The sequence below is a fragment of the Streptomyces sp. NBC_00503 genome, assembly GCF_036346895.1.
GTDB lineage: Bacteria > Actinomycetota > Actinomycetes > Streptomycetales > Streptomycetaceae > Streptomyces.
Genome location: NZ_CP107855.1, coordinates 5,833,572 through 5,891,242, shown reverse-complemented (window position 1 = coordinate 5,891,242; position 57,671 = coordinate 5,833,572). Strand labels below are relative to the sequence as shown.

Annotated in this window: 37 protein-coding genes, 1 tRNA gene and 3 rRNA genes (2 of these 41 cut by a window edge); 11 read left to right on the top strand and 30 right to left on the bottom strand. The window is 70.3% G+C overall.

Translation table 11 applies throughout. From position 1 onward, the window contains the following. The 3 genes from OG490_RS27290 to OG490_RS27280 form a co-directional block, all read left to right on the top strand. Positions 1 to 2,115 carry the 3' end of a DEAD/DEAH box helicase gene (locus OG490_RS27290; protein ID WP_330298904.1) on the top strand. 2,502 nt of this gene lie to the left of the window's left edge, so only the last 2,115 of its 4,617 coding nucleotides appear in the window; the start codon falls outside the window, past its left edge; its stop codon occupies positions 2,113 to 2,115. 112 nt (positions 2,116 to 2,227) lie between these two features. Beyond that, positions 2,228 to 3,178, top strand: coding sequence for an Fpg/Nei family DNA glycosylase (locus tag OG490_RS27285; RefSeq protein ID WP_330298903.1), 951 nt, complete (start codon positions 2,228 to 2,230; stop codon positions 3,176 to 3,178). Between the two features lie 36 nt (positions 3,179 to 3,214). Further along, positions 3,215 to 3,982: an SDR family NAD(P)-dependent oxidoreductase gene (locus OG490_RS27280; protein ID WP_330298902.1), complete on the top strand. Its 768-nt coding sequence runs from the start codon at positions 3,215 to 3,217 to the stop codon at positions 3,980 to 3,982. Here the strand turns inward: OG490_RS27280 and OG490_RS27275 are convergent. The 9 genes from OG490_RS27275 to OG490_RS27235 all read right to left on the bottom strand — a co-directional run bounded on the left by OG490_RS27275 (position 3,930) and on the right by OG490_RS27235 (position 18,372). Then, positions 3,930 to 4,244 (bottom strand): hypothetical protein, encoded by a 315-nt coding sequence (locus tag OG490_RS27275; protein WP_330298901.1) that lies wholly within the window; start codon positions 4,242 to 4,244, stop codon positions 3,930 to 3,932. The two genes, OG490_RS27280 and OG490_RS27275, sit on opposite strands and share 53 nt — an antisense overlap. Positions 4,245 to 4,391: 147 nt before the next feature. After that, complete coding sequence (locus OG490_RS27270) at positions 4,392 to 4,769, bottom strand: helix-turn-helix domain-containing protein (protein WP_330298900.1); 378 nt, start codon at positions 4,767 to 4,769, stop codon at positions 4,392 to 4,394. Between the two features lie 109 nt (positions 4,770 to 4,878). Beyond that, a complete protein-coding gene (locus tag OG490_RS27265; RefSeq protein ID WP_443065983.1) occupies positions 4,879 to 5,418 on the bottom strand; it encodes a CinA family protein in 540 nt (179 codons plus the stop codon). A 152-nt stretch (positions 5,419 to 5,570) separates the two neighbouring features. Further along, positions 5,571 to 6,227: a CDP-diacylglycerol--glycerol-3-phosphate 3-phosphatidyltransferase gene (gene pgsA, locus OG490_RS27260; RefSeq protein WP_330298899.1), complete on the bottom strand. Its 657-nt coding sequence runs from the start codon at positions 6,225 to 6,227 to the stop codon at positions 5,571 to 5,573. Further along, a complete protein-coding gene (gene rimO, locus OG490_RS27255; protein WP_330298898.1) occupies positions 6,224 to 7,732 on the bottom strand; it encodes a 30S ribosomal protein S12 methylthiotransferase RimO in 1,509 nt (502 codons plus the stop codon). The genes pgsA and rimO overlap by 4 nt, the downstream gene beginning before the upstream one ends. A gap of 114 nt (positions 7,733 to 7,846) precedes the next feature. Beyond that, positions 7,847 to 8,743 carry a helix-turn-helix domain-containing protein gene (locus tag OG490_RS27250; protein ID WP_330298897.1) on the bottom strand — a complete coding sequence of 299 codons (897 nt, stop codon included), beginning with the start codon at positions 8,741 to 8,743 and terminating at the stop codon, positions 7,847 to 7,849. A gap of 205 nt (positions 8,744 to 8,948) precedes the next feature. Beyond that, entirely contained in the window at positions 8,949 to 11,756 is a 2,808-nt protein-coding gene (locus OG490_RS27245; protein WP_330298896.1) for an FtsK/SpoIIIE family DNA translocase, read from the bottom strand. Positions 11,757 to 11,944: 188 nt separating this feature from the next. Further along, positions 11,945 to 12,631 carry a response regulator gene (locus tag OG490_RS27240; protein ID WP_330298895.1) on the bottom strand — a complete coding sequence of 229 codons (687 nt, stop codon included), beginning with the start codon at positions 12,629 to 12,631 and terminating at the stop codon, positions 11,945 to 11,947. A gap of 236 nt (positions 12,632 to 12,867) precedes the next feature. After that, positions 12,868 to 18,372: a HAMP domain-containing protein gene (locus OG490_RS27235; protein WP_330298894.1), complete on the bottom strand. Its 5,505-nt coding sequence runs from the start codon at positions 18,370 to 18,372 to the stop codon at positions 12,868 to 12,870. A 285-nt stretch (positions 18,373 to 18,657) separates the two neighbouring features. Here OG490_RS27235 and OG490_RS27230 point away from each other — a divergent pair, with 285 nt between their 5' ends. Then, positions 18,658 to 21,180 (top strand): SpoIIE family protein phosphatase, encoded by a 2,523-nt coding sequence (locus OG490_RS27230; protein WP_330298893.1) that lies wholly within the window; start codon positions 18,658 to 18,660, stop codon positions 21,178 to 21,180. A 22-nt stretch (positions 21,181 to 21,202) separates the two neighbouring features. Here OG490_RS27230 and OG490_RS27225 read toward each other — a convergent pair whose 3' ends face one another. The 9 genes from OG490_RS27225 to thyX all read right to left on the bottom strand — a co-directional run bounded on the left by OG490_RS27225 (position 21,203) and on the right by thyX (position 31,820). Then, the gene (locus OG490_RS27225; RefSeq protein ID WP_330298892.1) at positions 21,203 to 21,439 is read right to left on the bottom strand and encodes a hypothetical protein; all 237 of its coding nucleotides are present in this window, start codon (positions 21,437 to 21,439) and stop codon (positions 21,203 to 21,205) included. A 167-nt stretch (positions 21,440 to 21,606) separates the two neighbouring features. Continuing rightward, on the bottom strand, positions 21,607 to 22,251 hold the full coding sequence (locus tag OG490_RS27220; RefSeq protein ID WP_330298891.1) for a hypothetical protein: 645 nt from the start codon (positions 22,249 to 22,251) through the stop codon (positions 21,607 to 21,609). Between the two features lie 92 nt (positions 22,252 to 22,343). Beyond that, positions 22,344 to 22,419, bottom strand: a tRNA-Thr gene (locus OG490_RS27215). Between the two features lie 5 nt (positions 22,420 to 22,424). Next, positions 22,425 to 22,542: ribosomal RNA gene (rrf, locus tag OG490_RS27210) — 5S ribosomal RNA — on the bottom strand. A gap of 74 nt (positions 22,543 to 22,616) precedes the next feature. Then, positions 22,617 to 25,740: ribosomal RNA gene (locus OG490_RS27205) — 23S ribosomal RNA — on the bottom strand. 287 nt (positions 25,741 to 26,027) lie between these two features. Further along, a 16S ribosomal RNA gene (locus tag OG490_RS27200) occupies positions 26,028 to 27,552 on the bottom strand. The 16S, 23S and 5S rRNA genes sit together here with 1 tRNA gene alongside, the layout of an rRNA operon. 627 nt (positions 27,553 to 28,179) lie before the next feature. Beyond that, positions 28,180 to 29,865, bottom strand: coding sequence for a ribonuclease J (locus tag OG490_RS27195; RefSeq protein WP_330301086.1), 1,686 nt, complete (start codon positions 29,863 to 29,865; stop codon positions 28,180 to 28,182). A gap of 114 nt (positions 29,866 to 29,979) precedes the next feature. Further along, positions 29,980 to 30,879, bottom strand: coding sequence for a 4-hydroxy-tetrahydrodipicolinate synthase (gene dapA, locus OG490_RS27190; protein ID WP_330298890.1), 900 nt, complete (start codon positions 30,877 to 30,879; stop codon positions 29,980 to 29,982). A 200-nt stretch (positions 30,880 to 31,079) separates the two neighbouring features. Further along, positions 31,080 to 31,820 (bottom strand): FAD-dependent thymidylate synthase, encoded by a 741-nt coding sequence (thyX, locus tag OG490_RS27185; protein ID WP_330298889.1) that lies wholly within the window; start codon positions 31,818 to 31,820, stop codon positions 31,080 to 31,082. Positions 31,821 to 32,090: 270 nt separating this feature from the next. Between thyX and OG490_RS27180 the strand changes: the two genes are divergently transcribed. Together OG490_RS27180 and OG490_RS27175 are read left to right on the top strand one after the other, a co-directional pair. Next, positions 32,091 to 32,327 carry a hypothetical protein gene (locus OG490_RS27180; protein ID WP_330298888.1) on the top strand — a complete coding sequence of 79 codons (237 nt, stop codon included), beginning with the start codon at positions 32,091 to 32,093 and terminating at the stop codon, positions 32,325 to 32,327. 48 nt (positions 32,328 to 32,375) lie between these two features. Then, positions 32,376 to 32,936 (top strand): hypothetical protein, encoded by a 561-nt coding sequence (locus OG490_RS27175; RefSeq protein ID WP_330298887.1) that lies wholly within the window; start codon positions 32,376 to 32,378, stop codon positions 32,934 to 32,936. A gap of 74 nt (positions 32,937 to 33,010) precedes the next feature. On the opposite strand, the gene OG490_RS27170 is transcribed toward OG490_RS27175, so the two are convergent. The 6 genes from OG490_RS27170 to eccD form a co-directional block, all read right to left on the bottom strand. After that, positions 33,011 to 33,460: a hypothetical protein gene (locus tag OG490_RS27170; protein ID WP_330298886.1), complete on the bottom strand. Its 450-nt coding sequence runs from the start codon at positions 33,458 to 33,460 to the stop codon at positions 33,011 to 33,013. An 18-nt stretch (positions 33,461 to 33,478) separates the two neighbouring features. Further along, complete coding sequence (dapB, locus tag OG490_RS27165) at positions 33,479 to 34,231, bottom strand: 4-hydroxy-tetrahydrodipicolinate reductase (protein ID WP_330298885.1); 753 nt, start codon at positions 34,229 to 34,231, stop codon at positions 33,479 to 33,481. A 60-nt stretch (positions 34,232 to 34,291) separates the two neighbouring features. After that, complete coding sequence (locus OG490_RS27160; RefSeq protein ID WP_330298884.1) at positions 34,292 to 35,671, bottom strand: M16 family metallopeptidase; 1,380 nt, start codon at positions 35,669 to 35,671, stop codon at positions 34,292 to 34,294. Beyond that, on the bottom strand, positions 35,668 to 37,890 hold the full coding sequence (locus OG490_RS27155; RefSeq protein ID WP_330301085.1) for a polyribonucleotide nucleotidyltransferase: 2,223 nt from the start codon (positions 37,888 to 37,890) through the stop codon (positions 35,668 to 35,670). Before OG490_RS27155 ends, OG490_RS27160 begins: the two co-directional genes overlap by 4 nt. 301 nt (positions 37,891 to 38,191) lie before the next feature. After that, positions 38,192 to 38,479 (bottom strand): 30S ribosomal protein S15, encoded by a 288-nt coding sequence (rpsO, locus tag OG490_RS27150; protein WP_330298883.1) that lies wholly within the window; start codon positions 38,477 to 38,479, stop codon positions 38,192 to 38,194. Between the two features lie 172 nt (positions 38,480 to 38,651). After that, the gene (gene eccD / locus OG490_RS27145; RefSeq protein ID WP_330298882.1) at positions 38,652 to 40,157 is read right to left on the bottom strand and encodes a type VII secretion integral membrane protein EccD; all 1,506 of its coding nucleotides are present in this window, start codon (positions 40,155 to 40,157) and stop codon (positions 38,652 to 38,654) included. Positions 40,158 to 40,429: 272 nt separating this feature from the next. Here eccD and eccCa point away from each other — a divergent pair, with 272 nt between their 5' ends. Together eccCa and OG490_RS27135 are read left to right on the top strand one after the other, a co-directional pair. Then, on the top strand, positions 40,430 to 44,410 hold the full coding sequence (eccCa, locus tag OG490_RS27140) for a type VII secretion protein EccCa (RefSeq protein WP_330298881.1): 3,981 nt from the start codon (positions 40,430 to 40,432) through the stop codon (positions 44,408 to 44,410). Between the two features lie 101 nt (positions 44,411 to 44,511). Continuing rightward, on the top strand, positions 44,512 to 44,766 hold the full coding sequence (locus OG490_RS27135) for a DUF397 domain-containing protein (protein WP_330298880.1): 255 nt from the start codon (positions 44,512 to 44,514) through the stop codon (positions 44,764 to 44,766). 116 nt (positions 44,767 to 44,882) lie between these two features. Here OG490_RS27135 and OG490_RS27130 read toward each other — a convergent pair whose 3' ends face one another. The 4 genes from OG490_RS27130 to eccB all read right to left on the bottom strand — a co-directional run bounded on the left by OG490_RS27130 (position 44,883) and on the right by eccB (position 48,715). Further along, positions 44,883 to 45,191, bottom strand: coding sequence for a WXG100 family type VII secretion target (locus tag OG490_RS27130; protein WP_330298879.1), 309 nt, complete (start codon positions 45,189 to 45,191; stop codon positions 44,883 to 44,885). A 47-nt stretch (positions 45,192 to 45,238) separates the two neighbouring features. After that, the gene (locus OG490_RS27125) at positions 45,239 to 45,580 is read right to left on the bottom strand and encodes a hypothetical protein (RefSeq protein WP_330298878.1); all 342 of its coding nucleotides are present in this window, start codon (positions 45,578 to 45,580) and stop codon (positions 45,239 to 45,241) included. Positions 45,581 to 45,797: 217 nt separating this feature from the next. Continuing rightward, positions 45,798 to 47,087 carry a type VII secretion-associated serine protease mycosin gene (mycP, locus tag OG490_RS27120; protein WP_330298877.1) on the bottom strand — a complete coding sequence of 430 codons (1,290 nt, stop codon included), beginning with the start codon at positions 47,085 to 47,087 and terminating at the stop codon, positions 45,798 to 45,800. Next, a complete protein-coding gene (gene eccB / locus OG490_RS27115; RefSeq protein WP_330298876.1) occupies positions 47,087 to 48,715 on the bottom strand; it encodes a type VII secretion protein EccB in 1,629 nt (542 codons plus the stop codon). The genes mycP and eccB overlap by 1 nt, the downstream gene beginning before the upstream one ends. 261 nt (positions 48,716 to 48,976) lie before the next feature. Between eccB and eccE the strand changes: the two genes are divergently transcribed. The 3 genes from eccE to OG490_RS27100 all read left to right on the top strand — a co-directional run bounded on the left by eccE (position 48,977) and on the right by OG490_RS27100 (position 54,909). Beyond that, the gene (eccE, locus tag OG490_RS27110) at positions 48,977 to 50,266 is read left to right on the top strand and encodes a type VII secretion protein EccE (protein ID WP_330298875.1); all 1,290 of its coding nucleotides are present in this window, start codon (positions 48,977 to 48,979) and stop codon (positions 50,264 to 50,266) included. Then, positions 50,263 to 51,078: a hypothetical protein gene (locus OG490_RS27105; protein ID WP_330298874.1), complete on the top strand. Its 816-nt coding sequence runs from the start codon at positions 50,263 to 50,265 to the stop codon at positions 51,076 to 51,078. The genes eccE and OG490_RS27105 overlap by 4 nt, the downstream gene beginning before the upstream one ends. Before the next feature lie 414 nt (positions 51,079 to 51,492). Beyond that, positions 51,493 to 54,909 (top strand): SCO5717 family growth-regulating ATPase, encoded by a 3,417-nt coding sequence (locus OG490_RS27100; RefSeq protein WP_330298873.1) that lies wholly within the window; start codon positions 51,493 to 51,495, stop codon positions 54,907 to 54,909. Positions 54,910 to 54,997: 88 nt separating this feature from the next. Here OG490_RS27100 and OG490_RS27095 read toward each other — a convergent pair whose 3' ends face one another. Both OG490_RS27095 and OG490_RS27090 read right to left on the bottom strand, forming a co-directional pair. After that, a complete protein-coding gene (locus OG490_RS27095) occupies positions 54,998 to 55,954 on the bottom strand; it encodes a bifunctional riboflavin kinase/FAD synthetase (protein ID WP_330298872.1) in 957 nt (318 codons plus the stop codon). 56 nt (positions 55,955 to 56,010) lie between these two features. Next, positions 56,011 to 57,671: the 3' portion of a serine protease gene (locus tag OG490_RS27090; protein WP_330298871.1), read on the bottom strand. Its footprint extends 1,858 nt past the window's final position; only the last 1,661 of its 3,519 coding nucleotides appear in the window; the start codon falls outside the window, past its right edge; its stop codon occupies positions 56,011 to 56,013.

Below are 57,671 nucleotides of genomic sequence, written 5' to 3'. Positions count from 1 at the left end.
TCGGAGTTCGGCTCGTTCCCGATCGTGCTGGAAGCCGTACGGGAATGCCTGCAGGACGTCTTCGACGTACCGGGCCTGACCGAGCTGATGGGGGACATCGAAGCCCGCCGGGTCCGCCTCGTCGAGGTCACCACCGCCGAGCCCTCCCCCTTCGCCCGCTCCCTCCTCTTCGGGTACGTGGCCCAGTTCCTCTACGAGGGCGACTCGCCGCTGGCGGAGCGCAGGGCGGCCGCGCTGTCCCTGGACTCCCGGCTGCTCGCGGAACTGCTCGGCCAGGCCGAGCTCCGCGAACTGCTGGACGCGGAGGTACTGGCGGAGCTGGAGCGGGAGCTCCAGTGGCTGACGGAGGACCGGCGGGCCAAGGACGCCGAGTCGGTGGCCGACCTGCTGCGCCTGCTGGGCCCGCTGACCCCCGCGGAGCTGAAGGCGCGCGGCGCGGACCCGGCATGGGCGCGCTCCCTCGGCTCCTCCCGCAGGGCGATCCGGGTCCGGATCGGCGGCGAGGAGCACTGGGCGGCGATCGAGGACGCGGGCCGGCTGCGGGACGCGCTGGGCACGGCGCTCCCGGTGGGCGTCCCGGAGGCGTTCACCGAGCCGGTGAAGGACCCGCTGGGCGATCTCCTCGCCCGCTGGGCCCGCACCCACGGCCCCTTCACCACCGCCTCGGCCGCCGCCCGCTTCGGGCTGGGCGCGGCCGTGACCGACGGCGCCCTGCACCGACTGGCGGCGGCCGGGCGGACGGTCCAGGGCGAGTTCCACCCGGCGGGCATCGGCCAGGAATGGTGCGACGCCGGCGTACTGCGCAGACTGCGGCGCCGCTCGCTGGCCGCCCTGCGCCAGGAACTGGAGCCGGTCCCACCCACCGCCCTCGCCACCTTCCTCCCCCAGTGGCAGCACCTGGGTGGAGCCCTGCGCGGCATCGACGGACTGGCCCGCGCGATCGAACAGCTCCAGGGCGCCCCCGTCCCGGCCTCCGCCCTCGAACGGCTGATCCTCCCGTCCCGGGTCTCGGACTACTCCCCGACCCTCCTGGACGAGCTGACCACCACCGGCGAAGTGGTCTGGGCGGGTGCGGGCTCCCTCCCGGGCAAGGACGGCTGGATCTCCCTCTACCTCGCCGAGGCCGCCCCGCTGCTCCTCCCCCCGCAGCACCCCCTGGAGCTCACCCCGCTCCACGAAGCGGTCCTGAGCACCCTCTCCGGCGGTTACGCCCTGTTCTTCCGCCAGCTCGCGGACGCGGTCCGCGCCCACACCCCGGAGGCCTCGGACCTGGACCTCTCCTCGGCGATCTGGGACCTCACCTGGTCGGGCCGCCTCACCAACGACACCCTGGCCCCCCTGCGCTCCCTCCTGGGCTCGGGCCGGACGGCCGGGGCCACGGCCCACCGGGCCCGCCGCACGATCCCCCGCGGCCGCTACGGCACCCTCGCCCCCCAGGCCTCCCGTACCGGCCCCCCGACGGTCTCGGGCCGCTGGTCCCTGCTCCCGGCCCACACCCCTGACCCCACCCACCGGGCACACGCCCTGGCCCGCACCCTGCTGGACCGCCACGGCGTGGTGACCCGGGGCGCGGTGGCCGCCGAAGGGGTGGAGGGCGGCTTCTCGGCCGTCTACCGCATCCTGTCGGCCTTCGAGGACAGCGGCCAGGCCCGCCGGGGTTACGTGGTCGAAGGCCTGGGCGCCGCCCAGTTCGCCATGGACGGAGCGGTAGACCGCCTCCGCGCCGCCGAGCGCACCCCACCCCCGCTGGCGGCGGTGGTCCTCGCGGCCGCCGACCCGGCGAACGCCTACGGCGCGGCCCTCCCCTGGCCGGAGCCTCCCTCCGGCGCCACCCACAAACCGGGCCGCAAGGCCGGCTCCCTGGTGGTCCTGGTGGACGGCGCCCTGACCCTCTACTTGGAGCGCGGCGGCAAAACCCTCCTGGCCTGGCCCGCCCCGGACGCCCCCGACCTCACGGCGGCCCTGCAGTCCCTCACCGAAGCCTCCCGCGCAGGCACCCTCCCGGCCCTCACGGTGGAACGCATCAACGCCACCCCCGCCCTCACCTCCCCCTACTCCCCACCCCTGGAATCCGCCGGCTTCCACGCCACACCCCGAGGCCTCCGCCTGCGCTAGTGCTGTGACCGGAAAGGTTCACCGGGTCGCGGCGCCCGGCACCGCACCTCGGCGCGCTGCCGGGGCATCCGAGTACGCTCCGAGCGGGAGGGGCGGGGCCCAGAATGGGGACATGCCCGAAGGCGACAGCGTCTACCGCACTGCGGCCCTGCTCCGCGAAGCCCTGGCGGGGAAGGTGCTCACCCACTCGGACCTCCGCGTCCCCCGCTTCGCCACCGCCGATCTCACCGGCCGCACCACCCTCGAGGTCGTCTCCCGCGGCAAACACCTCCTCATCCGCCTCAGCGGCCCCGGCGAACCCAACGGCCCCGGCCACTCCGGGCCCCCTACCGGCGGACCCCACCGCGCCACCGATCGACTCACCCTTCACACCCACCTCCGCATGGACGGCGCCTGGCGCGTCTTCGCCAACACCGCCAATGCCACCCACGGCACAGGCACAGGCACCGGCACCGCCCCCGCCATCCCCGGAGGGCCCCGGTATCCCGCCCACGAGATCCGTGTGGTCCTCGCCACCGCCACCCACATCGCCGTCGGCTACCGTCTCCCCGTCGTGGAGCTGCTCCGCACCGTCGACGAGCACCGCGCCGTCGGGCACCTCGGCCCCGATCTGCTCGGTCCGGACTGGGACGCGGAGGTAGCCGCGGCCCACCTCCTCTCCGACCCCGGTCGTCCCCTCGGCGAGGCCCTGCTCGATCAGCGCAACCTGGCCGGCATCGGCAACATCTACAAGGCCGAGCTCTGCTTCCTCGCCGGGCTCACCCCCTGGACCCCCGTCGGTGACGTCCCGCGGGCCACGCTCCCCCGTCTCACCGCCGCCGCGCACCGGCTCCTCGACGCGAACAAGGGCGCGGACCAAGGCACGAACAAGGGCACGGACAAGGACGCGACCATGGACCGCCGTCGCAACACCACCGGCAGCCGCCGCCCCGGCCAGGACCTCTTCGTCTACGGTCGCGCCCACCGGCCCTGCCTGCGCTGCGGCACCCCGGTGCGCGAGGCTCCGCAGGACGGCCGCCCCACCTACTGGTGTCCCCGTTGCCAATCCGGCCCGACGCCGTAGTTGACGCTCCGTCAGATCCGGTCGTACCGTCCCCGCATGCCCACACCCACTGCGTACGACCTCACCGGCCGCACCGCCCTGATCACCGGCGCCGCCAGCGGTATCGGCCGCGCCACCGCCGTGCTCCTCGCCGAGGCGGGAGCGGCCGTGCACTGCGCGGACCGTGACGCGCAAGGCCTCCAGGAGACCGCCGAGCTGATCACCAAGGCGGGCGGCCGGGCCACCGTCCACCCTCTCGACGTCACCGACCGCGCCGCGATAAAGGCCGCCATCGCCCAGGCCGGCCCGCTCGACATCACCGCCGCGATCGCCGGGATCATGCACAGCAGCAGCGTCCTGGACACGACCGACGAGGACCTCGACCGGGTCCTGGACATCAACTTCAAGGGCGTCCTGCGCACCTGCCAGGAGGCCGCCCGCTCCATGATCGCGGCGGGCCGTCCCGGCTCGATCGTCACGATGGCCTCCGGCGCCGTGGACGCCGCCCAGCCCGGCCTGCTCTGCTACAGCGCCGCCAAGGCCGCCGTCGTCCAGCTGACCAAGACCCTGGCCACCGAGGCCGGCCCGCACGGCATCCGGGTGAATGCCGTGGCCCCGGGCTGGATCCGCACCCCGATGACCGGTCGGCACAGCCCCGAGGTCCAGGAGCAGACCGAGGCGATGATGACGCGGATGTCCCCGCTGCGCCGGGTCGGCGAGCCCGAGGACATCGCCCAGGCGGTGCTCTACCTCGCCTCGGACGCCTCGTCCTTCATGACGGGCCAGATCCTTCGTCCGAACGGTGGGGTGTCGATGCCCTGGTAACGACCCCTGCCCGCCCAGCGGCCCCGTCCGCGTCCAGCCCACCGGACCCGCGACGCCCCCGTCCCCGCCCGGGCCCCGGCACGCAGTGCACCGGCAGCAGTCCCAGTCCCCACCCCCCGACGGCGACCGCGCCCTCCAGGGGCCCGGCCTCGTCCGGCGCCAGTGCCAGCCGCAGCACGGCCCACCACCACAGAACGCCCACGACCAGCGCGAGGGCCAAGCCCGCGGGTATCCGCGTCCGCAGCAACCTCCGCACGGTCATCTCCCAGGGGCCGGGGTCCCGGACACGCCCAATCCTCCCGCACCCCCTGCGACCCCGCACCCAGAACGGCCGGGAGCCCCGGCCGGTGCATCAGCACCGGCCGGGGCTCCGACCACACTCATACGCGCGCCGCGAACGGCTCGCACATCACGCGGCTACGACATTCACCGCTTCCACGGGTGCCTTGATGGTCACCCGTTCCGGGCCCGTGACCGAGGCCACGGATACCGAATTGAGCATCGGGCGAACCGGTGCGGACACCGGCCCGCTTGCCGCGGCCGACTGTGCCAGCTCGGCGAGCGACAGCTCGTCGCTGACTTCCCGCATCAGCTCTGACATCCGTACGTCAAGCGCGTCGCAGATCGCGGAGAGCAGCTCGGAAGATGCCTCCTTCTGCCCCCGCTCCACCTCGGAGAGATAGCCGAGCGAAACTCGGGCGGACGAGGAGACTTCGCGCAGAGTACGGCCCTGGCGCTGGCGCTGCCGACGCAGCACGTCACCCAGCAGGCGACGGAGCAGAATCATCGGTGGCTCCCTCCTCTGACCGTGTAGCCGTAACCTTCACGCCCCACCGTACCGCCTCGCGCCGCGGCCGTGCGGGGAGCGATGTCGTGTTCACTCAGGGCTGCAAACATCAAATCCCCCCGTCCTGTTCCGTATCCTGCCCCCGCAGATTCTCGCGGAGTTCGCTCGCGAGAAGCTTGAGCACTGTGCGTGCACTCTCCCTACGGATTTCCTCCCGGGAGCCTTTCAACCGCAGCTGGGCCGTTTTCCTGCCGCGGGGACCTGCCACGGCCACGAAAACGGTGCCGACCGGCTGTCCGTCCTGTGGCTCCGGACCGGCCACTCCGGTGGTCGCGATGCCCCACGAGGCGCCCAGGACGCGTCGCACTCCGGCCGCCATCTCCTCTGCGACCTGCGCGTTTACCGCGCCTTCGGCCGCCAGCAGCTCCGCGTCCACGCCCAGCACCTGATGCTTCAGCTCGGTCGCGTACGCCGTGACCGAGCCTCTAAATGACCGAGAAGCGCCGGGGACCGCGGTGAGCTCGGCGGCCACCATGCCGCCGGTCAGGGACTCCGCCACCGCGACCGTTCCGTTACTCTCCGCGAGCAGGTTCAGCACATCGGCCGCAACCGCCCCGGTGGTCCCGGCAGCCTCAGCGGCCCTCCGGATCGCATCACCCGTCACTGAGGCCACTGAAGATTCCCTCGTCCCGATTACCGCAGGGTTCCCGGTGTCACCCGCCAGGACGCCCACAGGGCCGCTTCCGGCATCCGCCGCAAGCCCGATCCCCGCACTGGTCCCCGCACCGGCCCCCGCGTCGTTCACCGCGCGGCCCGCTCCTCGGCCAGTCCCTGCCTCCGCAGCACGATCGCCTGGCGGATGTAATCCAAACCGGTGACGACCGTCAGGACGACGGCGACCGCCATCACCCAGAACCGCAGGGTGGCCAGCGGCCCGGTCAGCGCGAGCACGTACATGCCCACGGCCGTGCCCTGGGCCAGGGTCTTGAGCTTGCCGCCCCGGCTCGCGGGAATCACCCCGTACCTGATGACCCAGAAACGCAGGAGCGTGATCCCGAGTTCCCGGCCGAGGATCACCCCGGTCACCCACCAGGGCAGATCACCGAGCCACGACAGACACACCAAAGCCGACCCCATGATCGCCTTGTCGGCGATGGGGTCGGCGATCTTCCCGAAGTCGGTGACCAGGTTGTACGTGCGGGCCAGATGCCCGTCGAAGATGTCGGTGATCATGGCGACGGCGAACGCCGCCCAGGCCAGCGCCCGCCAGACGGGGTCGTATCCCCCGTCGGCGAGCAGCAGCATCACGAATCCCGGCACCAGGACCAGCCGGATCATCGTCAGGATGTTGGCGATGTTCCACAGGCTGGCCTGATTGACCGCCGCGGCGCCCAGCTTCGCGCCGGGCGCGGGCCGGCGGCCGGTCCCGCCCGCCGCAGATGCCGGGGCTCCGCTCATCCGGCCGCCTCCTCAAGGTCCATGCCCAGGGGCTCGGCCACCAGGTCCACGCCCAGGGTGCCGACCACCTTCGCCGTGACGATACGCCCGGGGACCAGGCCCGCGCCGTCCGTGAAGACGACCTGGCCGTCGGTCTCGGGGGCCTGGTGGGCGGCGCGCCCGTAGGCGCCCTCGCCGTCCTCCGCCTCGTCGATCGGGACGACCGTCTCGACGAGCACCTCCAGGGTCTCTCCGATCCGCTCCTCCGCGCGCTGCGAGGTGAGCTCCTCGGCGAGGCGCTGCATGTGGGCGAGGCGCTCGGCGATGGTGTCGGCGTCCAGCTTGTTGTCGTAGGTGACGGCCTCGGTGCCGTCCTCGTCGGAGTAGCCGAAGACGCCGATGGCGTCGAGCCGCGCGTTGGTGAGGAAACGCTCCAGCTCGGCGAAGTCCGATTCCTTCTCGCCGGGGAAGCCGACGATGAAGTTGGACCGGACTCCGGCCTGCGGGGCCTTGGAGCGGATGGTGTCCAGCAGCTCCAGGAAGCGGTCGGTGTCACCGAAGCGGCGCATGGCGCGCAGCACGTCGGGGGCCGAGTGCTGGAAGGACAGGTCGAAGTACGGGACGACCTTGGGGGTCGAGGTGAGTACGTCGATCAGGCCGGGCCGCATCTCGGCGGGCTGGAGGTAGCTGACGCGGACGCGCTCGATGCCGTCCACCTCGGCCAGCTCGGGCAGCAGGGTCTCCAGCAGGCGGATGTCGCCGAGGTCCTTGCCGTACGAGGTGTTGTTCTCGGAGACCAGCATGATCTCCTTGACGCCCTGCTCGGCGAGCCAGCGCGTCTCGCCCAGCACGTCGCTGGGGCGGCGGGAGATGAAGGAGCCGCGGAAGGACGGGATGGCGCAGAAGGAGCAGCGGCGGTCGCAGCCGGAGGCCAGCTTGACCGAGGCCACCGGGCTCTTGTCCAGGCGGCGGCGCAGCGGCGCACGCGGCCCGGAGGCGGGTGCGAGCCCGTCCGGGAGGTCGGCGGGGGCTTCGGCCGGTTCTTCGGCGGGCGCCGACTGCGCGTGGCCGGGCAGGGCCACCTCGGCGTCCTGGCGGGCCGCCGGGCTGATCGGCAGCAGCTTGCGCCGGTCGCGCGGGGTGTGGGAGGCGTGGATGCCACCGTTGAGGATGGTCTGGAGGCGGTCGGAGATATCGGCGTAGTCGTCGAAACCAAGGACCCCGTCGGCTTCGGGAAGCGCTTCGGCGAGTTCCTTGCCGTAGCGCTCCGCCATGCAGCCGACGGCTACGACGGCCTGCGTCCTGCCGTGATCCTTGAGATCGTTGGCTTCGAGCAGGGCGTCTACGGAGTCCTTTTTGGCGGCTTCGACGAAGCCGCAGGTGTTGACGACGGCTACGTCCGCATCGGCGGCGTCCTCGACGAGCTCCCAGCCATCCGCCGCCAAGCGGCCTGCGAGCTCCTCCGAGTCCACCTCGTTACGGGCGCAGCCAAGAGTGACAAGGGCGACGGTACGGCGTTCGGGCATGGACTCAAGACTACTTCGTCCCGGCGGCGGCCCCCGCCTCCCATCCCGGTACGACAAGATCCCCGGAGTGCGGCGCAGCACCCCGGGGATCCGGAAGGTTTTATTCCTCGCTGGTCAGCCTGCCTGGGCCTGGCCCTGACGGGGGTCGTCCTTGGTGTATGTGAGACGTTCCACCTGGCCCGGCTGGAACTTGTCCTTGATCTCCTTGCCGTTCACGAACAGCTTCACGACCCCGGCGTCGCCGAGCACCAGGTCGATGGAGTCCTTGTCGGTGAACGTCTTCGATTCGCCCTGCGCGAGGGTGCCGTCGAAGAGGAGCCGGCCACTGTGGTCCTTGGCCGAGATCCAGCTTTCCCCGTCGTTGGCCGTCAGGACGACCGTGACGAGGTCCTTGGGCGCGGCGGCGATGGCGCTTTCCGAGGGCTCGGGCTTGGGGGCCTGAGGCGCCTGCGGGGTCGGGGGCGACGGCTTGGCGCCGGCCTGCGTGGGTGCGGCCTTGGGGGCGGCGGAACCTTCCGCCACCGGCTGCTTGGACTTCTCGTCGCCGCCGCCGAAGGCGGTGAAGCCGACGAAGCCGATGACGGCGACGATGGCGGCGACCATGGCGGCGGTCCAGTTGGGCCGCTGCCGTTCGGGGCGGATCCGCTCGGCTTCGAACATCGGCGCGGCAGGGGTGGGTGCCGGCCGGCCGCCATGGGCCGCGTCGTAGCTGTCGATCAGGGGTGCCGGATCGAGGCGCACGGCGCGGGCGAGCGTACGGATGTGGCCGCGGGCGTAGACGTCTCCGCCGCAGCGGGAGAAATCATCGGATTCGATCGCGTGCACGATCGGAATGCGCACGCGGGTGGTGGAACTGACCTCGTCGACAGTCAGCCCGGCGGCGATCCGGGCCTTCTTGAGGGCCGTCCCGATGGACGGCTCTTCGACGGAACGCTCGACGATGCGGTCCTCGGACCGGTCGTCGGTCGAAGGCCGCTCTTCTTCGGGGGAGTTGGAGTTGCCGATGGACACGAGGGCGCCTTTCGAGCGTGTAGCCACCTGCTGGATGTCCAGTCTAGGGGGGTGACGAAAGGGTGGGGCAACCGGAGGGGTGACTCCGTACGCCATACGAATGGCTACGGGGCCTCCGCCCGGTGTGGCGGCCCGAAATGCGCCGCCACCTCCCTCAACTGGACGCGGCTCCGGAGGAAACGGCCACCCCCGGAACACGGACGGCCTAGACCGGGGTCTCGCCGCGGATCACGGCGAGCATGCCGTCCAGTTCGTCGGCCTTGAGCAGGACGTCGCGCGCCTTGGAGCCCTCGCTCGGTCCCACGATCCCGCGCGACTCCATCAGGTCCATCAGCCGCCCGGCCTTCGCGAAACCGACCCGCAGCTTGCGCTGGAGCATCGAGGTGGAGCCGAACTGCGTGGAGACGACCAGCTCGGCCGCCTGGCACAGCAGGTCCAGGTCGTCGCCGATCTCCTCGTCGATCTCCTTGGTCTGCTTCTGCCCGACCGTGACGTCGTTGCGGAAGACCGGCGCCATCTGGTCCTTGCAGTGCTGCACGATCCCGGCGATCTCGTCCTCGGTGACGAAGGCGCCCTGCAGCCGGACCGGCTTGTTCGCGCCCATCGGCAGGAACAGCCCGTCGCCCTTGCCGATGAGCTTCTCCGCGCCCGGCTGGTCGAGGATGACCCGGCTGTCCGCGAGCGAGGAGGTGGCGAACGCGAGCCTCGAGGGCACGTTGGCCTTGATCAGGCCGGTGACCACGTCCACCGAGGGCCGCTGCGTGGCGAGCACCAGGTGGATGCCGGCCGCACGGGCCAGCTGGGTGATGCGGACGATCGAGTCCTCGACGTCCCGAGGGGCGACCATCATCAGGTCGGCGAGCTCGTCGACGATCACCAGCAGGTACGGGTACGGGCTGAGCTCCCGCTCGCTGCCCGGCGGCAGTTTGATCTTTCCGTCGCGGATCGCCTTGTTGAAGTCGTCGATGTGCCGGTACCCGAAGGCCGCCAGGTCGTCGTAGCGCAGGTCCATCTCGCGCACGACCCACTGGAGCGCCTCGGCGGCCCGCTTCGGGTTGGTGATGATCGGGGTGATCAGGTGCGGGATGCCCTCGTACGCCGTCAGCTCCACCCGCTTGGGGTCCACGAGCACCATCCGGACGTCATCCGGGGTGGCCCGCACCATCACCGAGGTGATGAGGCAGTTGATGCAGGAGGACTTGCCGGAGCCGGTGGCGCCGGCGACCAGCACGTGCGGCATCTTCGCGAGGTTGGCCATGACGTAGCCGCCCTCGACGTCCTTGCCGAGCGCCACCAGCATCGGGTGGTCGTCCTCGGCCGCGTCGGCCAGCCGCAGCACGTCGCCCAGGTTGACCATCTCGCGGTCGGTGTTCGGGATCTCGATGCCGACCGCCGACTTGCCGGGGATCGGGCTGATGATCCGGACGTCGGGCGAGGCCACGGCGTAGGCGATGTTCTTCGCGAGCGCCGTGATCCGCTCGACCTTCACGGCCGCGCCGAGCGTGACCTCATAGCGGGTGACCGTCGGGCCCCGGGTGAAACCGGTGACCTGCGCGTCGACCTTGAACTCGGTGAACACGTTGGTCAGCGAGGCGACCACCGCGTCGTTCGCGGCGCTACGGGTCTTCCCCGGCCCCCCGCGCTCCAGCAGGTCCAAGGAGGGCAGGGCGTACGTGATGTCCCCGCGCAGCTGGAGCTGCTCGGCGCGGGGCGGCAGCGCCTGGGTCTCGGGCGGGGCCTTGGTCAGGTCGGGAACGGACAGCGTCCCGGAGGCCGCGGCGGTGGTGTCGTGCGGCGGTGCGGTGGGCGCGACGGGGGCCGCGGCCGGGGCGGCGGAGGCGGCCGCCGGGGCCTTCTCCTCGCGGGCCGAGGGCACCGGAGCGGTGATCTCCGCGCCCTCGCGCTCCACCGAGATGCCCTGGGTGAGATCGGCGACCAGCGGGGAGGGCGGCATTCCTCCGTAGACCGCCCCGTCCAGCGCGGCCGCGGCCGCGGCCGCCACGTCGACGGCGTCCATCTCCCGGTCCATGCCCGGCCGGCCGGTGGTCCGCCGGGGGCGCCGCCGCCGGGCGAGCGCCTCCTCTTCGGCGGTGTCGGCGGGGTCGCCGGGGTCTGCGGATCCGGCGGCCGCACCCGTACGGGCCCGCCACTGCTCGGCGTCGTGCCGGTCGGCGGAGGCACCCTCAGCGGCGGTCTCCCCGTACCCCTCGTCGTATTCGTTCGGCGCGATCACCCCGAGCCGGATCCCCGCACTGCGCAGCCGCCGCGGGATCGCGTTGACCGGGGTGGCGGTGACCACCAGCAGGCCGAAGACGGTGAGCAGCACCAGCATCGGCACGGCCAGCGGCGCGCCCATCGTGAAGATCAGCGGCTTCGAGGCGCCCCAGCCGATCAGCCCGCCCGCGTTCTGCATGGCGGTGGTGCCCTCGTCGCGCCCGGGGGCTCCGCAGGCGATGTGCACGAGCCCCAGCACTCCGATGACCAGCGCGGAGAGCCCGATCCCGATGCGGCCGTTGGCGTCGGCCTGTTCGGGGTGGCGGATGAAACGTACCGCCATGACGCCGAGCAGGATCGGCACGAGCAGGTCGAGCCGCCCGAAGGCGCCGGTGACCAGCATGGTGACCAGGTCCCCGACGGGCCCGCTCAGGTTCGACCAGGTCCCGGCGGCGACGATCAGCGCGAGCCCGAGGAGCAGCAGTGCGAGGCCGTCCTTGCGGTGGGCGGGGTCGAGGTTCTTCGCACCCTGGCCGATGCCGCGGAAGACCGCGCCGACGGCGTGCGCGAGGCCCAGCCAGACGGCGCGCACCAGCCGCAGCACTCCCCCGGTGGGGGACGGCGCGGGTTTGGGCGCGACCTTCTTGACCGGGGCCCGCCTGGTGGCGGCCGCGGCCTTCTTGGCGGGCGGTTTGCGAGCGGGGGCTGCCTTCTTCGCCGGCGCCGTCGTACGGCCCGTGCGGCCCTTCGCGGTGCCCGCCGTGCTCTGGGAACCCTTACCGGACGTACTTGAGGCCATGGGCCCGAGGTTACCGGTGCGCGTGCCGGTGGACACGCGTGCCCACCGCTTCACCCGTTCGTGTCGCCGCCTGTGGCCCCGCTTTGACGTACCGCCAGACCTGACGGCCCGCCAAGCGGATGGCCGGGCGGCCCCCTACGGAAACCTGTGGCCCTCGGCCCTGAGCGGGCCACGGGTCCCGCGGCCCCTCAGCCCTGCGCGGGCAGCACGGGCGCCCCGCTCCCGGTCCCCGGCTCCAGCGCGTCGAGCGCCCGCCGCAGTCCGGTGAGCTTGCGCTCCAAGTGGGCCGCCGTGGCCACCACCGAGGGATCGGCGGCTTCTTCGCCGAGCTGCTTGGTCAGCGCCTCCGCCTGCTCCTCCACCGCGGCGAGCCGCGCGGAGAGCTCGGCCAGCAGCCCGGCCGTCTCCTTGGAGCCGTCCACCGCGCCGTTGGAGCTGCCGCCCTCCAGCTGGAGCCTCAGCAGCGCCGCCTGCTCGCGCAGTTGGCAGTTCTTCGTGTAGAGCTCCACGAACACCGAGACCTTGGCCCGCAGCACCCACGGGTCGAAGGGCTTCGAGATGTAGTCCACCGCGCCCGCCGCGTACCCGCGGAAGGTGTGGTGGGGACCGTGGTTGATCGCGGTCAGGAAGATGATCGGGATGTCCCGGGTCCGCTCCCGCCGCTTGATGTGCGCGGCCGTCTCGAAACCGTCCATGCCCGGCATCTGCACGTCCAGCAGGATGACCGCGAAGTCGTCCGTCAGCAGCGCCTTGAGCGCTTCCTCCCCCGACGACGCCCGGACCAGTGTCTGATCGAGCGCGGAGAGGATGGCCTCCAGCGCCAGCAGATTCTCCGGCCGGTCGTCGACCAGGAGGATCTTGGCCTTCTGCACCATGCCCTGTCCTCCTCGCCCCGGCATGGGGCCTCCCCGGCTCCTGGCACCGGCCTGTGCGCCGGGCCCCGCCCCAGAGGACGGCATCCTTGCGCCGTCCGTCCTTGTGCCGGTCATCGTAGCCCCAGTCCCGAGATCGCCACACCCTGTCACCAAGATGTCACTGCGCACGAAGCGGAAACGTGGCGGGAGGGCAGAAGGTTCCCTCGCGAGTCCCTCCCCGCCCGCCCGCTCACGTCTCACTTGCCCCGCATATGCCCTTCCATGACCGTCAGTAGGTAGTCGGGTTCGACCGGCTTGGTCACATAGTCCGAGGCACCGGACTCGATCGCCTTCTCCCGGTCCCCCTTCATCGCCTTGGCCGTCAGCGCGATGATCGGCAGCCCCTCGAACTGCGGCATCCGCCGGATCGCCGAGGTCGTCGCGTACCCGTCCATCTCCGGCATCATGATGTCCATCAGCACGAGCGACACGTCGTCGTGCTGCTCCAGGACCTCGATGCCCTCCCGGCCGTTCTCCGCGTACAGCACCGCCAGCCCGTGCTGTTCCAGCACGCTGGTCAGCGCGAACACGTTGCGCACGTCGTCGTCCACGATCAGCACCCGCTCGCCGTGGAAGTCGTACGTCCGCGGCGCCACCGGCAGCGGCTCGTCGACGGCCCAGGCCTCCGCATCGCCCTGCCCCGGCACCTCCGCCCTCAGCAGCGGCTCGCTCAGGGCCTTGCGCCGCCGCCGGAACAGCGCCGAGGACCCCTGCCCGGCCGGTTCCCCGGCCCGCGGCGCCGCCAACGGCTGCGCGGGCGCTACGGGGCCTTGCTCGGCCGGGGCCGCCGGCAGCGCGGGCCGCGCCGCCTCGGCGGCCGGCCTGCGGTACAGCTCGGCGCGCGCGCCGCCGGGCGCGGGCGGCGCGTACCCCTGCGGGGGCAGCTCGCTCGGGTTCAGCGGCAGGTACAGCGTGAAGGTCGAACCACGGCCCGGCTCGCTCGCCGCGTGGATCTCCCCGCCCAGCAGCCGGGCGATCTCCCGGCTGATGGACAGCCCGAGGCCGGTGCCGCCGTACTTGCGGCTGGTGGTTCCGTCCGCCTGTTTGAACGCCTCGAAGATCACCAGCATCTTGCTCGCGGCGATCCCGATCCCGGTGTCGGTCACCGAGAAGGCGATCAGGTCGGCGTCCGCCTCGCGCAGCGAACCGGCCTCCAGCAGCTGCTCCCGGATGGCGATCGGAACATCGGCTCCGGCGGGCCTGATCACCAGCTCCACCGCCCCGGTGTCGGTGAACTTCACCGCGTTCGACAGCAGGTTGCGCAGCACCTGGAGCAGCCGCTGCTCGTCGGTGTGCAGGGTGGCCGGGAGCTCCGGGGAGACCCGTACCGAGAAGTCCAGCCCCTTCTCCGCGGTCAGCGGCCGGAAGGTGGCCTCCACGTAGTCGACGAGCTGGACCAGCGCGATCCGGGTCGGCGAAACGTCCATCTTGCCCGCCTCGACCTTCGACAGGTCGAGGATGTCGTTGATCAGCTGGAGCAGGTCGGAGCCGGCCCCGTGGATGGTCTCGGCGAACTCCACCTGCTTCGGCGACAGGTTCTCGTCCGCGTTGTCGGCGAGCAGCTTGGCCAGGATCAGCAGGGAGTTGAGCGGGGTACGCAGCTCGTGCGACATGTTCGCCAGGAACTCGGACTTGTAGCGCATCGAGACCGCGAGCTGCTCGGCGCGCTCCTCCAGGACCTGGCGGGCCTCCTCGATCTCGGTGTTCTTCACCTCGATGTCCCGGTTCTGCCTGGCCAGCAGTTCGGCCTTCTCCTCCAGTTCGGCGTTGGCGGCCTGCAGGGCCTTCTGCCGGTTCTCCAGCTCGTCGGAGCGCTCGCGCAGCTGCTCGGTCATCTCCTGCGACTGCTTGAGGAGCACCTCCGTCTTGGAGTTGACGGAGATGGTGTTGACGCTCGTACCGATCATCTCGGCGATCTGGCTGAGGAAGTCCTTCTGGATCTGCGTGAAGGGCTGGAAGGAGGCCAGCTCGATGACTCCGAGCACCTTCCCCTCGAAGAGCACCGGCAGCACGATCACGTGCGCCGGCGGGGCCTCGCCGAGCCCCGAGGAGATCTTCAGGTAGCCGGGCGGGGTGTTCTCGATGAGGATCGTCCGCTTCTGGTCGGCGACCGTCCCGATCAGCCCCTCCCCCGGCCGGAAGGAGATGGGCATCTGGCCGCCGGCGTACGCGTAGCTCCCGCGCATCCGCAGTTCGTACGAGCCCTCGGCGCCCCCCTCCGTCCCGATCTCGGTGGTGCCCCCGGCCGGCAGCGCCAGGAAGAAGGCGCCGTGCTGCGCGGAGACCACGGGGGTCAGCTCGCTCATGATCAGCGAGGCCACGTCGTCCAGCTCGCGGCGGCCCTGCATCAGGCCGGAGATCCGGGCGAGGTTGCCCTTGAGCCAGTCCTGCTCCTTGTTGGCCAGGGTGGTGTCGCGCAGGTTCGCGATCATCGTGTTGATGTTGTCCTGGAGGACCTGGATCTCCCCGGCCGCGTCCACGTCGATCTTGAGGTTGAGGTCGCCGCGGGTCACCGCCGTGGCGACGGCCGCGATGGCGCGGACCTGCCGGGTGAGGTTCCCGGCCATCTCGTTCACGGACTCGGTCAGGTCCCGCCAGGTGCCGTCGACGTCCCGGACCCGTGCCTGGCCGCCGAGGATGCCCTCGGTGCCCACTTCGCGGGCGACCCGGGTCACCTGGTCGGCGAAGGAGGACAGCTGGTCGACCATCGTGTTGATGGTGGTCTTGAGCTCCAGGATCTCGCCGCGCGCGTCGATGTCGATCTTCTTGGTCATGTCGCCCTTGGCAATGGCGGTCGTGACCATGGCGATCTGGCGCACCTGCCCGGTGAGGTTGGAGGCCATGAAGTTCACCGAATCGGTGAGGTCCTTCCACGTCCCGGAGACCCCCGGCACGTGCGCCTGGCCGCCCAGGCGGCCTTCCGTACCCACCTCGCGGGCCACCCTGGTGACCTCGTCCGCGAACGAGGACAGGGTCTTGACCATCGTGTTCACGGTGTCGGCGAGCTGCGCGACCTCGCCGCGCGCCTCGACGGTGACCTTCTTCGTCAGATCGCCGTTGGCGACCGCCGAGGAGACCTGGGAGATGTTGCGGACCTGCGAAGTCAGGTTGTTGGCCATCAGGTTGACGTTGTCGGTCAGGTCCTTCCAGATGCCCGTCACCCCGCGCACCCGCGCCTGCCCGCCGAGGATGCCCTCCGAGCCCACCTCGCGGGCCACCCGGGTCACCTGCTCCGCGAACGACGAGAGCTGGTCGACCATCGTGTTCACGGTGGTGACGAGCTCCAGGATCTCGCCCTTGGCATCGACGGTGATCTTCTTGGAGAGGTCTCCCGTGGCCACGGCCGTGGTGACCTCGGCGATGTTGCGCACCTGGGAGGTCAGGTTGTTCGCCATGAAGTTGACGGACTGGGTGAGGTCCTTCCAGGTGCCGGAGACCCCCTTCACCTCCGCCTGGCCGCCCAGGATCCCCTCGGTGCCCACCTCACGGGCCACCCGGGTCACCTGCTCCGCGAAGTTCGAGAGCTGGTCCACCATCGTGTTGAGGGTGTTCTTCAGCTCCAGGATCTCGCCGCGGGCGTCCACCTCGATCTTCTGCGACAGGTCACCGCGGGCCACCGCGGTCGCCACCTGCGCGATGTTGCGGACCTGACCGGTGAGGTTTCCGGCCATGCCGTTCACCGAATCCGTCAGATCGCGCCAGACCCCGGCCACGCCCGGCACCTGCGCCTGGCCGCCGAGCCGGCCCTCCGTACCCACGTCCCGGGCCACCCGGGTCACCTGCTCGGCGAAGGCCGAGAGCTGGTCGACCATCGTGTTGATGGTGTTCTTCAGCTCCAGGATCTCGCCGCGGGCGTCCACGTCGATCTTCTGGGAGAGGTCGCCGCGGGCCACCGCGGTGGTCACCTGGGCGATCTGGCGCACCTGGGAGGTCAGGTTCCCGGCCATGAAGTTGACGGAGTCGGTGAGCTCCTTCCAGGTGCCGGACACCCCCTCGACCCGCGCCTGGCCGCCGAGCCGGCCCTCGGTGCCCACGTCCCGGGCCATCCGCGTGACCTGGTCGGCGAAGGAGGACAGCTGGTCCACCATCGTGTTCACGGTGTTCTTCAGCTGGAGCATCTCGCCGGAGACGTCGACCGTGACCTTCTGCGACAGGTCGCCGTTGGCCACCGCCGTCGTCACCTGGGCGATGTTGCGGACCTGACCGGTGAGGTTGCGGAAGGCGGTGTTCACCGAGTCGGTGAGGTCCTTCCACGTCCCGGCGGCGCCCGGCACCTGCGCCTGGCCGCCCAGTTCACCCTCCACGCCGACCTCACGGGCCACGCGCGTCACTTCGGCACCGAAGGACTGGAGCTGGTCCACCATCGTGTTGACGGTGTTCTTCAACTCCAGCATCTCGCCCGCGACGTTCACGGTGACCTTCTGCGACAGGTCGCCGTTGGCCACCGCCGTCGTCACCTGGGCGATGTCGCGCACCTGCGTGGTGAGGTTGCGGAAGACCGTGTTCACCGAGTCGGTGAGGTCCTTCCACGTCCCGGCCGCGCCCGGCACCTGCGCCTGCCCGCCGAGCAGGCCCTTCGCCCCGACCTCGCTGGCCACGCGCGTGACCTCGTCCGCGAAGGTCCGTAGCGTCTCGGTCATCTGATTGATCGTTTCGGCCAGCTGCGCGACCTCGCCGCGCGCGCTGACCCGGACCTTCTGCGACAGGTCGCCGTTGGCCACCGCCGTGGTGACCTGCGCGATCCCGCGCACCTGGGCCGTCAGGTTGCCGGCCATCGTGTTGACGGAGTCGGTCAGGTCCTTCCAGACGCCCGCGACCCCGGGCACCTTCGCCTGACCGCCGAGCTCGCCCTCCGTACCCACTTCCCGGGCCACCCTGGTGACCTCGGAGGAGAACGAGGACAGCTGGTCCACCATCGTGTTGACGGTGTTCTTCAGCTGGAGCATCTCGCCGGCCACGTGCACCGTGACCTTGCGCGAGAGATCGCCCTTCGCCACCGCCGTCGTCACCAGGGCGATGTCACGCACCTGGGCGGTGAGCCGGTACGCCATCGTGTTGACGGAGTCGGTCAGATCCTTCCAGGACCCGGACATTCCGCGCACCTGGGCCTGGCCGCCGAGCTTGCCCTCGGTGCCCACCTCCAGCGCCACCCGAGTCACCTCGTCGGTGAACGCGGAGAGCTGGTCGACCAGGTTGTTGACCGTCCGGCCGACCTTCAGGAACTCCCCGCGCAGCGGATGCCCGGCCCCCTCGGCGGCCTGGGTCCGCAGGTCCATCCGCTGGTCGAGGTCACCCTCGGCGACCGCCGACAGCACCCGGCCCACCTCGGACACCGGCCTGGCCAGGTCGTCCACCAGCTGGTTCGAGGCGTCGATCGCGGCCGCCCAGGAACCCTCGCAGGCACCTGTTTCCAGCCGTTCGCTGAGCTTGCCCTCGCGGCCCACCATCCGTCGCACCCGGGACAGCTCCCCGGTCAGGTGGAGATTGCGGTCGGCGACCTCGTTGTAGACGGCGGCGATCTCCGCCATCACACCTTCGCCGGACACCGTCAGCCGCTTGCGGAAATTCCCGTCCCGCATCGACACCAGGGCCGTGAGCAGCCTGTTCAGTGCCGCGGTATCAACTTCCGTCGTGCCGCCCCGCCGGGACCGTCCGCCCTTAGGGCGCGTTCCCGTACGCCGCACCGCCGCGCCAGACTCCACCGTGTCCCTCCCGAAAGGGTCGACCACTGTTCCACCGGACGCTTCGCTCATCACGCCGCGACCGTTTACACCGTGCCCACTTACGCCGTGCCCATTTACGCCGTGTCCATTTACTACCCGACTCCGAGCGTGCCCAGTGTTTCACCCCGGCCCAACCCGGCCATAACACTCCGGCACCATCGCACACCGGCCGTACCCTGCGGGTGGATTCCCCGACGACGGCACCATGGCGAGCGCGAAGGTAAGTAACCTGGCATCCGATGTCCACCGCGTCGAAGGAGACTCGTGATCACGGCACGGGCGGCTGCCAGTTTTGATCCACAAGGGCGCTCGGTCGCCGCCGCCCGAGCGTTCGTCCGCGACACCCTCCAGGGGTGGGGCTTCGCGGACATCATCGACGACGCGGTCGTCCTCACCAGCGAGCTCGTCACCAACGCCGTGGTCCACGCCGGCACCCGCGCCGAAGTCCTGTGCCTGCGCACCGAGGACGGCGTACGGGTCGAGGTCGCCGACCGGTACCCGGAGCGCGAGCTCCCGCTCCACCTCCCCGGCGAGCGCCCGTACGCCGACCCGGACCGCGAGAACGGCCGCGGGCTGATGCTCTGCGCCGCACTCGCCACCCGCTGGGGCGTCGAGTACACGGCCGCGCACAAGCACGTGTGGTTCCGTCTCGACATGCCGGACCGTCCGGTCGGTACCCGCTCCGCGGGCCCGGTGGTCCCCGACCAGCTGCTGCCCCTCGCCGACAGCCGGGTCCGCGTCGCCGTCGTCCAGGTCGACGCCACCGACACCGTCTGCGGCTGGAACGAGGACGCCGAGATCATCTTCGGCCACCCCGCCGAGAAGGCCGTCGGCCGCCCGCTGGCCGAGCTCGCCGCCTGGCCGCAGACCCCCGGCACCGGGACCGGCATCGCCGAGGCCCTGCGCCTGTCCCGCTGGGAGGGCAGTTACGGCATCCGCGGCGCCGACGGCCGGGTCATCCCCGTCTACGCCTCCCACCTGCGGGTCCGCGATGCCCACGGCGAGCCCTCCATCGTCTGCCTCCTCGTCCACGACGACGAGCGCGCCCTGCTCATGAGTCCCGTCCGCGTCCCCGCCGACGCCGGCCACCTCTCCGAGCCCCGCCCCGCGGACCCCTTCGAGATCTTCATCGGCTCCCCCGCCCCCGACGACCTCGACGGCCTCCTCCAGCGCACCGTGGAGCGCGCCCGCGACCTCCTCGACGCCGACTCGGCCTTCCTCCTCCTCGCCACCGACGACGAGACCGAGCTGGAGGTCCGCGCCACCACCGGACTGCCCTCCACCCGCCAGCGATTCGCCCGCGTCCCCATCGAAGCCGGCACCAACCGGTGGGGCAGCGCCCGGATGCCCGCCGTCCACGACGACCTCTTCGTGGTCCCCGGAGCCGTCCCGCTGCTGGAATCCACCGGCATGCGCTCCGCCGTCACCGTGCCCCTCAAGGTCGAAGGCCGCCTCACCGGCTCCCTCGGCGTCGCCACCGAATCCCCCGGCCGCTACTCCAACGACGACGCCCTGCGCCTCCAGTTCGCCGCCGACCGCATCGCCCTCGCCGTGGAATCGGCCCGCCTCGGCGAGCTCGAACGGCTGCGCCGCGGCTCCCTCTCCTTCCTCGTCGAAGCCTCCGACCTGCTCGCCGGCACCCTCGACCGGGACCAGACCCTGGCCCTCATGGCCCAGATGACCGTCCCCACCCTCGCCACCTGGTGCGCCGTCTACACGATCGCCGACCCCGCCTCCGACCCGTACCTCTCCTACGTCCTGCACGAGGACGAGGAGCGCATCGACGGGCTCAAGGACCTGCTCTCGCAGGTGAGTCCGCCCGAACCGGTCCGCGAGGCCGGCGCCCGCCCCTGGCCCTCGACCGCCCTCGCGGTCGGCGGCGAGACGGTGGTCCTCCCCCTCCTCGCCCGCAACCGCGTCATCGGCATGCTGACCCTCGGCAAGCCCTCCGAGGAGCACTTCCGCCAGGAGATCCTCGAACTCGCCGAGGACCTCTCCCGCCGCGCCGCCCTCGCCCTGGACAACGCCCGCCTCTACTCCGAGCGCACCGCCATCAGCCGCTCCCTCCAGCGCAGCCTGCTGCCGCCCGGCTCCCCCGCCATCCCCGGCATCGAGGTCGAGGTCATCTACCGCGCCGCAGGCGAGGGCAACGAGGTCGGCGGCGACTTCTACGACGTCTTCCCGATCCGCCCCGGCGTCTACGGGTTCGCCATCGGCGACGTCTGCGGTACGGGCCCCGAGGCGGCCGCCGTCACCGGCCTGGCCCGCCACGCCCTGCGCCTCCTGGCCCGCGAGGGCCTCGGCGGCCCGGCCGTCCTGGAACGCCTCAACGCCGCGATCCTCGACGAGGGCGACCGCAGCCGCTTCCTCACCCTCCTCTACGGAGAGCTCCACCCCCAGCCCGACGGCAGCGCCCACATGAAGGTGGTCTGCGCCGGCCACCCGCTCCCGCTGCGCCTGCGCCCCAACGGCGAAGTCCTCCCGGCCGCCGACCCGCAGCCCCTCCTGGGCGTCCTGGAGGACCTCGACCTCTACGAGCAGACCCTGACCCTGGACCCGGGCGACGTCCTGCTCTGCGTCACGGACGGAATCACCGAACGCCGCGAGGGCACCCGCATGCTCGGCGACGACGGCCTCACCGAGGTCCTGAGCACGTGTACGGGCCTCACGGCCGGCGCGGTGGCCTCCCGGGTGCTGCGCGCCGTGGAGCGCTTCGCCGCCGAACCGGCCTCGGACGACATGGCCATCCTCACCTTCCGCATCCCGCAGCAGCGCGACGGCGACTGAAGCCGCCGCCGCGCCACGCCACTCACCGCCGAGGCCCCGCCACCAGGATCATGAACGACGGGCCTGCCATTTCCGGGGTCCAGGGCGCACTGCCCGTCTCGACGACCACGTCGTGTCCGGTGTCGGACCGGGACGGGGCCAGGGCCGACGACGGGGCCGGAGACGGCGCCGGAGACCGGGACAAGGACGGGGAGGCGCCGTCGGCAGCCAAGGCCGTCATGAACGTGCGGGCGAGGTGTCGGATCCGTTCGGTACTCATGAGGTTCCTCCCGTGGATCGAGGGCTGGGGACTCCTTCTCATCCCATTGCGCCCCGAACCCCGCCCCCGGTCATGGCCCGAATATTCGGGGCTTGACAAGGAGACCCGGCCCCCCTCACACGCAAAAGGGCCCCCGCCAAGAGGCGGGGGCCCTTCGCCGTCGTCCGTCAGACGTCGTCCCGACGGGTCAGGGGGATCCCGAGCACGTCCTGAACGTAGAGCTCCACGAACTCCGGCAGCCAGGGACTGGCCGCCATCCGGTCGAAGACCTTCACCAGCCGGTCGTCGGGCTCGTCGGTGAGCAGGACGATCCGCCAGGTGTTGAGCGGCTGGCCATTGGTGCCCGCGACACCGTGCTGTACGTGGAACAGCGGCTGGGTCACGGCCGCGTACAGGGGGTCGCCCTGAGCGTCGGGGAAGCTCTCCCGGCCGAGGAAGGTGACCACCTGACGGTCGTGGTTCAGGTACGTCTCTTCGAGTACGAGCGCGTACTCCTCGGGCTGGAGCCACAGCCGCTGCTGCGACTGCCTCACGAACGCGGCCCCCAGCTCCTCGCCCTCCCGGCCCGGAACCCAGGCGGAGACGGTGCCCTCCTTGACGACATTCGGAATGAAGGCACCGGGGTTGCCGGCCTTCCGCACTTCCATGTCCCAGAGCATGACCCGGTCCAGGGCCACCGACTCCGGCGCGGTATACCGCTCCCCCAGGATCCGGTTCACGTCCACGGGCGGCAGAACCGCCCGGGTGTACCGCGCGTCGCCCCAGGCCCGTTCGAACTCGGCCTCGGCCCCGGCCGTCATCTGATCCGCCATGACATTCCTCCCCTGGAACAGCTCTCAAGATCAGCGAGAAGAATACCCCGGAACGCAAAAAGGCCCCCGCCAATGGCGGGGGCCTTCTCTCTTGGAGCCCTTTAACGGAATCGAACCGTTGACCTTCTCCTTACCATGGAGACGCTCTACCGACTGAGCTAAAAGGGCGGGTTGTTCGGCGGCGTCCTACTCTCCCACAGGGTCCCCCCTGCAGTACCATCGGCGCTGAAAGGCTTAGCTTCCGGGTTCGGAATGTAAACCGGGCGTTTCCCTAACGCTATGACCACCGAAACACTATGAAGTTAACCAACCGGATATGAACACAGTTCGTTACTTCAGAACTAACACAGTGGACGCGAGCAACTGAGGACAAGCCCTCGGCCTATTAGTACCAGTCAGCTCCACCCGTTACCGGGCTTCCACATCTGGCCTATCAACCCAGTCGTCTACTGGGAGCCTTACCCTCTCAAGGAGGTGGGAATACTCATCTTGAAGCAGGCTTCCCGCTTAGATGCTTTCAGCGGTTATCCCTCCCGAACGTAGCCAACCAGCCATGCCCTTGGCAGGACAACTGGCACACCAGAGGTTCGTCCGTCCCGGTCCTCTCGTACTAGGGACAGCCCTTCTCAATATTCCTACGCGCACAGCGGATAGGGACCGAACTGTCTCACGACGTTCTAAACCCAGCTCGCGTACCGCTTTAATGGGCGAACAGCCCAACCCTTGGGACCGACTCCAGCCCCAGGATGCGACGAGCCGACATCGAGGTGCCAAACCATCCCGTCGATATGGACTCTTGGGGAAGATCAGCCTGTTATCCCCGGGGTACCTTTTATCCGTTGAGCGACGGCGCTTCCACAAGCCACCGCCGGATCACTAGTCCCGACTTTCGTCCCTGCTCGACCCGTCGGTCTCACAGTCAAGCTCCCTTGTGCACTTACACTCAACACCTGATTGCCAACCAGGCTGAGGGAACCTTTGGGCGCCTCCGTTACTTTTTGGGAGGCAACCGCCCCAGTTAAACTACCCATCAGACACTGTCCCTGATCCGGATCACGGACCGAGGTTAGACATCCAGCACGACCAGAGTGGTATTTCAACGGCGACTCCACCATGACTGGCGTCACAGCTTCAAAGTCTCCCACCTATCCTACACAAGCCGAACCGAACACCAATATCAAACTATAGTAAAGGTCCCGGGGTCTTTCCGTCCTGCTGCGCGAAACGAGCATCTTTACTCGTAGTGCAATTTCACCGGGCCTATGGTTGAGACAGTCGAGAAGTCGTTACGCCATTCGTGCAGGTCGGAACTTACCCGACAAGGAATTTCGCTACCTTAGGATGGTTATAGTTACCACCGCCGTTTACTGGCGCTTAAGTTCTCAGCTTCGCCACACCGAAATGTGACTAACCGGTCCCCTTAACGTTCCAGCACCGGGCAGGCGTCAGTCCGTATACATCGCCTTACGGCTTCGCACGGACCTGTGTTTTTAGTAAACAGTCGCTTCTCGCTGGTCTCTGCGGCCACCCCCAGCTCACGGAGTAAATCCGATCACCAGGACTGGCCCCCCTTCTCCCGAAGTTACGGGGGCATTTTGCCGAGTTCCTTAACCATAGTTCACCCGAACGCCTCGGTATTCTCTACCTGACCACCTGAGTCGGTTTAGGGTACGGGCCGCCATGAAACTCGCTAGAGGCTTTTCTCGACAGCATAGGATCATCCACTTCACCACAATCGGCTCGGCATCAGGTCTCAGCCTTATATGAGGGACGGATTTGCCTACCCCTCGGCCTACACCCTTACCCCGGGACTACCACCGCCCGGGCTGGACTACCTTCCTGCGTCACCCCATCGCTTACCTACTACAAGTCTGGTTCGTCGGCTCCACCACTTTCCTTTCCCCGAAGGGTCCGGAACGGCTTCACGGACTTAGCATCGCCTGATTCGATATTGGGCGTTTCAAAGCGGGTACCGGAATATCAACCGGTTGTCCATCGACTACGCCTGTCGGCCTCGCCTTAGGTCCCGACTTACCCTGGGCAGATCAGCTTGACCCAGGAACCCTTAGTCAATCGGCGCACACGTTTCTCACGTGTGTATCGCTACTCATGCCTGCATTCTCACTCGTGAACCGTCCACAACTAGCTTCCGCTGCTGCTTCACCCGGCACACGACGCTCCCCTACCCATCACAGCGGGCGTTGGCCCTATTGCTGCAATGACACGACTTCGGCGGTACGCTTGAGCCCCGCTACATTGTCGGCGCGGAATCACTTGACCAGTGAGCTATTACGCACTCTTTCAAGGGTGGCTGCTTCTAAGCCAACCTCCTGGTTGTCTCTGCGACTCCACATCCTTTCCCACTTAGCGTACGCTTAGGGGCCTTAGTCGATGCTCTGGGCTGTTTCCCTCTCGACCATGGAGCTTATCCCCCACAGTCTCACTGCCACGCTCTCACTTACCGGCATTCGGAGTTTGGCTAAGGTCAGTAACCCGGTAGGGCCCATCGCCTATCCAGTGCTCTACCTCCGGCAAGAAACACGTGACGCTGCACCTAAATGCATTTCGGGGAGAACCAGCTATCACGGAGTTTGATTGGCCTTTCACCCCTAACCACAGGTCATCCCCCAGGTTTTCAACCCTGGTGGGTTCGGTCCTCCACGAAGTCTTACCTCCGCTTCAACCTGCCCATGGCTAGATCACTCCGCTTCGGGTCTAGAGCGTGCAACTCAATCGCCCTATTCGGACTCGCTTTCGCTACGGCTTCCCCACACGGGTTAACCTCGCTACACACCGCTAACTCGCAGGCTCATTCTTCAAAAGGCACGCAGTCACGACCGTTATTCCGAAGAATAACGGCGACGCTCCCACGGCTTGTAGGCACACGGTTTCAGGTACTATTTCACTCCGCTCCCGCGGTACTTTTCACCATTCCCTCACGGTACTATCCGCTATCGGTCACCAGGGAATATTTAGGCTTAGCGGGTGGTCCCGCCAGATTCACACGGGATTTCTCGGGCCCCGTGCTACTTGGGAGATTCTTAAGCAAGCCGCTGATGTTTCGTCTACGGGGGTCTTACCCTCTACGCCGGACCTTTCGCATGTCCTTCGACTACATCAACGGTTTCTGACTCGCCGACCGGCCGGCAGACCGATCAAAAGAATTCCCACAACCCCGCATGCGCAACCCCTGCCGGGTATCACACGCATACGGTTTGGCCTGTTCCGGTTTCGCTCGCCACTACTCCCGGAATCACGGTTGTTTTCTCTTCCTGCGGGTACTGAGATGTTTCACTTCCCCGCGTTCCCTCCACACTGCCTATGTGTTCAGCAGTGGGTGACAGCCCATGACGACTGCCGGGTTTCCCCATTCGGACACCCCCGGATCAAAGCTCAGTTGGCAGCTCCCCGGGGCCTATCGCGGCCTCTCACGTCCTTCATCGGTTCCTGGTGCCAAGGCATCCACCGTGCGCCCTTAAAAACTTGGCCTACAGATGCTCGCGTCCACTGTGTAGTTCTCAAGCAACGACCAGCCACCCATCACCCCACCAGACAAGCTGGCGAGTTCACTGGGGCCGGCATCGCAGAAGGCATGACCATACGGCCGTACCCTCAGATACCCAACAACGTGCCAAGCACGATCCCCGCCACTCAAACCGTTTTCCACGCCGAAGCAGTACTCACAGAAGGTTTTGGAAACCGTGCCAACTAATCAACGTTCCACCCTGAGCTGACCGTGCAGAACGTTTGTCTGCAATCGGTACTGTGCTCCTTAGAAAGGAGGTGATCCAGCCGCACCTTCCGGTACGGCTACCTTGTTACGACTTCGTCCCAATCGCCAGTCCCACCTTCGACAGCTCCCTCCCTTACGGGTTGGGCCACCGGCTTCGGGTGTTACCGACTTTCGTGACGTGACGGGCGGTGTGTACAAGGCCCGGGAACGTATTCACCGCAGCAATGCTGATCTGCGATTACTAGCAACTCCGACTTCATGGGGTCGAGTTGCAGACCCCAATCCGAACTGAGACCGGCTTTTTGAGATTCGCTCCACCTCACGGTATCGCAGCTCATTGTACCGGCCATTGTAGCACGTGTGCAGCCCAAGACATAAGGGGCATGATGACTTGACGTCGTCCCCACCTTCCTCCGAGTTGACCCCGGCGGTCTCCTGTGAGTCCCCATCACCCCGAAGGGCATGCTGGCAACACAGGACAAGGGTTGCGCTCGTTGCGGGACTTAACCCAACATCTCACGACACGAGCTGACGACAGCCATGCACCACCTGTATACCGACCACAAGGGGGGCACTATCTCTAATGCTTTCCGGTATATGTCAAGCCTTGGTAAGGTTCTTCGCGTTGCGTCGAATTAAGCCACATGCTCCGCTGCTTGTGCGGGCCCCCGTCAATTCCTTTGAGTTTTAGCCTTGCGGCCGTACTCCCCAGGCGGGGAACTTAATGCGTTAGCTGCGGCACCGACGACGTGGAATGTCGCCAACACCTAGTTCCCAACGTTTACGGCGTGGACTACCAGGGTATCTAATCCTGTTCGCTCCCCACGCTTTCGCTCCTCAGCGTCAGTAATGGCCCAGAGATCCGCCTTCGCCACCGGTGTTCCTCCTGATATCTGCGCATTTCACCGCTACACCAGGAATTCCGATCTCCCCTACCACACTCTAGCTAGCCCGTATCGAATGCAGACCCGAGGTTAAGCCTCGGGCTTTCACATCCGACGTGACAAGCCGCCTACGAGCTCTTTACGCCCAATAATTCCGGACAACGCTTGCGCCCTACGTATTACCGCGGCTGCTGGCACGTAGTTAGCCGGCGCTTCTTCTGCAGGTACCGTCACTTTCGCTTCTTCCCTGCTGAAAGAGGTTTACAACCCGAAGGCCGTCATCCCTCACGCGGCGTCGCTGCATCAGGCTTTCGCCCATTGTGCAATATTCCCCACTGCTGCCTCCCGTAGGAGTCTGGGCCGTGTCTCAGTCCCAGTGTGGCCGGTCGCCCTCTCAGGCCGGCTACCCGTCGTCGCCTTGGTGGGCCATTACCCCACCAACAAGCTGATAGGCCGCGGGCTCATCCTTCACCGCCGGAGCTTTTAACTCCCACCCATGCAGGCAGGAGTGTTATCCGGTATTAGACCCCGTTTCCAGGGCTTGTCCCAGAGTGAAGGGCAGATTGCCCACGTGTTACTCACCCGTTCGCCACTAATCCACCCCGAAGGGCTTCATCGTTCGACTTGCATGTGTTAAGCACGCCGCCAGCGTTCGTCCTGAGCCAGGATCAAACTCTCCATGAATGTTTACCCGTAATCGGGTGCACACGCACTTAGAGCGGGACAGTCATGTCGGAATAAGACCGACCGTCCACTGCGTCCTCGCTGTGTAATTGCCTGCAAGCACCACGGCAGAACCGCGACCTCACAGGTCTTTTTTCAAAGGAACCTCATCCACCGAGGTGGACGGGGTATCAACTTTTTGGCGTTGATTTTTGGCACGCTGTTGAGTTCTCAAGGAACGGACGCTTCCTTTGTACTCACCCTCTCGGGCTTTCCTCCGGGCGCTTCCTTCGTTCTTGTGTCTCCGACTCTATCAGACTCTTTCGTGTCCGATTCCCAGTCAGCGGGTTTCGCTTTCCAGTTCTTCGCTTTCGCGTTTCCCTTTCCTGCGATTCCAACTCTACCAGATCATTTCCGCACCCTGTCGGGCTTGGAATTGAATTGGATGGCCATTGGAGAGCCATTCCCTTTCGGGCGAGCCAGACTTTATCAGGTTTCCCAGGTCCGGATTCCCACCCGCCCGCGTGACATGGCCGGGCACACGTGTGTGCCGGGGTGTCGTGCGGGGTGGAGACGTAAACGTACTGGAGCGGGGCCCCCGGATGCAAATCCGGTTGCCCCGCTCCGGTGAGGTCGCTACGGCGAGGGTCAGACCTCGACGACGACCGGGAGGATCATCGGGCGGCGGCGGTAGCCGTCCGAGACCCACTTGCCCATCGTGCGGCGGATGAGCTGCTGGATCTGGTGCGGCTCGGCGACGCCGTCGGCCGCGGCGCGGGCGATGGCTTCCTCGATCTTCGGCAGGACCGCGTTGAAGGCCGAGTCCTCGATGCCGGAGCCGCGGGCCTGGATGTTCGGGCCGCTGACGACCTTGCCCGTGGTGCTGTCCACCACGACGTAGACCGAGATGATGCCCTCGTCACCGAGGATCCTGCGGTCCTTGAGCGAGGCTTCGGTGACGTCGCCGACCGAGAGGCCGTCCACGTAGACGTAGCCGGCCTGGACCTTGCCGGAGATCCGCGCCTTGCCGTCGATGAGGTCGACGACGACGCCGTCCTCGGCGATGACGATGCGGTCCTTCGGTACGCCCGTCAGGGCACCGAGCTCGGCGTTGGCGCGCAGGTGGCGCCATTCGCCGTGGACCGGCATCAGGTTCCGCGGCTTGCAGATGTTGTAGAAGTACAGCAGCTCGCCGGCGGAGGCGTGGCCCGAGACGTGCACCTTGGCGTTGCCCTTGTGCACGACGTTGGCGCCCCAGCGGGTCAGGCCGTTGATCACGCGGTAGACCGCGTTCTCGTTGCCCGGGATGAGGGACGAGGCCAGGATGACCGTGTCGCCGGGGACGATCCGGATCTGGTGGTCGCGGTTCGCCATGCGGGACAGGGCTGCCATCGGCTCGCCCTGGGAACCCGTGCAGACCAGGACGACCTCGTGGGGCGGCAGGTCGTCGAGGGTCTTGACGTCCACGACGAGACCGGCCGGAACCTTCAGGTAGCCCAGGTCACGGGCGATGCCCATGTTGCGGACCATCGAGCGGCCGACGAAGGCGACCCTGCGGCCGTACTCGTGGGCGGCATCGAGGATCTGCTGGATCCGGTGCACGTGGCTGGCGAAGCTCGCCACGATGATCCGGTTGTTGGCGTTCGCGAAAACCGTGCGCAGCACGCCCGAGATCTCGCGCTCGGGCGGTACGAAGCCCGGGACCTCGGCGTTCGTGGAGTCCGAGAGGAGGAGGTCGATGCCCTCTTCGCTCAGACGGGCGAACGCGTGGAGGTCGGTGAGGCGGTTGTCCAGCGGCAGCTGGTCCATCTTGAAGTCGCCGGTGCAGACGACCATGCCCGCACCGGTGCGGATGGCCACGGCCAGCGCGTCCGGGATGGAGTGGTTGACGGCGATGAACTCGCAGTCGAAGGGGCCCAGGTTCTCGCGCTCGCCTTCCTTCACCTCGAGGGTGTAGGGGCGGATGCGGTGCTCCTGGAGCTTCGCCTCGATGAGGGCCAGCGTCAGCTTGGAGCCGATCAGCGGGATGTCCGGCTTCTCCCGGAGGAGGTAGGGGACGGCGCCGATGTGGTCCTCGTGGCCGTGCGTGAGGACGATGCCCTCGATGTCGTCGAGGCGATCCCGGATGGACGAGAAGTCCGGCAGGATCAGGTCGATGCCCGGCTGCTCCTCTTCGGGGAAGAGGACGCCGCAGTCGACGATCAGCAGGCGGCCGTCGAACTCGAAGACGGTCATGTTGCGGCCGATCTCACCGAGGCCACCCAGGGGGGTGACCCGGAGGCCGCCCTTCGGGAGCTTCGGCGGCGGACCGAGTTCAGGATGCGGATGGCTCAAAAGGTTCTCCTTCACCACGCCCGCCACGTCCCCTCGGGGCACGTGGCGAGCGTGTCATTCGTGCACTTGCTGTGGTCTTGTGTGGTGCCGCTTGTTCAGTTGTGAAGTCTGATGTCAGAGCTGTACCCCGCCGGCGGCAAGATCGATCTTGAGCTGCGCCGTCTCTTCGGCGGTCAGCTCGATCAGCGGGAGCCGCAGCGGGCCCGCGGGCAGGCCCTGCAGGTTCAGCGCGCCCTTGGTGGTCATCACACCCTGGGTACGGAACATGCCGGTGAAGATCGGGAGCAGCTTCTGGTGGATCTCGGTCGCCTTCTGGACGTCACCGCCCAGGTAGGCCTCCAGCATGGCGCGCAGCTCGGGGGTGACCACGTGGCTGACCACGGAGACGAATCCGGCCGCGCCGATCGACAGGAGCGGCAGGTTCAGCATGTCGTCACCCGAATACCAGGCCAGGCCGCTCTGCGCGATGGCCCAGCTTGCACGGCCGAGGTCGCCCTTGGCGTCCTTGTTGGCCACGATACGGGGATGCTCGGCCAGCCGGACCAGAGTCTCGGTGTTGATCGGAACACCGCTGCGGCCGGGGATGTCGTAGAGCATGACGGGCAGCTCGGTGGCATCGGCGATCGCGGTGAAGTGCCGGAAGAGGCCCTCCTGCGGCGGCTTGCTGTAGTACGGGGTGACCGCGAGCAGGCCGTGTGCGCCGGTGCGCTCGGCCTGGCGGGCGAGCTCGAGCGTGTGGCGGGTGTCGTTCGTGCCGATGCCGGCGACCACGTGGGCCCGGTCACCGACCGCTTCGAGTACGGCTCGTACGAGGTCGTTTTTCTCCGCGTCGGTGGTGGTCGGAGACTCACCGGTGGTGCCGTTGATGATCAGGCCGTCGTTGCCTGCGTCCACCAAGTGGACGGCGAGACGCTGCGCGCCGTCGAGGTCAAGTGCGCCATCCGCCGTAAACGGCGTGATCATGGCGGTGAGGACCCGCCCGAAGGGGGTCTGCGGAGTCGAGATCGGAGCCATGGGTAACACGCTACTCGCTGCCACGCTCGCGGTGTCCCCTCGGGGGACGTGATGACGGTGTTGGAGCCCGGCACTGCCTGCTCGGGGGTTCAAGCAGTGCCGGGTCCGTTTGATCAGCCTAGATGAACTTTACCAAACGCCGCAATACGGACACTTCGGACTTGACCCGCACATCTGTGCGGACCGAGTCCGATCCGGCCTTACGGGGCGACGCGGCCGTTGCCGTTGAAGGCCGCGTACGTGAGCGGCATCAGGCCCGCCCAGTGCTGCTCCATCTTCTCGCCGACCATCTCGATCTCCCGCTGCGGGAAGGACGGGACCGCCGCCAGCTCGTGCTGGGTGCGCAGGCCGAGGAAGTGCATGAGCGAGCGCGCGTTGCAGGTGGCGTACATCGAGGAGAACAGGCCGACCGGCAGGACCGCACGGGCGACCTCGCGGGCCACGCCCGCCGCCAGCATCTCCTGGTAGGCCTCGTAGGCCTGGACGTAGGAGTCCTCCATGACCCGGCCCGTCAGCTCCTGCTGGGCCCGGGTGCCTTCGACGAAGACGTACTTGCCGGGGCGGCCCTCCTGGACCAGCTTGCGCTCGGCGTCCGGAACGTAGAAGACCGGCTCCAGCTCCCTGTAGCGGCCCGATTCCTCGTTGTAGGACCAGCCCACGCGGTGCCGCATGAACTCGCGGAACACGAAGATCGGGGCGCTGATGAAGAAGGTCATCGAGTTGTGCTCGAAGGGGCTGCCGTGGCGGTCCCGCATCAGGTAGTTGATGAGGCCCTTGGAGCGCTCCGGGTCCTTCTGCAGCTCCTCCAGCGACTGCTCGCCCGCCGTGGAGACGCGCGCCGCCCACAGCACGTCGGAGTCGGCGGCGGAGTGCTTCACCAGCTCCACCGTCACATCACTGCGGAAGCTGGGTTTCAGATCTGAAGCGGCGGTCTCGCTCACCGGGGGTCCTTCCGAACGGGTCTTACTGGGGGCGGCGACCACTCTACGGCGGTCCGCCGGGCGTTCCGCGCAGAGCGGGGCGGCCCGGACCTGCCGGTGCCGGATCTGACGCGGTGCCATAAAATTTGGTTAATGTCCCGAAATCCGGCACCGATCGGGGCTCTTGCACGTCCTACCCAGTAGAACGCGTCTACCCAGTAGAACGCGCAACCCGTCCCGCCCGCACCGCCCCAGGGCCACCACGGCCCCGATCGTGAGGAGACCGCTCCCGTGTTTCGCCGGCGCGAACCCGTCCCGTTTGCCTTCGTCGCCGAGGCCGACCGTTTCCGCAGCAACGTCACTCCGCCGCCGCGCGAGAGTCTGAGCAGGACCCAGCTCGCCGCTCGTAGTCTGGTCGGACTGACCGTGGTGGCAGGGCTCGTCGGTTCGCTGCTCTTCGGTCTGCCCGCACTCCAGCCGACCGCACCGGCGAAGTCGCAGCAGTCGGAGGCGGCCGAGGGGCGGTAGCCTCACGGGCACAGCCCAACCGAACGTGCATGTGAGTGAGGTCCTGCCGTGCCCCTGCCCTTCCTGACGGCCGACGGCGCATTCGACGCGCACGACAACGGGGAGACGCTCCCCTACGAAGACCCCGACCGCTGGCACCGCCCCTACCGCCCGGGGCCCTGGCGGGTGGCCGTGGCCGCGCTGCTGCTCCTGCTGGGGTCCTTCATGCTGCTCGCCACGGTGATCATCGCCGCAGCGGGCACCCTGGGCGGCACCCTGGGCGGCGCGATCGCCTCGCTCGCCGTGGTCGGCTCCGCCCTGCGGCTGCTGCGCACGGGGGTCTGGGTCAGCAGCAAGGGGCTGCGCCGGGTCGGGTTCTTCGTGACCCGCTCGGTGCCGTGGAGCCAGGTCGGCGAAGTCCGCACGGTGCAGCAGCCCGTGCGCTGGCTCGGACTGCCGAGGACCGTACAGGGCCAGGCCCTGACGGCCGCCCCGCGCAGTGGCGCGCCGCTGCCGGTGCTGCTGACCGATCACAGCGCCGATTTCCTCTCGCGCACCGAGGCGTTCGACCGGGCCGCCGGCTCGGTCGAGGCCTGGGCCGAGGAGTACCGGACGGCCGTACCCGCCTGAGCGGCGCCGGCCCGCGCGACAGTGCCCGTACAGGATTCCTTCCTGTACGGGCACTTTTCGAGGGCTGAGCGGCCCTACGAGCGCGGGCGTCCGTCATGCAGGGAGATGGCCCGCTGCATGGCCTGGCGGGCCCGCGGGGTGTCGCGGGCGTCGCGGTAGGCCACGGCGAGGCGGAACCAGGTGCGCCAGTCCCCCGGCGCGTCCTCCGTCTCGGCCCTGCGGCGGGCGAAGACCTCGTCGGCCGAATCCCGCTTGATACGGCCGTACGCGTCCCGTTCGAGCTCGTCGACGGGGAGCCCGCCCTCGGCCTCCAGCTCGGTCGCGAGCCGGTTGGCCCGGGTGACGAAGCGGGTGTTCTGCCAGAGGAACCAGACGCCGATGACCGGCAGGATCAGCACCGCCAGCCCGAAGGTGACGGTGAGCCAGGTGCCGTGCCGGATCAGCATCAGGCCCCGGCTGCCGGCCAGGACGAAGTACACGACCAGGACGGCTGCCGTGATGAAGTAGGCGATCTTCGCGCGCATGGTTCCGCTGTCTGCTCGTCAGCCGAGTTCGAGGAAGTTTTCCAGGCCGAACGTGAGGCCCGGGGTCTGCGTCACGCGGCGCGCACCGAGCAGGATGCCCGGCATGAAGCTGCTGTGGTGCAGGGAGTCGTGACGGATGGTCAGGGTCTCGCCCTCGCCGCCCAGGAGGACCTCCTGGTGGGCCAGCAGGCCCCGCAGCCGGATCGCGTGCACCGGGACCCCGTCGACGTCCGCGCCGCGCGCGCCGTCGAGGGCGGTGGCGGTGGCGTCGGGCTGCGCGCCGAGGCCGGCCTCGGCGCGGGCGGCCGCGATGAGCTGCGCCGTACGGGTGGCCGTGCCGGAGGGCGCGTCGACCTTGTTCGGGTGGTGCAGCTCGACGACCTCGACGGACTCGAAGTACCGGGCGGCCTGGGCGGCGAACTTCATCGTGAGGACGGCGCCGATCGAGAAGTTCGGTGCGATGAGCACACCGGTCTGCGGCGAACCGGCGAGCCAGGTGTTCAGCTGGGCGAGGCGGTCCTCGGTCCAGCCGGTGGTGCCGACCACTCCGTGGATGCCGTGGCGGATGAGGAAGTCGAGGTTCCCCATCACCGAGGCGGGGGTGGTCAGCTCGACGGCGACCTGGGCGCCGGCCTCGGCCAGCGTCTCCAGCTTGTCGCCGCGGCCGAGGGCGGCCACCAGCTCCATGTCTTCGGCGGCCTCGACGGCCTTGACCGCTTCGGAACCGATGCGCCCCTGGGCGCCGAGGACTGCCACGCGCAGCTTGCTCATGTCTACTTCGTCCCTCGATGAAATGCGGACTCGCGTCCTGATGGAACTCTGCCGGTGGAACTAGGCGACGGCCTCGTCGAGACGGGCCGCCTGCTTCTCCTTCAGCGGGCCGATCACCGCGAGCGAAGGACGCTGGGCCAGTACGTCCCGGGCGACCGACCGCACGTCGTCCGGGGTGACCGCCGCGATCCGGGCCAGCATGTCGTCGACCGACATCTGGTCGCCCCAGCACAGCTCGCTCTTGCCGATGCGGTTCATGATCGCGCCGGTGTCCTCCAGGCCGAGGACGGTGGAGCCGGACAGCTGGCCCACGGCCCGCCGGATCTCCTCGTCGGTGAGCCCGTCGGCGGCGACCTTGTCGAGCTCGTCCCGGCAGATCCGCAGTACGTCGTGGACCTGGCTGGGGCGGCAGCCCGCGTAGACGCCGAAGAGGCCGGTGTCGGCAAAGCCCGAGGTGTACGAGTACACGCTGTAGGCCAGGCCGCGCTTCTCGCGGACCTCCTGGAAGAGGCGGGAGGACATGCCTCCGCCGAGCGCGGTGTTCAGCACGCCCAGCGCCCAGCGGCGCTCGTCGGTGCGGGCCAGGCCCGGCATGCCGAGGACCACGTGGGCCTGCTCGGTCTTGCGGTTGACCAGCTCGACGCGGCCGGAGGTGCGGATCCGCTTGGTGCCGGTGCGCGGGCCGATCGGCTCCGCGTCGGTCCGGGTCAGGGATCCGGCCTTCTCGAAGGCCGCGCGGACCTGCCGTACGACCTTGTTGTGGTCGACGTTGCCCGCGGCGGCCACGACCAGGTGGGTGGGGTCGTAGTGCTTCTTGTAGAAGCGGCGGATCCGGTCGGCCGTGAGCGCGTTGATCGTGTCGACGCTGCCGAGGACGGGGCGCCCGAGCGGGGTGTCCCCGTACATCGTCCGGGCGAACAGGTCGTGGACCATGTCGCCCGGGTCGTCCTCGGTCATCGCGATCTCTTCGAGGATGACGCCGCGCTCGGCGTCGACATCGGATTCGAGGATCAGCGAGCCGGTGAGCATGTCGCACACGACGTCGATGGCCAGCGGCAGGTCGGTGTCGAGCACCCGCGCGTAATAGCAGGTGTACTCCTTCGCCGTGAAGGCGTTCATCTCGCCGCCGACCGCGTCGATCGCGGAGGAGATGTCGAGGGCGCTGCGCTTCTCGGTGCCCTTGAAGAGGAGGTGCTCCAGGTAGTGCGTGGCGCCGTTCAGCGTGGGCGTCTCGTCCCGGGAGCCGACGTGGGCCCAGATGCCGAAGGTGGCGGACCGGACGGACGGCAGGGTCTCCGTGACCACGCGCAGTCCGCCGGGGAGGACGGTGCGCCGGACGGTGCCGATGCCGTTGGTGCCCTTGAGCACGGTTTGGGTACGGGCGACGGCCCGCCCCTCCGAAGAGGGGCGGGCCGTCACACGGGAACTACGCGACATCACTTGTCGGAGTCGTCCTTGTCGGCGTCGTCGCCGGCGGCTTCGCCGTCGATCACGGGGACCAGGGAGAGCTTGCCGCGGGAGTCGATCTCGGCGATCTCGACCTGCACCTTGGTGCCGACCGCGAGCACGTCCTCGACGTTCTCCACGCGCTTGCCACCGGCGAGCTTGCGGATCTGCGAGATGTGCAGCAGGCCGTCCTTGCCGGGCATGAGGGAGACGAAGGCACCGAAGGTGGTGGTCTTGACGACCGTACCCAGGTAGCGCTCGCCGACCTCCGGCATGGTCGGGTTGGCGATCTGGTTGATCGTGGCGCGGGCGGCCTCGGCGGCCGGGCCGTCGGAGGCACCGATGTAGATGGTGCCGTCGTCCTCGATCGTGATCTCGGCGCCGGTGTCCTCCTGGATCTGGTTGATCATCTTGCCCTTGGGGCCGATGACCTCACCGATCTTGTCCACCGGGATCTTGACGGTGATGATCCGGGGGGCGAAGGGGGACATCTCGTCCGGCGTGTCGATCGCTTCCATCATCACGTCGAGGATGTGGAGGCGGGCGTCGCGGGCCTGCTTGAGGGCGGCGGCCAGAACGGAGGCCGGGATGCCGTCGAGCTTGGTGTCCAGCTGGAGCGCGGTGACGAACTCCTTGGTGCCGGCGACCTTGAAGTCCATGTCGCCGAAGGCGTCCTCCGCACCGAGGATGTCGGTGAGGGCGACGTAGTGGGTCTTGCCGTCGATCTCCTGGGAGATCAGGCCCATGGCGATACCGGCGACGGGGGCCTTGAGGGGCACACCGGCGTTCAGCAGCGACATGGTCGAGGCGCAGACCGAGCCCATGGAGGTCGAGCCGTTGGAACCGAGGGCCTCGGAGACCTGACGGATCGCGTAGGGGAACTCCTCGCGCGTCGGCAGGACCGGGACGATCGCGCGCTCGGCGAGCGCGCCGTGGCCGATCTCGCGGCGCTTCGGCGAACCGACGCGGCCGGTCTCGCCGACCGAGTACGGCGGGAAGTTGTAGTTGTGCATGTAGCGCTTGCGGGTCACCGGGGAGAGGGTGTCCAGCTGCTGCTCCATACGGAGCATGTTCAGGGTGGTGACGCCCAGGATCTGGGTCTCGCCACGCTCGAACAGCGCCGAGCCGTGCACGCGCGGGATGGCCTCGACCTCGGCGGCGAGGGTACGGATGTCCGTGAGCCCGCGGCCGTCGATGCGGACCTTGTCCTTGATCACGCGCTCGCGGACCAGGGCCTTGGTGAGACCGCGGTACGCGGCGGAGATCTCCTTCTCGCGGCCTTCGAAGGCCGGGAGGAGCTTCTCGGCGGCGATCTCCTTGACGCGGTCCAGCTCGGCCTCGCGGTCCTGCTTGCCCGCGATGGTCAGCGCCTGGGAGAGCTCGCCCTTGACCGCGGCCGAGAGGGCCGCGTACACGTCGTCCTGGTAGTCCAGGAAGACCGGGAACTCGCCCTCGGGCTTGGCGGCCTTGGCGGCCAGGTCGGCCTGGGCCTTGCACAGAGCCTTGATGAAGGGCTTCGAGGCGTCGAGACCGGCGGCCACGACCTCCTCGGTCGGCGCCTCGGCGCCGCCCTTGACCAGAGCGATGGTCTTCTCGGTGGCCTCGGCCTCGACCATCATGATCGCGACGTCGCCGTCCTCGAGCACGCGGCCCGCGACGACCATGTCGAAGACGGCGTCCTCGAGCTCGGTGTGCGTCGGGAAGGCAACCCACTGGCCGCGGATCAGCGCGACGCGGACGCCGCCGATCGGGCCGGAGAAGGGCAGGCCGGCCAGCTGGGTGGACGCGGACGCGGCGTTGATCGCGATGACGTCGTACAGGTGGTCCGGGTTGAGCGCCATGATCGTGGCGACGACCTGGATCTCGTTGCGCAGGCCCTTCTTGAAGGACGGGCGCAGCGGGCGGTCGATCAGGCGACAGGTGAGGATCGCGTCCTCGGAGGGGCGGCCCTCGCGGCGGAAGAAGGATCCGGGGATCTTGCCGGCCGCGTACTGGCGCTCCTCGACGTCCACCGTGAGGGGGAAGAAGTCGAGCTGGTCCTTGGGCTTCTTCGACGCGGTGGTGGCGGAAAGCACCATCGTGTCGTCGTCCAGGTAGGCAACGGCGGAGCCGGCGGCCTGGCGGGCCAGACGGCCCGTCTCGAAGCGGATGGTGCGGGTGCCGAAGGAACCGTTGTCAATGACGGCCTCGGCGTAGTGGGTCTCGTTCTCCACTAGCGTTTTCTCCATTTTCGTCGTCTCCGTCCGCCACCCGTGTGGTGGTGGACGGTTGCGGAGAAGCGCTCCTTGCGTGCGGGCCGGTCTTCGATCGAAGCATCCGGGGTTCGAGCCCGTTGCGGGCGTTCCGGGTGCCACTACCGAGGACCGGCGGCGTAGGGAGGGCGCTCCTCCTCTTCAGTTGTGCACGCCTTTAAGACGTCACGCGATCCAGACTACAAAGCGTCCGGCTGCCGCGCGCACGTACAGCAAAGGGAGCGGCCCCCTCAGCGCGGGTGCCGCTCCCTCCACAGCGTTTTTACTTGGCGCCGGCCGCACCGCGGCGGATGCCGAGGCGCTCGACCAGGACGCGGAAGCGCTGGATGTCCTTCTTGGCCAGGTACTGCAGCAGGCGGCGACGCTGGCCGACCAGGATCAGCAGACCACGACGGGAGTGGTGGTCGTGCTTGTGGGCCTTCAGGTGCTCGGTCAGGTCCGAGATGCGGCGGGACAGCATGGCGACCTGGACCTCGGGGGAGCCGGTGTCGCCCTCCTTGGCACCAAACTCTGCGATGAGCTGCTTCTTTACTGCGGCGTCGAGCGGCACGCGTACTCCTCGTAATAGGTCTTCGTTGCCACCGAGTGCCCCAGGTCGAATTCTCTGGGGATCTTCCGTAACTCGGGAGGCGGGGTCCGCTGAGCGCAGCCTCCAGAAGAATCCGGGGGCGCGTACACAAACGGCCGTCACACAGCGTACCAGGCTGCCGCTCTGCCCCGTCTCAGCTGGTGAGAGACCGGACCCGGGCGTAGACGTCGAGTGCGGCCAGGGTCAGCGGGACCAGGCTGAGCAGGACCGCCGCCTCGGTGAGGTCGAGCAGCCGCCCCCAGAAGGGTGACAGACCCTTGCGGGGAATGACCAGCGCAATTCCGGCGAGGAGGGCCGCGCCGGCGGTCACGGCCGCGGAGAGCCAGATCGTACGGAGATCGAGGCCGCTGTGGTCCCCGTAGCGGTCGAGCTCCACGAGGAGGTCCAGCGGCGGGTGCATCGCCAGGCCCAGGATCAGCAGGCCGAGGGCGGCGAAGCCGGCCACCAGGGTGCAGGCGACCTGGGAGGTGTAGCGGAAGAGGCGGGCGCGCAGCAGCATCGCGAGCCCGGTGGTCAGGGCCAGGAGCCGGGCCCAGGTGTTGTCGGAGAAGCCGAGGACGGCGGCGGAGCCGACGGCGACCGCGGCGCAGCCGCCGACGAGGCCCAGGAGCATCTCGTGGCCGCGGCGGGCCTGGGCGGCGATGGCCTCGGCGTCGAGCGGGGCCCCGGAGTCGTGCTGGTCGGTGCCGGTGCGCTCGCCGTGGGGCTCGGTCTCGTAGCGGTCCGGGGTCTCGTACTCGGCCACGGCGCTCTGCGGGGCCGCGTAGCCGATCGGGAGCCGGGCGAAGCGGGCGGAGAGGCCGGGGAGGAAGGCGACGAGGCCGACGGCGACGGGCGCGCAGACGGCCGCGGCGGAGGTCGCTGCGGCGTCGGCGGTGATGGCGGCGAAGGTGGCCAGGGTCCCGGTGGCGGCGAGGAAGGTGGCCGCGACGAAGGGAGCGTCGCCGTCGGGGGTGAGCGCGACGAGGGCGACGGAGGCGACGAGCACGCACACGCAGCCGAGGAGGAACTGGAGCCGGCCGGGGCCGTGGCCCGCGGCGGGGGCGACGATGCCGACTCCGGCGAGCAGCAGGTGGGGCACGGCAGCGAGGCCGAGGGCGACGGCGGAGCCGCGGTCGCGGTAGACCCGGGCCCGGACTCCGGCGGCGGCGGTCAGGAGCACTCCGACGGAGCCGCCGATGATCCCGGGCAGCCCGTGCATGTCGTGCAGGACCGGGTCGGCGTACCAGAGGACGAAGCCGAGGAGCACGAAGAGCAGGGCGGCGCCGGCCAGGCCCGCGCCGCGCAGCATGTCGTCGCTCCAGCGGTGGCGGTCGCGGACGACCGCGGAGGCGACGGCGTCGGAGACGTCGTCGAAGACGGCGGGCGGCAGGGACTCGGCGAAGGGGCGCAGGCTGAGCACTTCGCCGTCGAGGACCTGCTGGGCCGCGAGGGTGCGGGCGCCGTCGAGGACGGTGCCGGACCGCAGGACCAGGTGGAAGCCGGTGGGTGCGCCGACGGGCTGGGTCTGGCCGGTGAGGCGCAGCAGCTCGGGATAGATGTCGGCGACGGCGATGTCCTCGGGGAGGGCTACGTCGATGCGGCTGTCGGGGGCCACGACGGTGACCCTGCGGAAGCCGGTCGCCTCGGCGGTGTTCACCTGGTGTCCCCCGGTTGCTGTGTGCGTGCGGTCGCTGTGTGCGTGCCGTTGCCGTGTGCGTGCTGTGTGCTGCGTGCGTGCGCCTGCTGTGTGCGTGTCAGCAGGCGTGCAGTCGATTCGCGGATGCGCATGCTGCGCGCGCCACCCTACCGGGAGTGCGGATGACTGTCGGCAAGTAGGATCACCTCTCTGCGGAGGAGACCCCCTTCGCGCCCGGGACTTGAGGGCGCCGGTTGCGACGTCCCGTCTGTTTTCAAGGGATTGATGCTCCGGTGAGCCAGATCGTCGTCAAACGTCCGCCCCGGTCCCTGCCGCCCGAAGTCCCTTCGGACGAACTGCGGCTGGAGCCACCGCCGGAGCTTCCGCGCGGGCAGCAGGAGGGCGTGCTGATGCAGCTCCTCCCGATGCTCGGGATGGGCTCGTCCGCCGTCTTCTTCTTCATGCCGGGTGCGGCTCCCATGATGCGCATCATGGGCGTGCTGATGATGGTGTCGACGGTGGGCATGCTCGTCGCCCAGCTGATGCGCCACCGACGCGGTACGCAGGGGCAAATGGCCGATACGCGTCGGGACTACCTCAAATACCTGGCTCAAACCCGTCGTCAGGTCCGCAGGACCGCGCGGGCGCAGCGCGACGCGCAGCTGTACCTGCACCCGTCGCCCGAGCAGTTGTGGTCGGTGGTGGCCGAGGGTTCGCGCCTGTGGGAGCGGCGGGTCGGCGACGCGGACTTCGGGCAGGTGCGGCTGGGGCTGGGCGCGCAGCGGCTGGCGACTGCGCTGGTGGCTCCGGACACGGCTCCGGTGGACGAGCTGGAGCCGCTGACGGCGGGCGCGATGCAGCGCTTCCTGAAGGTGCACTCCTCGCTGGACGGGCTGCCGGTGGCGGTGTCGCTGCGGGCGTTCTACCACGTGACGGTGTCCGGGGAACCGGAGTCGGCGCGGGGTACCGCGCGGGCGCTGGTGGCGCAGTTGGCGACGCTGCACTCCCCCGAGGACCTGGTGGTGGCGGTGGTGGCCGCGCCGGGCGCGGTGCCGGAGTGGGACTGGGTGAAGTGGCTGCCGCACACCCAGCTGCCGGGTCAGATCGACGGGGCCGGTACGAAGCGGCTGTTCGGCGACGACCTGGTCGAGCTGGAGGGGCTGCTGGGCTCCCGGCTGGAGGGGCGGCCCCGGTTCAGCCGGGAAGCGAACCCGGTGATGGACCAGCCGCACGTGATCCTGGTGCTGGATTCCGGTTCCCGGGGCGGTCTGGTGCCGCCGGACTCGGTGTTCGCGGCGGCCGAGGGGCTGCAGGGCGTGACCGTGGTCGAGGTGGTGGCGGGCGATCTGGACGAGGCGCGCGGCGGCCTGTCGGTCGTGGTGCGGCCGGGACGGCTGCGGCTGGAGTCGGGCGCGGGCGTGGCCTACGAGGGCGTGCCCGACACCCTGTCGCTGCCGGCGGCCGAGGCGCTGGCCCGGCAGCTGGCGCCGCTGCGCACGGGCGGCGGGGACGACGACGAACCGCTGCTGGCCAATCTGGACTTCACGGACCTGCTGAACCTGGGCGACGCGGCCGCCGTGGACGTGGCCCGGACCTGGCGGCCGCGTTCGGCCGGTGAGCGGTTGCGGGTGCCGATCGGGGTGGGCGAGGACGGCTCCCCGGTGATGCTGGACCTGAAGGAGGCCGCGCAGGAGGGCATGGGCCCGCACGGGCTGTGCGTGGGCGCGACCGGTTCGGGCAAGTCGGAGCTGCTGCGCACGCTGGTGCTGGGGCTGGCGGTCACGCACACCTCGGAGACGCTGAACTTCGTACTGGCCGACTTCAAGGGCGGTGCGACCTTCACCGGGATGGGGCAGATGCCGCACGTCGCGGCGGTCATCACCAACCTGGCGGACGACCTGACGCTCGTGGACCGCATGGGCGACTCGATCCGCGGCGAGCTGCAGCGCCGCCAGGAGCTGCTGCGCTCGGCGGGCAACTACGCCAACATCCACGACTACGAGAAGGCCCGTGCGGCCGGCGCCCCGCTGGAGCCGCTGGCCTCGCTGGTGCTGGTGATCGACGAGTTCTCCGAACTGCTGACGGCCAAGCCCGACTTCATCGACATGTTCATCCAGATCGGCCGCATCGGCCGGTCGCTGGGCGTGCACCTGCTGCTGGCCTCGCAGCGTCTGGAGGAGGGCAAGCTGCGCGGCCTGGACACGTACTTGTCGTACCGGATCGGTCTGCGGACCTTCTCGGCGGCGGAGTCGCGGACCGCGATCGGCGTGCCGGACGCCTACCACCTGCCGTCGGTGCCCGGTTCGGGCTACCTGAAGTTCGGTACGGACGAGATGACGCGCTTCAAGGCCGCGTACGTCTCGGGCACCTACCGGGTGGGCGGGCCCGACCTGTCGGTCGGGATGTTCCCGGTGGAGCGGCGGCCGGTGCTGTTCACGGCGGCTCCGGTGCCGGTCGTGTACGCGGCCCCGGACCCGGCGTACCTGACGGCGCGGGCGGAGGAAGCCGCGCGGGGCGGGCAGGACGACGCACTGGCGGACACGGTGCTGGACGTGATCGTGGGACGGCTGGAGGGGCAGGGGGTGCCGGCGCACCAGGTGTGGCTGCCGCCGCTCGACCAGGCTCCGCCGCTGGACCAGTTGCTGCCGGCGCTGGCGCCTTCGGCGGAGCGCGGGCTGCACGCGGAGGGGTACACGAGGCCGGGCGGGCTCGTGGTACCGCTCGGGCTCATCGACAAGCCCTTCGAGCAGCGGCGCGAGGTGCTGTACCGGGACTTCTCGGGTGCGGCGGGCCACATGATGGTGGTGGGCGGCCCGCAGTCGGGCAAGTCCACGCTGATGCGGACGCTGATCACCTCGTTCGCGCTGACGCACACCCCGCGCGAGGTGCAGTTCTACGGGCTGGACTTCGGCGGTGGCGGCCTGTCCTCCCTCTCGGACCTGCCGCACGTGGGCGGGATCGCCTCCCGGCTGGACCCGGAGCGGGTGCGGCGCACGGTCGCGGAGGTCAGCGGCGTGCTGCGGCGGCGCGAGGAGTTCTTCCGCGCGAACAACATCGACTCGATCGGCACCTACCGGCGTCGGCGGGCGGCCGGCGAGCTGCCCGGCGAGCCCTGGGGCGACGTCTTCCTGGTCATCGACGGCTGGGGCGGCTTCCGTAACGAGTACGAGGCCCTGGACCAGATCGTCACGGACATCGCGGCCCGGGGCCTGGGATACGGCATCCACGTCGTGATCACCGTCTCGCGCTACATGGAGGTCCGGGCCGCGCTGAAGGACCAGATGCTCAGCAGGCTGGAGCTGCGCCTCGGTGACGTCATGGACTCGGAGTTCGACCGCAAGGTCGCGGCGAACGTCCCGACGGGCATGCCGGGCCGCGGCCAGGTCGCGGAGAAGCTGCACTTCCTGAGCGCGCTGCCGCGGATCGACGGCTCGCACTCGGCGGAGGACCTCTCGGAGGCCACGGCCGCCTTCGTGGCGGCCGTCAAGCAGAACTGGGCGGGCCAGGCGGCCCCCGGCGTACGGCTGCTGCCGCGGCTGCTCCACGCCGACCAGCTCCCCAAGGGCGGGGAGTACCCGGAGCGCGGGATCGCGATCGGCATCGACGAGACCGAACTGGAGCCGGTGTTCGTCGACTTCGAGACCGATCCGTTCCTGCTGGTGTTCGGCGAGAGCGAGTCGGGCAAGACGAACCTGCTGCGGCTCATCGCCCAGCGGATCTCCGAGCGCTACAGCCCGGACCGGGCCCGGCTCGTGGTCGGCGACTACCGGCGCAGCCTGCTCGGGGCGCTGCCGGAGTCGCACATGCTGGAGTACGCGCCGATGGCGAGCTCCCTGCAGATGCACATGGAGGCGCTGGGCGGGGTGTTCGCCCGGCGCCAGCCCCCGCAGGACGTCACCCCGCAGCAGCTGCGCGACCGGAGCTGGTGGACGGGTCCGGACGTGTTCATCGTCATCGACGACTTCGACCTGGTGGCCACGAGCCAGGGCAACCCGCTGGCGCAGCTGGTGGAGTTCCTGCCGTTCGCACGGGACACGGGCGTCCGCTTCATCATCGCGCGCAGCTCGGCGGGTGCCTCGCGGGCGCTGTACGAGCCGTTCATGCAGCGGATCAAGGAGCTGGGCGCGCAGGGCGTGGTGCTGTCCGGCGATCCCTCCGAGGGCGACCTGGTCGGCAATGCCCGGCCGCGTCCGATGCCGCCGGGCCGGGCCTCGTTCGTCTCGCGCAAGCGCGGGACCTCGCTGATCCAGCTGGGGCGGATGCAGGGGCACTAGTCCAGCGCCGGGTTCCGGGTCGGGTTCCGCAAAGCCTCGCGCGGGCGGTGGGCCTGCACCGATAATCGGCAACGACCGCACCACCGAAGGAGAGGCCGCACATGGGCACTCAGCAGGAGAAGGACGAGCTCTACGCGCTCGACATCAGCGGTGTCGAGTGGGAGGGCCCGCCCGGGACCCATCCGGACGAGGAGCGCGTCGAGATCGCCCGGCTGCCCGAGGGGGCGGTGGCGATGCGGTCCTCGCTGGACCGGGACACCGTGCTGCGCTACACCAAGGCCGAGTGGGAGGCGTTCGTACTCGGCGCCAGGGACGGGGAGTTCGACCTGGACCGGGACCCGCGTCAGGCCCCGTAGGACTCCCGGCCCGGGACCCGGGACCCGGGACCCGGGACCCGGACACGAGGAAGGGGCGCGCCCGATGCGGGCGCGCCCCTTCCTCGTACCACGGACCGCGTGGCGTACCGCCGGGCTCAGTAGGCCTCGGTGAACAGGCGCGAGGCCTTCACGTCGGTGGCGCGGTAGTCGTTCTTGCCGCGCTCGATGAGGTCGGCGACCTGGCGCAGCTGGCCGCGCATGTGGTCGGCCTTGCCGTTGTACTTGCGCTGCAGCTCGATGTACTGGGCGTGCGCCTCGCCGTCCCAGGTGTCGGTGACGACGGTCAGGGCGGCACTCATGTCGTCGAGGTCCTTCTTGATGTTGTCCGAGACGATGCGGATGCGGTCCGCCATCAGCTGGACGCTCTCATACCGGACCTTGGTGTGCCCGTCGTTCGCTGTCATGTTCTTCTCCTTCGCACGGTGCGGGGCAGGTGGCCAGAGGAAACGGGTCAGATTCCGTTGAGGGCGGAGGTGTTGCCACCACCGCTGGCGGCCTTGACCGCCTGGAACGCCGAAACCACGTCGTCGTCCTGCGCGTTGCTCAGGTTCTTGGTCTGCGAGACGGCGTGGTGCAGGACGCCGAGCAGCCGGCGGATCTCGTCGTGGTCCTCGTTGACGACCGACTGCGCGGAGGTGAACCCCGACGCACCCACACCGGTCCAGCCGGCGCTGACGGTGGCGAGGATGTCGGCGAGCTCTCGGGACTGCCGGGTGACGCTCTCGGCCGTCTCCGAAATCTTGTTCATCGCTTGCTTGACCGGGTCATCAGCGAGTCCGAAATTATTGGTCATCCGAAGCTCCTCAATTCTCAATTCACCAGACGGAACCGGTGGATCGCGCGGCGGAGCGGCAGCTCGGAGGCGCGGTTTTCAGCCACGCGCCCCCGGAGTTCCCCCTCCGCTTCACGCCACATCCCCGATCACATTCGTGAAGCCTGCGATCACTTTAGTCAGTTCACCGGCCTTACCCAACACCGCTCTTAGGGATCGGTAGCAGAACCGTGACCGTTCACTGCAAACGGCGCCTTCTGTTCCGGGCATCCCGGACGACGATCGCCGCACCGGCGATCACCGTGATCAGTACGCCGCCGATCCCCAGAGCGTAAGTGCCGATGCGCTCGTCGCGCTCGCGGGCCGTCTCGCTCGTGGGCATCGCCACCGGTTCCGGGGCCACCGCGGGCGGCGGACCCGCGTCCGGTACGGGCGCCTTGGGCGTCTCGTGGTCCTGGCTCAGCGCGCGGACCGGGTCGACCACGCCCCAGCCGACGTAGTCGTCATGGCCGTTGACGGAACGCTCGGCGGTGTTCTGGAGCTGCCAGACCACCTCCTGCGCGGACCACTGCGGGTGCTTGGCGCGCACCAGGGCCGCCACCCCGGCGACGTAGGGCGCGGAGAAACTGGTGCCGTTGTCCACGCACTGGCCGAAGCCGGGGACGGTGGAGACCATGTCCACGCCGGGGGCCGCGATCCCGATGAAGGAGCCGGGCTGGGAGAAGGCGGCCCGCTCGTTGTTGCGGTCCGAGGAGCCGACGGCCAGGACGCCGGGGAAGGCCGCCGGGTAGGTGGGGCGCTTCTGGCCGCTCAGGCCGTCGTTGCCCGCCGAGGCGATGACGACGACGTTCGACTCGATGGCCTTCTTCACCGCCTGGCCGAGGGTGGAGTCCTGGCTGAGCGGTACGTCGGTGTCCTGCGAGATGTTGATGATCTGCGCGCCCTTGTCCACGGCGTGCTTGATGGCATCGGCCAGGGTCCCCGCGTTCCCGGCGCCCTGCCCGTCGTTCTGCCGGACCGGGATGATCGTGGCCTCGGGGGCGATGCCGACGAAGCCGGTACCGGGCTGCGCGCGGCCCGCGATCAGCCCCGCGACCTTGGTGCCGTGCCCGACGGTGTCGATGGTGCCGTCACCCTTGGGATCGAGGAAGTCCCGGCCGGCGCCGATGTCGAGGGCGCCGCTGAGCTGCGGGTTCACCCGGTCGACCCCGGTGTCGATGACGGCGACCCGCACGCTCTTGCCGTCCTTGGTACGGCCCTTGGTGTCCGCCCAGAGCTCGTCGAGCAGCAGCCGCTGGAGCGCCCAGGGGCGGTCCTCGATCTGCCTCTTCATGGGGAAGGTGCACTCACCGGCACCGTCGAGGCCCAGCGGGTACGGGGCCTCGCGCGCGGCCTCGTACGAGGACTGCGGCGGCGCGGCAGCCAGCGCGAGGGCGGCCGCCGCGAGCAGCGCCGCGACGGCGGGCTTCGGTACGGTGCGTGCGGGCTTGCGCGCGGGCTCCGGTGCCCGCTTCGTGGCGCCGCCCATCACGAACCCTGCGGCTGGCGGGCGGCGTTGCTGTCGAGGCGGGGCCCCTTGGAGAGGAACTCCGACCAGGCGATGGGCACGGTCACGGGGACCACGCCCCCGTAGCCGAGCCGGGCCTGGGCCTGGCTGGGCGCGGGGCGGCCGTCGGAGGTGGTCTGCCCGCTCGTGCCGGGGGTCGCGGAGGCGCCGGGCGACGCGCTCGGTCCGCCCGACGCGCTCGCTCCGGGCGAGGGCTGGGCGGCGTCGCTGTCGCCGTTGGCCTGGACCGCGTACCGCAGTCCGGTGTCGGTGACCAGGAAGAGCGCGCCGCCCGCGGTGGTCTGGCGGCCCTGCGCCTGGGTGTAGAGCAGGCCCGTGCCCGGGGTGACGTAGGCGCTCGTACCGCTGGCGGTGATGTCCACGGGGAAGCCGGTGCCCGCCCAGGTGCTCACCGTCTGGTTGCCCTGGCCGTCGACCGAGCGCAGGACGCTGCACACCGTGTCGCGGCCGGTGGCGGCGGCGGGGGTGCCGGGGGCGGGGACCTCGTTGATGCGGTCCGTCTTCTTCTGCGGCCACTTCGCGTCGCCCTTGAAGGGGACGGGATCCGGGTTGATGGACTGGAGGTCCACCTCGTGGGCCTTGCCGTGCATCTCGAGCCCGTCGGTCGCGGGCGAGGAGATCAGCAGCCAGGCGACGAAGTCGGAGACGGGCACCACCTTGCCGGGCACCACCAGGTAGTGCTGCGCACCGGAGCCGGTCACGGCCTTGATCACCATGCCGACCTTGTCGTCGGTGCTGGCCAGGCCCTTGACCCCGGCGGGGGTCCCGGACTTGCCGGCGGGCAGCGCCGGGAAGGACAGGTCGTCGCCGGAGTTGAGGGTGGCCAGCCACTCGTCGGTGACCGGCTGCGGGACGGCGCTGCCCCCGACCAGGGCGTTGGTCATGGTGTTCGCGTCCGCGGTGCCCTCGGGGAACTTGTACTTCGTGCCCGCGGCGTCGACCAGGAAGCGGGCCTTGGCCGGTCCGGTGCTCTGGACGTACAGCGCCTGGGTGTCGGAGAGCCGGCGCCCGTCGTCCGTCAGCTTCGCCTCGCGGTCGGCGAGGACGAAGGTGGCGGTCTGCACGCCCTGGCCGTTGCCGCCCGGCTGCTGGCAGACCGCCCAGCGCTTGGCCTTCGCGGCCTCCTCGGGGGCGGGCAGCCGGTCCGGGGCGTACGGGATGCCGATGATGGGACCGCGCGGCACCTTGCCCGCGTCCAGCACCTTGTCGTCGACCTGGACGACCTTGCCCTTGGCCTTGCCGGGGTCGAGCAGGAGCCGGGCGGAGGCGAGGTTCAGGACGGGGTGCAGCCGGATCTGGTCCTTGCCGTCGACCTTGGTCGACAGGACGATGTACCGGGTCGTCGACTGCTTTCCGACGATCACCTGGGCGCCGGGGGCGTCCCAGCCCTTGGGGGCAGTCGGCTTGAACATGCCCCAGGCCCCGAAGGCCGCGAGCACGACCGCCGCCGTCACCACACCGGGCAGGACGGCACGCAGCGGCCGCGGCGCGCCCTCTTCGGTGCCCGTCGCGGAAGGCTGAAGGAACGCGGCCACCGTGCGTCGCTTCGCAAAGGTGTACGCGTTGAGCTCGTCACGTCGTGATGCCATGGCCGCCTGCTTCTCCCCGCACGGCCCGGTCGGTGGATACGGTCGCCGGGCCTCGATTGTCCGACCGGCCACCTACTATGCCTCTTGACGGAGGGTAGGCAGGGGCCGGGTAGGGTGAGGCAGCCGCTCCACGCCTTCCGGGCCGGGGGAAACAAGGGGTGTTGGGGCGGATTGGGGAGATTCCGGGGTCAAGCGGCCGGCTGTCGCGCAGGACGCCCGGACTCAGGGGTCCGAGCCCTCGAAAGGGGAGGTGCGCGAGTGATGGCCACTGCTGTGAGGCCGCGGGCCGGGGCGCCCGCAACTGCGCGCGCCGGAGTGACGCCGTATCCGATGTCCAGCCCGGGCCGGTTCGGGCCGTTCCGATTGCAACAACTCGTACTCCTCCAAGTCGCCGCGGCCGCGCTGCTGGTGGCCTGGGTGGTGGAACCACTGCTGCTGGTTCCCGCCGGCGTGCTGGCCCTGGTCCTCGTGGTCCTCGCGGTCGTACGCAGGCACCGGCGCTCGCTGCCCGAGTGGATCGGCGGCGCCCTCGCCCTGCGCACCCGCCGCCGCCGGGCCGCCGCAACCGCCGTGCCGGCGGGCACGGAGCCGGGGCTGGCCCCGCTCGTCGAGGCCGATCCGGCCCTGCGCACCCTCACGTTCAGCGAGCGCGAGCGGGATCGCGGCCGGGACCGGCGGCCCGTCGGAATGGTCGGCGACGGCACCTTCCTGACCGCGGTCGTCCAGGTGGACATGGACGCCACCGCGCTGCGGCCCGACCGGGCGGCGCGGCCGCTGCCGCTGGCCCTCGTACGGGACGTGCTCGAAGTGGACGGCATCCGGCTGGAGTCCGCGCAACTGGTGCAGCACACGCAGCCAGCGCCGGCCCCGCACCTGCCGGCCCAGTCGATGGCCACGCGCAACTACGCCCCGCTCCAGTCCATGACGGGAAGTCCGGCGGTGCGGATCACGTGGATCGCGCTCAAGCTGGATCCGGAGCTGTGCCCCGAGGCGGTCACCGCGCGCGGTGGCGGGCTGATCGGCACCCAGCGGTGCCTGGTCCGGGTCGCGGACCAGTTGGCGAGCCGGCTGGCGGGCGCCGGGTTCACGGCGACCGTACTGACCGAGCAGGAGCTGACGGGCGCCCTGGCCACCTCCTCGTGCGCGAACCCGATGGCGATCACCCAGGCGGGACGGTCGGCGGCCACCGGCCGGCGCACCGAGGAGACCTCGCGGACCTGGCGCTGCGACGACCGCCGGCACACCACCTACTGGATCAGCCGCTGGCCCCAACTGGGCGGCTCCGGAGCGGGGCTGCCGCAGTTCGTGGCCCTGCTGACCTCGCTGCCCGCGCTGGCGACGAACTTCAGCCTGACGATGACCCCCGCCGCGCGGCACGAGGTCACGCTGACCGGGCACGTCCGGGTCACCGGGCGCAGTGACGAGGAACTGGTCGCCGCCCGGCGCGGATTGGAACAGACGGCCCGGGGCGTCAAGGCCGGGCTGGTGCGGCTGGACCGGGAACAGGTACCGGGGCTACTGGCCTCGCTGCCGCTGGGAGGAACACGATGAGCGGCTCCAGGGGCTCTACGAGGCGCAGGGCGAGGGGCTCGGCGGAGGGTTCCGCCGAGCGCCCGGCCGAGCGCCCGGCGCGGCCCCCGGCGGAGGTCGCGGCGCGGGTCTCGACCCGGGGCGGCTTCGGCCTGGTGGGCCCGCGCAGGGAGCGGCACGTGGTCGCCGCGGCGGACCTGGACGCACTGGCACTGCCCGTCGGGGACGACGGGGTCGTCATCGGCGTGGACGCCCAGGGCCGGCCGGCGGTGCTGGGCATCAACCGGCCCGCGCCGTACGAGGTCACGCTGGTCGGCGGCCTGTGGACGGCGCAGGTCCTGGCGCTCCGGGCGGCGGCCACCGGCGCGCGGGTGGCCGTGGAGACCGGCCGCGGCCAGGTCTGGTCGGGCCTCGCCCAGGCGGCGGGCGGCGGTCAGCAGTGCGTGACCCTGCACGACGTGGGGCGGGTACCGCCCCAGGGCGCGTCCGCGGGCAGCCCGGTCCTGGTGATCCGCGACTGCGGAATGCGCCCGCCGCGCGGGCGGGTGGCGGCGGGACCCTGGCAGTCCGTACTGACCCTGCTGCCCTACCTGAGCCCGACGGCCCCCCGACTGCTGCGCAACTCCTCCCTGGTGGGCGTCCAGCGGGTCTCCCCCGACGAGGCGGAGCAGATCGGCCGCCTGATGCGGCTGCCCTCCGGGGCGGTGGAATCACTGCCGACGCTGGGCGACGGGGTGACGCTGTGGTGCAACGCGCTGGACCGGCAGTTCGTGATGACGCAGCCGACGGACACGGAGACGGGACTGCTGGGTCCGGCGCGCCGGATCGACTGAGGCGGTCGCCGTCTGCGTTGTTTCTCTGCCACCGCTGCCCTGGCCGGGGCCGGGAGCCGGGCATGCTCGTTGGCTGCTCGGCTTTCCCCGGTGCGGGTCGGCGGGTCGGCGGGTCGGTGGGTCGGCGGAGATTCAGCCTCACGGGGGACGGGGAACCACGGGTGGGCCGTGAGCGGGTGGAACGGCTCGGGGTCCGCGCGGGGCGGCACATGGGGGCGGCGCACTAGGCGGCGAACTGGGCGGCCGTCCCGTACGGCCGCCGGACCGGCAGGATGGAAGCGGCCCGCTCCCCGTGGTTGACCTCGGGGAGCGGACCGACGGGGGCGGATACTGGCTGCGGGGCGCGATTAGGCTGAGCGTCGGCGTGGCGTGGTGGTAGACGCCGGACCAGTGTTCGATAGACCAGGAGGACCAGTGAGCGGCGATCGGCACGAGAGGCACGGCGGGACGTGGGACGTCCCGACGGACGATCAGTCCGACGCGGAGTCCGAGCTGACGGGCGAGTTCACCATCGACTACACGCCGCCGGCCTGGTACACCCAGGGCGCCGCGGCTCCGGCCGCCACGCCGGTCCCGGGCCTGCCCGAGGGCAGCGGCTTCGAACCCCACCGGCCGTCGGCCCCGGTCGCACCTGCGAGCATGCGGATCGCTCCGCCGGCTCCCCGCACGCCGTCGGACCCCGCGACCCAACCTGCCCCGACGGCCACGGAGCCCCAGCCGCCGCACCTGAACACCCCTCAGCCCAGCGCCCCCGGCTACCCGGCTCCGGCCGCGCCGGCTCCGCCGTACGGGGTCCCGGGCACGGGCCAGCCCTCGGCGAACGCGACGCCCTACGCCGGCACGACCCCCGCCGACGCGGGCTCCTACCCGGGCCAGTCCCCGACGGCCCCCGCTCCGTACGCGGGCGCAGCCCCCGCCGACGCGGCAGCGCATGCGGGCCAAGCCCCGGCGAACGCAACGCCCTACCCGGGTGCCACCCCGGCCGATGCCGCCTCATACCTGAGCCAGGCCCCGGCCGGCGCGGCAGGGCACGCGGGCCAAGCCCCGGCGGAGGCAACGCCGTACCCGAGCGCGACCCCCGCCGACGCCGGGCCCTATCCGGGCCAGGCCCCTGCGGAAGCAGTGCCGTACGCGAGCGCGACGCCCGCCGCGGCCGGGTCCTACCCGGGCCAGGCACCCGCCGACGCAGCGCCGCACGCGGGCCAGGCCCCGGCGAACGCCGCGTCGTACCCGGGTGCGACCCCGGCCGCTGCCGCCTCGTACCCGAGCCAGGCTCCGGCCGACGCGGCACCGCACGCGGGCCACGCCCCGTCGGAAGCAACGCCGTACCCGAGCGCGACGCCCACCGATGCCGGGTCCTACCCGAGCCCGGCACCCGCCGACGCGGGCTCGTACCCGAGCCAGGCCTCGGCCGACGTGGCAGCGCATGCGGGCCAAGCCCTGTCGGAAGCAATGCCGCTCCAGCGCCAGGCCCCGGCCGATGCAGCGCCGCACGCGGGCTCGAGCCCCGCCGTCGCCGGGTCCTACCCGGGCCAGGCTGCGGCGGACGCCGCACCTGCGGCTGCCGACTCTTCCCGTCCGGGCGCGCCCCAGGCCGCTGCCGCGCCGGAGGTCCCGGTTCCGGCCGACGCGGCCGCGGCTCCGTATCCGGGCGTGCCTTCGGCCGACGGTGCGGGTCTCGGCGGTTCGGCTCCGGCCGCTGCTCCGTACCCGGACGGCGCTGCCTCCGGGTCCGTCGACCAGGCCTCGGCTCCGGCCGACGCCCCGGCTGCGGGACCGGTCCCGGCCGACGCGGACCCCGCGTACCAGGGCGGGTCCCTTCCCGATGCCACGGCTGCGGCCGGTCCGGCGGCGGGCGCGCTCGAGGCCCCGGCTCCGGAGTACCCGGCCCCGCCGTCCCATCCGGACGGTCCCTCAAGCGATTCCGCGTCGGGGGCCTTCGCCGGGCAGGCTCCGGCCGAGGCCGTATCCGAGGCCCCCGCGTCGCCGTACCCGGGCGCGGCTCCGGCCGACGGTGCGCCCTGGCCCGCGCCGACGCCCACTCCCGCCGCGGCGACGGTCGCTGCGGCCTCGCCGACGGAGAGCCCGCTCGGGGGTTCCGCCCCGGTGCAGGACTCCCCCGCTGCGGCGCTCCCGGAGCCCCAGGAGCCCCAGGAGGCGGTGCCCGGCGCCGGACTCCCGGTGCTGCCGCCGGAGTTCCCGTCCTCCGCCGCTCCGCAGCCCGCCGGGTACGGGTTCCCGCCCGCCCCGCAGCAGCCGTACGCCGCACAGGCCCCGCAGGACGGCTACGGATTCCCGCCCGCGACCCACCAGCAGCCCGCCGGGTACGGGTTCCCCCCGCCCTCGCCGCAGCCGTATGCCGCACAGGCCCCGCAGGACGGCTACGGGTTCCCGCCCGCAGCCCAGCAGCAGCCCGTGCAGCCGCAGTCGTACGCCCCCCAGCCGCCCCAGGTGGCCCAGGCGGCCCAGACACCCCAGGCACCCGGTCCGGCTCACCCGTACCAGCCGCAGCCGCCGGAGGCAGTGGCCCCGTACTCCGACCCCCGCAACGGCGCCCAGTGGCCGCACGGGCCGCAGGGTCCGGGCCCGCAGGGTCCCCAGGCCGGGCACGACCCCCGCTACGCCGCCGCCCAGCCCTCGGGCGGTGCCCCGCTCGGTTACACGGCCGCCGTGGAGCTGTCCTCCGACCGCCTGCTCCGCGGCAAGCAGAAGGCGAAGAGCGGCAACCCTGGTGGCGGCGGCCTGTTCCGCTTCGGCGGCAAGGCGGCCGAGGCGGAGCGGCAGCGCAAGCTGGAGCTGATCCGGACCCCGGTCATGTCCTGCTACCGCATCGCCGTCATCAGCCTCAAGGGCGGCGTCGGCAAGACCACGACCACCACCGCCCTCGGCGCCACGCTCGCCACCGAGCGCCAGGACAAGATCCTGGCCATCGACGCGAATCCCGACGCCGGAACCCTCGGCCGCCGGGTGCGCCGCGAGACCGGGGCCACGATCCGGGACCTGGTCCAGGCGATCCCGTACCTCAACTCGTACATGGACATCCGGCGGTACACCTCCCAGGCCCCTTCGGGTCTGGAGATCATCGCCAACGACGTCGACCCGGCCGTTTCGACGGCCTTCAACGACGAGGACTACCGCCGCGTCATAGAGACGCTGGGCCGCCAGTACCCGATCATCCTCACCGACTCGGGCACCGGCCTCCTCTACTCCGCGATGCGCGGCGTCCTGGACCTGGCCGATCAGCTGATCATCATCTCGACCCCGTCCGTGGACGGCGCGAGCAGCGCCAGCACCACCCTGGACTGGCTCTCCGCGCACGGGTACGCCGATCTCGTCTCGCGCTCCCTCACGGTGATCTCGGGGGTCCGCGAGACCGCGAAGATGATCAAGGTCGAGGACATCGTCCGGCACTTCGAGACCCGCTGCCGCGGCGTCGTGGTGGTCCCCTTCGACGACCACCTCGCGGCCGGCGCCGAGGTCGACCTCGACCTCCTGCGGCCCAAGACGCGCGAGGCGTACTTCAACCTCGCCGCCCTGGTCGGCAAGGACTTCGTCCGCGCGCAGCAGCAGACGGAGCACAACCACTGGGCCCAGCCGACGGGACAGTTCCAGCCGGACCAGCCCCAGCAGCCCCAGCAGCCCCAGCAGCCCCAGCAGCCCCAGGCCAGCGGTCCCTACGCCCAACCCCCGCAGCAGCCGCAGCCGTACGCCCAGCAGCAGCCCTACCCGACCCCCGGCCAGCCCTGGCCCCAGCAGGCCCCGCAGCATCCCGCCCAGCCCGGCCAGCCGCAGCAGCCCGGTCAGCCGCCGCGCGACCCCCGCCTCGGCTGACGCGGACCGCGGCAGCACGAAGGGCCCGTACCCTCCCCGGATGATCCGGGGGAGGTACGGGCCCTCGCGCGTTGTCTGCGTCCCGCCGTCAGCGTTCGGCGTCGTACGACTCCGTGAGCACCCGGGAGCGCTTCACGTCGTCCGCGATCGCGTCCAGCAGCCCGTCCAGCGAGTCGAACTTCGCCATCCCCCGCACGTAGGCGAGGAAGTCGACGGTCACGTGCAGGCCGTACAGGTCCAGGCCGACCCGGTCGATCGCGTACGCCTCCACGGTCCGCTCGGTGGCGTCGAACTGCAGGTTCGTGCCCACCGAGATGGCCGCCGGCATCCGCTCGCCGTCTGCCGTCAGCCAGCCCGCGTAGACCCCGTCCGCCGGGATCGCGGTGTGCGGCTGGGTCTCGACGTTCGCCGTCGGGTAGCCGAGCTCGCGACCGCGCTGTGCTCCTCGCACCACCACGCCCTCGACCCGGTGCGGGCGGCCCAGGATCTCGGCCGCGCCGTCCATGTCGCCCTGGGCCACGAGCTTGCGGGCGAGCGTGGAGGAGAACGGCACTCCACCGCCCGCCTCGCCGCGCTCCACCAGGTCGACCACCTCGACCTCGTAGTCATAGGTGGCGCCCAGCTCGCGCAGGAACTCGACGTTGCCCGCGGCCTTGTGGCCGAAGCGGAAGTTGGGGCCCTCGATGACGGCGCGCGCGTTCAGCTTGTCGACGAGCACCTTCACGATGAAGTCGGCCGGTGACAGCTGCGAGAACTCCGCCGTGAAGGGCAGGATCAGCAGCGCGTCCACGCCCAGCCCGGCCATCAGTTCGGCACGCCGGTCGTAGGGGGCCAGGATCGGCGGGTGGCTGCCGGGGCGGACGACCTCGCTCGGGTGCGGGCTGAAGGTCACCACGACGGAGGGAACGCCCAGCGCGCGCGCCCTGGCCACGGCCCGTCCGATGATCAGCTGATGACCCCGGTGCACGCCGTCGTAGGAGCCGATGGTGACGACGCTGCGTCCCCAGTCCTGGGGGATGTCCTCCAAGCCACGCCAGCGCTGCACTGTGACCGCTCCTCGCCCGAACCGTGTAGGCCCTGTCCTGGTTGCCGATTGCAGGTCTAAGACTGCCATGCCGGTGGCCGGGGCCCATCATCGGCGTCGGCCTGCCGCGAGGTGCTCTGCGACGCGGTGTGACCGAGCGTCTCCACCGTCCGGCGCGCGCCCGGACCGAGCAGCGCCGCCGCCTCGGCCGGAGCCTCGGCCAGCCAGCGGGCGGCCAGCGCGCCGAAGGCCGGTTCGGCCCGGGCCAGCTCCACCGTGCGCAGCTCGAACACGGCCGGTCCGCCGGGCGCGGACAGCAGCCGCCGTCCGGTGCGGCGCAGCAGTTCCCGCGTACGGCCCTGCGGGCGTACGGCGGCCCCCGCCGCCAGCGCGCCCAGGAACGCGTCGAGCACCGCCGGATCGCCCTCCTCGCGGAGCAGTACGTCGGCCAGCTCGCCCCGGAGCGTGTACGAGGCCTCCGTGCCCGGCGCGGCCAGTACGGCGGCCAGCGCGGCCCGCACCCCGGGCGGGCCGGTGCGCAGCAGCTCCAGTACGAGCGGGCGGAGCACGGGGGCGGCGGCCGGGCCCTGTTCGAGCCGCCGGTCCACGAACTCGGCGGCGTGCGCGGCGTCCTGCGGGTGCCGGGCCAGGTGCTCCCGTACGAGGTCACCCGCGCGGCGCGCCAGACCCGGCGTCGTCAGCGCGGCCAGCGCGCGCACCACCTCCCCGTCGGCCCGGTCCCGCAGGGCCGCGAACACTGCGTCCGGGTCGGGCAGCACGGGCAGCGCGGCGACCAGCGAGGCGGCGGGCAGCCGCGTACGGCGCTCGGGGTCGCGGAAACAGGCGAGGGCGTCGGGCAGGTGGCGGGCCCGCGCCCCGGGGTCGCGGAGCAGGATCCCGAGGGCGCTGCCGTGCAGGGTGGCGTCGTCGGGGCGGGCGAGCAGCGCCTCGGCGGAGTAGCGCAGCAGCTCGCGGTCGGCGGGGGTGCGCACGTGCGGGGCGGTGAGCAGCCCGTAGGCGGCGGCCGCGACCCGGCGGCCGGGTCGGGCGTCGTGGGCCCAGCGGTCCACGGCCCGGCAGAGCGCGGAGGGCTCGTCCTCGGCGAGCACGGCGAGCAGTTCGTCGGCGCGGGGGTGCGCGGCGACGACCAGCGCCTCGGCGAGGTCGTCGACGGCGAGCTGCCGGTGGGTGTGCAGGAGCGCCTGCGCGGCGGTGGCGACGGTGGCTCCGGGCCGCCCGTGCAGCCGGCGCTCGTCGGCGAACCAGCCGCAGAGCAGCGGCTGCACGAGCCGTGGCGCCCGGACGAGCCGCCGGGCGACGGCATCGAGGTACCGGTGATCGCGGGCCGTCAGCCGCCGCAACAGCTCGAACCGGTCCGCTTCGGCCAGCTGGAGCCGGTTCCAGAACCATCCGCCGAAGTCCTCCCGGGGCGGGTCGGCGGCCTGCTCCTGCTCCCGCGGCCCGGTCACGTGTTCCGCGAGGGCGTGCAGGAGCGGGAGGTGTCCGGTGGCGTCAGGGGCGTGGAGCAGGATCTCGCGCACCAGTCGGCCCGCCCACCACCGGATCTCGGGGTCGGTGGCGCCTTCGAGTACGGCCACGAGCCGCGCGAGCGCCACCCCGGCCTCGTCCTCCGGGAGCCGGAGCAGTGCTTCGAGCACGGGTCCGATGCGGTGGCGGGGGACGCCCCGGCCCAGGGTGTCGAGGGTTTCCAGGGCGGCGGGGAGGTCCAGGTGACCGG

Coding starts and splice junctions, on each gene's coding strand:
- OG490_RS27285 (WP_330298903.1), top strand. CDS start 2,228: ATGCCCGAAGGCGACAGCGTCTACCGCACTGCGGCCCTGCTCCGCGAA.
- OG490_RS27280 (WP_330298902.1), top strand. CDS start 3,215: ATGCCCACACCCACTGCGTACGACCTCACCGGCCGCACCGCCCTGATC.
- OG490_RS27275 (WP_330298901.1), bottom strand. CDS start 4,244: ATGACCGTGCGGAGGTTGCTGCGGACGCGGATACCCGCGGGCTTGGCC.
- OG490_RS27270 (WP_330298900.1), bottom strand. CDS start 4,769: ATGATTCTGCTCCGTCGCCTGCTGGGTGACGTGCTGCGTCGGCAGCGC.
- pgsA (WP_330298899.1), bottom strand. CDS start 6,227: ATGAGCGGAGCCCCGGCATCTGCGGCGGGCGGGACCGGCCGCCGGCCC.
- rimO (WP_330298898.1), bottom strand. CDS start 7,732: ATGCCCGAACGCCGTACCGTCGCCCTTGTCACTCTTGGCTGCGCCCGT.
- OG490_RS27245 (WP_330298896.1), bottom strand. CDS start 11,756: ATGGCCTCAAGTACGTCCGGTAAGGGTTCCCAGAGCACGGCGGGCACC.
- OG490_RS27240 (WP_330298895.1), bottom strand. CDS start 12,631: ATGGTGCAGAAGGCCAAGATCCTCCTGGTCGACGACCGGCCGGAGAAT.
- OG490_RS27225 (WP_330298892.1), bottom strand. CDS start 21,439: ATGAGTACCGAACGGATCCGACACCTCGCCCGCACGTTCATGACGGCC.
- OG490_RS27220 (WP_330298891.1), bottom strand. CDS start 22,251: ATGGCGGATCAGATGACGGCCGGGGCCGAGGCCGAGTTCGAACGGGCC.
- dapA (WP_330298890.1), bottom strand. CDS start 30,879: ATGGCTCCGATCTCGACTCCGCAGACCCCCTTCGGGCGGGTCCTCACC.
- OG490_RS27170 (WP_330298886.1), bottom strand. CDS start 33,460: ATGCGCGCGAAGATCGCCTACTTCATCACGGCAGCCGTCCTGGTCGTG.
- dapB (WP_330298885.1), bottom strand. CDS start 34,231: ATGAGCAAGCTGCGCGTGGCAGTCCTCGGCGCCCAGGGGCGCATCGGT.
- OG490_RS27135 (WP_330298880.1), top strand. CDS start 44,512: ATGGGCACTCAGCAGGAGAAGGACGAGCTCTACGCGCTCGACATCAGC.
- OG490_RS27130 (WP_330298879.1), bottom strand. CDS start 45,191: ATGACAGCGAACGACGGGCACACCAAGGTCCGGTATGAGAGCGTCCAG.
- OG490_RS27125 (WP_330298878.1), bottom strand. CDS start 45,580: ATGACCAATAATTTCGGACTCGCTGATGACCCGGTCAAGCAAGCGATG.
- mycP (WP_330298877.1), bottom strand. CDS start 47,087: ATGGGCGGCGCCACGAAGCGGGCACCGGAGCCCGCGCGCAAGCCCGCA.
- eccB (WP_330298876.1), bottom strand. CDS start 48,715: ATGGCATCACGACGTGACGAGCTCAACGCGTACACCTTTGCGAAGCGA.
- eccE (WP_330298875.1), top strand. CDS start 48,977: ATGGCCACTGCTGTGAGGCCGCGGGCCGGGGCGCCCGCAACTGCGCGC.
- OG490_RS27105 (WP_330298874.1), top strand. CDS start 50,263: ATGAGCGGCTCCAGGGGCTCTACGAGGCGCAGGGCGAGGGGCTCGGCG.